Raw genomic sequence first — 57671 nt, 5'->3', positions numbered from 1 at the left:
TTCCTTACTGCAAGGTAAGGGGCGGTGTACGCCACGTCAACAGTTCAGGCCTGCGAGGCGGCGATCGGCTGGGTGTGCAGGGTCGGCAGGCCCGCGGGCGCGCCCTCGGTGAGCAGCCGTTCGATCAGGGTGGTGTCGAGGTGGTGCTCGATCAGATCGGCGAGCAGGTCGAGCTGGGCCGAGCGCACCTCGGCGACGGAAACGTCCTCGGCGACAACGAAACCCGTGCGACCCGCGGCAACGGCCACCGAACGCAGCCAGGCCCGGCGGAACTCGTCCGATTCCAGCAGCCCGTGCAGGTGGGTACCCCAGATCGCCGCGCGGACACTGCCTTCCGGTGCGCCGTCGATCGCCAACCACGCCGGATCGCCGGTGTGGACGACGCGCCCGTGGTGGATCTCGTAGCCCGCCACCGGCATTCCCGCGTCGGCGTGACCGCTGCTGCGGCGCAACACTTTAGGGTCGGCGAATTCGATGTCCAGCTCGAGCAGGCCGAGCCCGTCGACCGACCCGGCACCGGATTCCACCTGATCGACGATCCGCCTGCCCAGCATCTGATAGCCGCCGCAGATGCCGAGGATCGGCCCGCCCGCCCGGGCCCGCGCGTGCATGGCGTCGGCGATACCGCTGCGCCGCAACCACTCCAGGTCCGACACAGTCGCCTTGCTGCCGGGCAGCACCACGAGATCGGCGTCGGCCAGCCGGGACGGCTCGCTCACCCAGCGCACCGAAACCCCTGGCTCGCAGGCCAATGCCTCGACATCGGTCGAGTTGGAGATGCGGGGCAGCCGGACGGCGGCGACAGTCAACCATTCGGTGCCCACCGGCGGCCGCGGCCTGCCGACCGGCGCGTCCGAGACGGTGCCGAGGGAATCCTCGGCGTCGATCCAGAGGTCGTCGGTGTACGGGATCACGCCGAGGGTGGGGCGGCCGGTCAGCTCGGTGAGCCGGTCGAGGCCGGGCCGAAGCAGTTCGACGTCGCCGCGGAACTTGTTGATGACGAACCCGGAAATCAGTTGCTGATCCTCGGGTTCCAGGATGGCGACGGTCCCGAACAGGTGCGCGAGCACGCCGCCGCGGTCGATGTCGCCGACGAGAAGCACCGGAAGCTCCGCCTCCTGGGCCAGCCCCATATTCGCCAGATCCGTTGCCCGCAGATTGATTTCGGCGGGCGATCCGGCGCCCTCACAGATCACCACATCGAATTCGGCACGCAGCGAGGCGAGTTCGGCCGCCACCACCGCACGCAGCTCCTGCCGATGCTGAAAATAGTCCCGCGCGCCGACTGAGCCGACCGCTTTACCCCGCACCACCAACTGCGAACGCCGATCACTCCCCGGCTTCAGCAGCACCGGGTTGAATCGCACGCCCGGCTCGAGCCCACAGGCCTGCGCCTGCAGCGCCTGCGCACGCCCGATCTCCCCGCCCTCAGGCGTGACCACCGAGTTGTTGGACATGTTCTGCGCCTTGAACGGCGCCACCCGCACCCCGCGCCGCGCCAGCATCCGGCACAGCCCGGCCACCACCACGCTCTTACCCGCGTCCGAGGTGGTCCCGGCGACCAGCAGCGCGCCCTTCACGCCGCTGCCCGCACCGCGACGTCCCGTGCATCCTTGCCTGGCACAGCCGAATCCGCGCGCACGGCAGGGTCGAGAATTCCGCACTCGTCTCCGTGACAACCCAACGGTGCGCGCCTCGAACCGCGCGGCCCCGCACTCACGGGAGGGTCAGGATTTCCGCGCCCGTCTCGGTGACCACGAGCGTGTGCTCGAACTGCGCGGTCCACTTGCGATCCTTGGTGACCACGGTCCAGCCGTCGTTCCAGATCTCGTAGTCGATGCCGCCGAGGTTGATCATCGGCTCGATGGTGAAGGTCATGCCCGGCTCGATGATCGACTCGATCGCGGGCTGGTCGTAGTGCAGGATCACCAGCCCGCTGTGGAACGTCGGACCGACACCGTGCCCGGTGAAGTCGCGCACCACGCCGTAGCCGAATCGGTTGGCGTAGGACTCGATCACGCGCCCGATGACGTTCAGCGCCCGGCCGGGCCGGACTGCCTTGATCGCGCGCAGGGTGGCTTCTTCGGTCCGTTCGACGAGCAGCCGGACCTCCTCGTCCACGTCACCGGCCAGGTAGGTGCGGTTGGTGTCGCCGTGCACGCCGTGGATGTAGGCGGTGACGTCGATGTTGACGATGTCGCCGTCCTCGATCACGGTCGAGTCCGGAATCCCGTGGCAGATCACCTCGTTCAGCGAGGTGCAGCAGGACTTCGGAAAACCCTTGTAGCCCAACGTCGACGGGTAGGCGCCGTGGTCGCACATGTACTCGTGCGCGATCCGGTCCAGTTCGTCGGTGGTGACGCCGGGCGCGACCGCCTTGCCCGCCTCCGCAAGCGCCTGCGCCGCGATCTTGCTCGCGATCCGCATCTTGTCGATCGTCTCCGCGGTCTGCACCCAGGGCTCGCTGCCCTCGTTGACGGTCTTCTTCCACGCGTATTCCGGACGCTCGATGGTGCGCGGGACCTCGCGGGTGGGTGAGAGAGTGCCGGGGGTCAGCGGCTTGCGCGTGCGGACAGACATGCGAACAGGGTAATCGGATGTCGCCGAAGGCGTCGTCATCGGACACCGAAGTCGCACCCCGGGGCCAGGCGGAATACTCGTGGACCACGGTCCGTTTACGCTATTGGTTGACATCGACACTACTGGAGAGAAAGAGGCTTGACCGTGGAACTGGGACTCACGACGTTCGCCGAGCTGTACCCGGTCGGCGACCGGCCCGCACCGAGCGCGGGTGAGCGGCTACGGCAGGTAGTCGAGGAGGCCGTCGCCACCGAGCAGGCCGGACTCGACGTCTACGGCGTCGGCGAACATCACCGCAAGGACTTCGCCGCTTCGGCGCCCGCGATGGTCTTGGCCGCCATCGCCGCGCGCACCGAGCGGATTCAACTGACCAGCGCGGTCACCGTGCTGAGCTCCGACGATCCGGTACGGGTGTACCAAGATTTCGCCACGCTGGACGGACTGTCCAACGGACGCGCCGAGCTCATGGCCGGGCGTGGCAGCTTCACGGAGAGCTTCCCGCTGTTCGGGTACGACCTTTCCGACTACGACGAGCTCTTCGAGGAGAAGTTGGCGCTGCTGCTGCACGTCCGCGAGGACAAGCCGGTCACGTGGGACGGTAAGTTCCGTGCGCCGCTGCGTGACGCGATCATCTACCCGCGCACCGAGAACCGGCCGCTGCCGGTGTGGATCGCGGTGGGCGGCAGCCCCGAATCGGTGGTCCGTGCCGGACTGCTCGGCCTGCCCCTGGCCATCGCGATCATCGGCGGCCAGCCTGCCCGCTTCAAGCCGCTGGTCGATCTGTACCATCGCGCGCTCGCCGAAGGCGGCCACGAGAAGCAGCCGGTCGCGGTGCACGCGCACGGCTACATCGCCGACACGGACGAGCAGGCCGTCGCCGACTTCTACGAGCCCTACGCACTGGCCATGAGCACCATCGGCCGCGAACGCGGCTGGGGCCCGATGACCCGCGCCCAGTTCGAGGGCCTGCGCTCGAAGGAGGGCTCACTGTTCGTCGGCACCCCGGACTACGTCGCCGAAAAGGTCGCCGACATCCGCGACACCCTCGGACTCGACCGGTTCATGCTGCACACCAGCGTCGGCACGCTGCCGCACGAAAAGGTGCTGCACAACATCGAACTGCTCGGCGAGAAGGTAGCGCCGCAGGTCCGCTGAGTACCAACCGATCACCGAGCCCGAGCTGAGGGCTCGGTGAAAGCCGTCCCCGCGCAAAGAAAGTCGAGGGCGCATTCAGAAGCTCGTTGGCCTCCTTCAGATCGGACTTCGTGTTATCAATAATCAAACCACTCGGTTCGATCTAATGCCGCGTACGCGGACGCTAGACAGGGACAGTTCATCGGGGTGCAGTAGGCATGCCTGGGGTGCGTAGCGACGTCCTCCGCGGTGAACGGCGACTCGGGGGCACTGTGCCAATCAGGACGATGCGGATCAGCACCGCGCGGCGAACGCGATGCGATCGAGAACGTCACGTCGCGCGTGGCAGAACCGCACCGGCTGCCACCTCCGGTGGCGATTCACCGGGGATCCGGAGTGTCGGGAAGCACTGCCGGATCTGGCGGCAGCGCGGCGACGGTCTCTTGCTCGTCACCAGCGGCGGGTACGACTTCCACAATCCGGGCGCCTGCCTTGCTCAGGACATCGTCCAGTTCGTTGTCCAGCTCGGTGACCAACCGATCGCATTCGCCAAATTCTTTCGCGAGCTCGAAGAACTTCGGTTCTCGCAGGGCCTTGTCGGCCCGTTCGCGCACCCGCGGACCAGTGCGATCGGCGTCAGCATCGCCGACGTGGAAAACGAGCGGATCGAGGTTCTTCGCGATCACCCGACGGACCAGTACCTCCTCAGCCTCCGCCAGCCGACCCTCCAGCGTTGGCGTCACAGACCGACCCGACCTCGCAATGCCGATCAGGTCGAGGAGATCGCGAATGTAGGTGGCTTCATTGCGCGCCGGATTGGGGACCTGCTCCAGGGTCGACACCACCTGAACACGCAGCTGGTCGTACGGTGTCGATCGGAACCCGAGGAGCCGACCAGGATCGAGACCCTCCTCGTCTATCCACCGAAGCGCATCGTCGAATAGGTCATTCAGCGCCGCGAGTGGAGATTCGACCGCACGGACAGTTGCGATCAGGCCCACCAACGTGTGCACCAGCTCAGCCTGATCGCGCAGCTCATCATCGGTGAACGTGGGATCGGCCAATACTTCTTCGGCTAGTTCGTCAGGGGTTTCCCGGAACCAGGCACCGAACCGATCCGGATCGATGTCCCAATCCGCAAACCGGGTGCGGATCTTCTCCCGCTGGGTCATGGCCGCGCCCCATCTTCGGGCGAGGTCGTCCAACTCTTCCGCCCACACACGTAGTTCACTCGATGTCGATTCCTCGATCGCAGCGTCGTCCGCGGCCCGACGAAGCACCGCGTCCCACGCCCGAATAGCCCACACCCACCTGCTGTAGCGGTGAAACCGGCGGGCTTTCGATTCCGCTGAATGTAGAATCAGGTAGGCCACTCCACACATGCGGTCTATACCGCGAGAAGAGCCGGGGAGCGTGTCCAGCCTGCGCGCCCTGTCGGGTGTCACGTCGTAGGGTGACCATCCCCGCAGCTTCGCAATCTGCTTCTGGACAGCGAACCGGTAAGTGGCGAGATCGCGCTGCCCCACCGAGTTCGGCGTAACCTGCCAGATCGACACAATCCGGGTGATCTCGTCCAACGAGCCCAGTCCTGGCATGGTCAGCCCGCTTGATTTGACGCCCTGAACTCCGAACGTGTTTTCCATGTTTCGGCACTCATGCCACGCCCACTCACATACGGCCTGCATCGGTTCTCCGACACTCGCAAAACCGTCCGCAGTGAATTGAAAGCCTTGCTCGGACAGATTCAGCTCACCATAGACAGCCCGAACAGCGTTCTGCAGAATACGACGGACCGCACCGTCCAGACGATCCATCTCCTCGAGCGAAAGAAATAGAGCCTCCAATTCGCCGAGCTCGTCGAAATCGGAAATCAGCGCCTTCATCTGAGCCAGTTCTTTACCGGCCACAGTGACTTCGGTGACTTTGCCAGCTTCTCTGCGGTGCCGGATTATCGCACGGTTCGAACCGGCCAGGTTCGCTGTAACCGATTTCAGGGCAGTATCGGTGACGAGATCCGGATCGATCTGGAGATGGGAACAGATACGCAAAGATAAGATACGTCTCCGGGCTACTATTTCGCGATACTCGGCCCTGTCCAGCCGAAACAGCAGTTCGGGAAATCCGTGCTTCCGACAGAGCGAGGAAAAGCGTGCATAGCTATCTCTCTCCGGCAGCGATGGATGCAGTATTCGTAGCTGCTGGAGTCGTTCGAAAACTAGGCGGACCTTCCCTGCCAAGGTATGGGCAGAATTTGTTCGATCGCCGGTCCATTCCCTCATATCTCGAAGCGACGAAAGCAACAGGTCGACGTGCGCTGCAATCAGCTCGACCCGATCGTGAACGCGCTGGAACAGCCCCGTCTGCTGACTCACTTCCGGCGGCTCTGCGCGCGCGGCGAGCAGCGCACGAAGAGAGTGCAGACGTTCCTCCAGGAGGATTCGCAATTCATCCAACCGGTCGGAGATATTGTATTTGCCAGAAATATTTTGACTGCCGTCACGCCCGTAGGCAGCATCGATGTCAGTTCCATCGCGGAAACGATAAATAATTGAGTCGAAATTTCCAAACGATAACTCGAACACCGCTTGCGGTTCCCTTCCCCCCATTGCCATGAGGAAGGCCTCGAAACGGATGGCATTGGCTTCCAGCTCGAGTTCGTCAATGACCTTGGATATGCCGGTAACCCGACTCGTGTGATGCTCGTAGTCGATTTCCGCGGCGATTGCCATGTCAAGAGCATTCAGTTGCGATTCGATCGCAGCTTCGTCTTCGGTGAACGCGGACAGGTCGAGGCGGTGGTGCAAGTCCGCACGCAAAACGTCCGAGAACTCGGGACCTATCGGTTCTCTCCACTTGCCTCGCCCATCAAGCGCACGCAGCGGAGCCCTGAGGGCAAAGCGTACGTCATCCGCATCCTGCTGCCGCCGCCATGCATCGCTCCCAGCTTCTTTCAGGTTGTTCAGGTGCTGGAGCCGCTCACCGAACACGCTCCGTGCGCTCGCGCCAAGGGGCGCAGCGGGATCATTCAGCGCTGCCTGCATGACAGACCGGATCCACCGGATACCGGGCCCGAAGAAGCGCGACCCCGCACTGTCCGATTCTGCCGTAAAGCTCTGCTGAGTCGGGATATGCAGGACCCGGGTGACAACATCCATCTTGTCGAGAATGCCGTTCAGCTCGCCGGTCAGATCACGGAGTTCGACGTCGAGTTCGGTGAGGATCTCCGGCCTGGCGGCGGGGTACGGCACGACACTCGCTGGGCTGGCACCGGAGGACAGAGCGCGCACCTGTTCGACCAGATCCGTGGTCGCCTTCCATTGCAGCTGCTCGATCTCATCGATGCTGATACCCAGCTCATAGATTCGCTGCACCCAGCCCACGACTGTCTTCACCGCGTTCTCCGCGACCCCATGCAGCGCGCCCGGCTGTCGCCACTTGTTGAACAGCTCCGAGACCAACTCCGCCAATCGCTCTGCGTCGGCGAGGGCGCGCCGTAGCCGACGCAGGCGGCTGATCTGGTCGATGAGATCGGTCACCTGCAGTACTTCGAGGTATTCGGATGCGGCAGCGGCGAACTCGCCGGTCACCTGCCGGGAACCGGCCAGTCGGGACACCCACTCACGGATCACGTTGTCGTCGCTGGAGAGGTTGTCCGGGGTGATATTCCGCGAAACAGCAGGCAACAGCCGGATCAGCTTGGCACGCGCGCCGTCGAGGGCGTCGTGCCACAGCGCCGGGTCCTCGTCGAGCACCTGGTCCAGGCTCACCTCGTACGGCGCAACCATCCGTCGCAGATACTCCATTCGATGATCGAACGGATCCAGCCGGCGTCGCCACATCGAGTGCACGGCCAACAGACCGGCCAGCCACAATCTTCGCTGCGCCGAGTCCGTCAGACGCCGCAGGGCGAAGTGGACCAGTGCCCGCGGCATCGACACTTCCAACTGCGCAGGCATTTCGATCCCCGGCCCAGGCTCCCACAGCGACTCGGCCGCCCGCCGCAAACGCCTCGTGTCGGGTACCGGTTTCCTGAACTCACGCATGAAGTCGGACAGCAGATCGTGCCTTTCCGGAGCGATCCAACGCCGCTCGTGTATCGGGTCCTCTGCCGAGATCTTCCACTGTCCCAGCTTCGCCTCCGGAGCTGCCGAATACCATGCGAAATGCAGCGAGCCGAGACGATCCGCCAGGAATCTCACATTCCAGCTCACCAGCGATTCCACAGCGCGGTCGTCCGTTCCGGTCACCAGTTCCCGGAATGCACTCAGGCCTCCGATTTCGTCGACACTGAACCCGGTCTCATCACCGAGTTCGCTGTACCAGCGCTGCACGATGCCATCGGAAAGGTTTCGAGATCGGCAGAATTCGGTATAGATCTCGGCGTTGCCTTCCGCTTTGCGGAATTCCCAGAATATCGTGACACCGTACGCAAGCACTGCTTCCGCTACACGGATGAAATCCTCAGCGGGCGTAATCCCATCGGAAGGGATGCGCATGCGCTCGCGCAACTCGTTCCACCAGCGATCGGCGGATCCCCCCATACCAAGTCTCTCTTGGACCATCCTGGTGACCGAGTCCACGATCTTGTCCAGCACATGTTCGGATGTGATTTCCCACGTTGCCCGTGCCACCCGGTAATCGGCATCCACGTCATTCTGCTCCGGGTCGGCGGCGAGCGCCGCACGTACCGAGACCTCGACCCAGGTCAATACCATGCCGATCGAGTCGTACACATTGCCGCGAAGCTTGCCGAGTGCATAGTCGATTATTCGGCGGTTTGCTGTGGTGAAATCACTGTGCGCATCCTCTACGACGGTGCCGTCGGCGGACACACCGACTGCAGATACCGCTTCGCCGGAAAGGGATTGCCGCGTTGTTCCGTCAGCTGCGTAGGCACCCACGTCGACATAGGAATTCCCGGCACGCCCGAGCTCGGGCAAACCCGGCCCGTCGGCGTACGACCCGCTCGGCCTCGGCGCAGTCGCGCTCCATGGCACTGACGCCTTGCCTCCCCCGATGCCAAGGAAGCTGCGCACATGATCCGTCACCTCCCGGCTTTGTACCAGATCCGTCCAGCCGATCAGTGAAGAGGCATATCCCCGCAGGGCCGCCTCCGCGCTTCCGGCGATATCTTCGACTGCCAGCAACGCAGAGACGTTGTCAATGTGGATATTGCCGAATTCGTGTTCCCTGATCGCGAAGTTCTCCGCCCAGCGCTGAGCCACCTTCCACGCGTATTTGCCACAATACGACACCGCATTTTCGAGAAGCTCGAAAACATTATCCACTCCTTCCCTTCCAGCTTCCAGCACGGCAAGCACGGCCACAATTCCGTACTGTTGTCGCAATGCAACATCCAATTCCAGGTCACGGTCATCTCCGGTATGCAGTGGGCTGAAATCCGTGGTATCCAGAACGTTTCCGAGAGCCCTCCAGATCGACATGAGGAAGTTGTCTTCGCCGTACGAGTTCGGAAACGGAGCCACGGCGAGTAGCTTGATGTTGGTCAGGCAAAAAGCACTGCTGGCATCGAGGCCACTGTCGAGATAGCTCCGCCCCGCGATTCCGGCGCCGACGGTGGCAGCCGCGTCCTCCACGTGATTGACGTCCTTTTTACCCGCGTAATGACCGCTGATCCCGATGAACGTCCCGTCCGGAACAGGAGTCGACAGCAGTTCGGTCACCGCTTGCGAATCGACCGACACAAGTTCCCCTTGGAATATCCCGTCCCGAAGCCGGATATCGTCATTGAGCAGCAGCACCCGGTCCGACGGCTCCCCGCAAACCACCGCCACCTTTTGCAGGAACGTCACCACGCCCGCGAAGTCCCACTCCGGAAGTCCCAGCACCTTGAAGGCCGACGCGGCGAACCGTTCGGCGGCTTCGGAGGGCCATGGCATGCCCGCCAGCAGCGCTGCACGTCGTTCTTCATCGATGTACACCACATCGAACGGGGCCTTGTCGATGGCGTGTCTGTTCCGGGTCCGGTTCTGCGGGTCGACGGAATCGTCGTAGACGAACACCGTGAATGTCCCCGGAACCACGGCGGCGATGTCGTCCAGCAGCGCTGCCATGCGTTCCGGTCGGTCCTTGGTGCAGAAATGGATCGTCAGCGGCGGCAGATCCTCGACGAATTCACGGGTTTCCGGCGGAACCGGCTCGTCCCCATCCCGTGTTCGGCCTTCAGTGGAAACACCCGAGCGCACGGACCCATCCGGCGTGTCCGACACCCCGCCACTCGGCCGCCCCTGCGCCGGTTCGCGGGAAGGCCTGGCCGACCACGGCGTCGCACCCACCCGTCCGAGGCCGGTGTCGGCGCCGTGTATGGCAGCCAGAGGGGGCGACTCGACTTTCAGGTGTTCCCCACCGGCGGCCGCGGCAGCTTGCGTCTCGTCCGGCGGGCTCGATACTCCCGGTCGCCGCAGCGGGCGGATCGGCCGCGAATGGGCGGAATGCCATGGGCTCCGAGCGGGGCGGGGACCTATCGGGAAGTCAGGCAACGCGCGCGGGCCAGAACCCGGGACAACGTTCCCTTCGTGGTCGTAGGAGACGACGAACTTGTCCATGTTCTCGGACAATTCGAGATGCGCCTGCCTTGCACCGAGCGCGTACGTCCATTTCCGGTTGCGCACGGCGTCGAAGAACTCGACCTTGCCCGGACGCCGCCGACTGTGCGCGATCGTGGCGACCAGCGCACCGGGCATGGGAACGGACAGCGTGACGACGCGAACGACACGAGCTCTCGGCTGGTAGACCACAAGCAAGGTCGCACCGGGCGGCATCGAAAGAACCCGCCGCTCCAGTTCGTCCCAGCTCTCCTTCGCCAAGCGGAATTCGCCGCCCGCAGCGCGCTGCGCCGCCATCGGAAACTCGCCGAGTGCGCTGGCCGCCGCTCGTTTCGAACCGTTGACGAGCGTGCTACCGGTATTCGACTGCACTCGCGCAAGCGCGCGCCGGAACCCCACCGCAACTCGCGCGCGCGTGCTGAATGCAAGGACTCCCGACGCGGCCGAGGTCGCCGCGAACAGTCCACCCGCCAACCAGCCCGTCGTGACCACACCTGCGGTAGAAAGCAGGTAGCCACCCAGCACCCCGCCCACCATGCCGCCGACGGCACCCATCACGCCGCTCGCAGCCAACGCTCCGCCGATCATTTTCTGCGGAACAACGTCTTTCTGATACAGGAAGAATCGCTCGTTGCCGATCATTGCGCCGACCCCGTTGGCGATCAACAGCGGCAGAATCAGCCATGGATTCGTGGTGACCGCGTACGACGCGGCGAGGATGCCTGTCGCGGCCAAGTTGACAGGGTCCGACACTTTCAGGTTGATTCTGTTGCGAATGCGTTGGGGCACAAGAACTGCCAGCATGATTCCAGCGGCTCCCGCAGCCAAAAGCACACCTGACGTCACCGCTGAGTAGTCATACGTCGCGATGAGATTGACCAATTGCGTGTTCACGATGGCATTTCCGACGCCCCACGGAAACAGCAGAAGCACGTTTCCGCGCAGGTAGGGATCCCGCCAGGTCGCGCGCGCTCCGTCGAGCATTCGAACGTGCTCTCCCGGTGCAGGCTCGATCGACGGAAGTGTGTGTAGCATCCGCAAGTACAGCGCGTAGGACGCGGCATCAGCGAAGAACGGGGCCGCGGGCGAAACGCTGGCCATGGCGGGGATGATGAACCTACCGACCGTGCCGGAGCCCTGACGTTCGATCACCGACAGTGTCACCGCGCTGGTCTGCTGATGCTCGGCCGCCAACCGTCGGCCGTAGGTCGTCGTCGAGGCGCTGCCGATCGTGTTGGCGATGGACAATGCGACGGCCGAGCCAACGAGCACGGGCGCGCCGCCAGGGAGGCCGAGCAAGATCAGCCCCCCGGTAACACCGGACGTAGCAAGTCCAACGCTCGACGTGATCTGTATGGTGCGCCGGTTGTCGTACCGGTCCGCAATGTACCCCGCTGTCGGCCTCGTCAGTAGTCGTGCCGCCTCGACCGCCGACGTGGCGAGACCGGCCCATTGCACCGAATTACTCAACTGTTGGGCCAGGAGCGGCACGTAGGAGGACAGCCCGACAGTTGCCGCGGAGGAAATGATCGAGCCGGTGTACAGCCGCCGGAGACCGACGTCTGCGACCTTCTTCTTAGGCCGGTTGCCCCCTCGGCCCCGGATCCAATCCAAGAACCTGCGCACCGCCGGTTGAGCGACGGCAGTGCCCGCCGATGCAGTGGACTCGACGCCGGTGATTATCCCCCGCCAATGCTGTTCGAACTGAACAGCATCCATTCCCAGCACACCATCGCGCAACACCAACGCACCGAGCGATGGCGTCGAATCCGATGCGACACTGCAGATTCCGTGTTCCGGCCGGATCCGTTCGTCGCTCCGGCCGATCCGCAGACGTTTCGGTGCTGTCCCCGGGCCGCCACCAGGCAGGACCAACGGATTGCGGTGTTTGTCGTAGGCGACGGCCCACAAACCGGCCAACTCGGCCGCAGTCGTCGGATACTCGTCGGCGACTCCGTCGAGCCCTTTACTCATGTCCCGCACCAAGATACGAACGATCTCGCCGCGCTCGTCACGCTCGTATTCCAAAACTCCATCGAGCCCTTTACCCGGGTCCTGCAATAGGATACGAACGTTCTCGCCACGCTCATCACACTCGTACTCCAACCGAAGCGTGTGCGCACTCACCCCGTGTTCATCCACCTTGTGCATGCCTTCGATCGGCACCACCGAGACACCGTTACGAGCGCCAGGAGCCATACCCTCGACCAGCTTCAGCAAGTCCTCCACCACAAAACGCAACGGCGATTCCGGGTCGATCGGAAACTCTTGCGGGTCACCACCACCCAATCCGTGCACAAAATCCTCGACGAACACACCACCCAAACCACCGTCGCTGGCCGCCACACCCGGCTTGCCAGTCCGCCTCCAGTGGAGGCTCACCACCATCACCCCGCATTGATTCCGAGCGTGACCGTTCGCTGGGGGATCGACCGTGGTGGGCGTAGCCTCTTCCACCGCACCTTGTCGCAGCGCGAAGGTGACAGCGGAATGCAGGAGATTCGCGAATTCCCGGTCGAGGTCGGTGGGTTTCCCGGACACGGCGGTCTGCTCGGCGGCGGCGATCATCAGGCAGAGTCGCAGGCTTCGGTCTGCTCGTCTCTGCGCCACATCCGCGCCCGGACGCTCAGCAAATTCAAAGACCAAGTCGCTCAACAAGGACATGAGCAGGCGCACGTCCAACTCCTCTGGCGAATTTCTGGTCTGCGCACGCAGCGCCTCACCTGGGGTAACCGAGCGCGCCAAATCGCTCAAGGCGCGCTTCAGCAGTCGGCGCAATTGACGTGGCCTGTCGACGGCCCGATCGCGCTGGCCCGGCTTCGTCCCGGCAGCCGCCGCCGGGTCGCTGGACAACCGGCGCTCCATGTCGAGCCGCCGCTCCTCGAGGTGCCGATTCACGGAGTACTCGCCGAGCGAGCGCACCCGACTCTGCAGGCTGTAATACCACCTGGTGGACAGGTTTCGTTCGTCGAACGCCTCTTGCAGCTCGCACAACCCGACGTACCGTTCGGCGACACCGGCCATCCGGAACTCTGCTGCGTTGACAAACGTATTCGGTTGCGCGCGCACCAGATCTATCCGCCGCCGCAGGTCATCGAGGCTCACCGTGACGTCCCAGCCCGCAGCGACCAGCTGCGAGTCACACAGAGCGACGGCATTATCCAATGCCTCCGTGCGCTCTCCGGACGCGTCCAGAATAATCCGATGATCCAGCGGGAAGCGCCGCACATGGTTCGCCGACAGGCGCGCGAACTGCTGGACGGCTCGATCTCGCCGACGGGTCGCCTCGTCGAAAGCGGCGGCGATGAGGTCGATCGCGTCGACGAGCGCGGTCATGCGGAGCACCGTGCGGACGAGGTCGAGCGCGGTGTCGAGACGCCGGAGTCGCGCAGCATGGTCCGGCGTGGCGGCCAGCGGCCCGCGCAGGCGGAGCAAGCGGGTCAGTTCGTCGTCGCCGTCCTGACTGACATCCAGTTTCGTAGGATCAATGCCGAACTCAGCATTCGGTCCCGAGGCTAGCGTGGCGGCCGCGTGGCGGCGCCGAGTAATGAGATCGGTGCGCGCCGGTACTAAATCGTCGCGCGCCTGACCCGAACCGGGCAGGTCGTCGGCGGCCCGTGCCGGCCGCGTCGCCGAAGCAGGCACGCCGGAGAGTTCCAGACCCAAGCCTTCCAGGCATTCGTCCAAATCGACTTTCAGCCAATACAATTGGTCTTCCAGCCGCACGATCATGGTCGATTCCCTGAGCAGTTCGCTCAGGTCACGGATCGGCCGGGTGATGCCGGAGGTGGTATCGGTCGAGGTCGCGGCGGGTGCGACGATCGGCGGCACCGCTGGTGCGGGCTGCCCGATCAGGTGGACCAGTCGTCCGTTCACGAAAAGCATGTCCGGCCGCGAGCCGGGCGCTGCCAAGCCGTAGTCACGCACCGACGACACGAACCGTGCACGGGTCGGCTCGAGCGACCGCAGTTGCCGTTCGGTGTCTTCCACCGCGATTCCGATTCGGTACAGCCGGTCGACCTGCCCCTCCATGCGCTGCAGGACACCGCCCTTCCGGATCACCACGGCAAGCACGCCCTCGATCCCACCCGGCCACCCGGCCGACGAGCGGGAGCTGTCGTCGACGCGCAGCATGCCGCGCGCCTGCGCGACGAGTCCGCGAAATTCGACCGCCTGTCGCACCAGCTCCGCTTCCACCGACTCGATCATGTGCGCCCATCGCGCCAACCAGCCGATCGCGCCGAGCAGCGCGGACACCGCGTAGGACCCGGTGAATCGCTTTGTCGCCGTGGCGAGTTCGGCGCTCACATCCCCCTGCTCCTGCCGGTGGACCGCTACCTGGTGCAACCACCGGTCATCCACTCGGCCCTGCTCGATCGCCAGTAGCCGAACCAGGTCGTTGCGCGCCTGTTCGTGCTGGGTGAACCATTGCTCCCAGACCTCGGAGCCGATCTCGAGCAGCTGCCCGGGATCGATGCCGTGTGACCCGAGCTGCGCACCGAGCTCCTGGACGAGCAGAGCGCGCCGCTCGTCGACGCGGCGGGCGGCCCCGCGCCGGACATCCGGCGGAAGGTAGGCCGCGTTCCTGTCCTCGCCGAAAGTATCGCCTGCCGAATCAGACGACGCGCCGTCCAGCGCCGCGCGGATCGCGATCAGTGCCGCCACCTCACCGAACAGCCGATCGAGATCGCTCTCGCGGGTCGCGATGTCGGCTACGCGCTGCTCGGCAATCGCCGCCGCCCGCGCCGCCGCCACATCATCGAGCAGGTGCGCCCATTCGATCAGCTGACGTGCCCACGCGGCCTTCTCCGCGCGCACCGCGGCATCGGCGGCGGGATCCTGTTCGGCTTGGGCTTCGTCCCATCGTGCCGCGTTGACGGACTCGTCCAACGCATCGATGGCACGAGCCCACGCGTCATAGCGATGGAACCGGCGCGCACCGTCGACGACCGGCTCGACGGCCCGGATCTCCGCAACGACGTCCCGCTCGGCCGGGTCGTCGGACGAGCGGTCGAGTTCGGCGTAGCGCTGCTCGACTCGTGCCTCCAGATGCGCCAACGTCTCAGAGCCGGGAGTGAGGTGCCACACCGACTCGACCCTCAGTCGCCGCCCGAAAGAACCGACGACCTCGGCGGCGGCCGCACGCTGCTCGACCGCCGAATCACGTAGTCCGGCAAGGTGACTGCCCAGCGCGAAGGTGCGCTCGATCGGACGTGACCGGCCGCCGTCGGCGAACCGCACGCCGCGCAGGCCTTGGACGGCCTCGGCCAAGACGTCGTCCCATTCGGCATCCAGTCGCCGATGTTCCTCGGCCAACTCGGCAAGCTTGGCGATTCGGCGAAGCTCCAGATATCGCTGCGCCGAGAACCCCCGGAGGAAAACCAACACCGAACCTGGTATCGGGACAGTTCCGGCCCGATGCAGCTCCGCCAGCTCCGTGAGCTCGTCCTCGCCGACCGTCTCGACCGCCCGCCCGAGCAGCAGTCCCAAGTCGCGACGCACCAGGTCCGGCGCGCTGCTGGACCCAAACCACTTGTCCCGGTACTGCTTTGCGTGCCTCGCCAGTCCGTCCGCGCCCGCGTTCTCGAGTTCCTGCCCGAGAAACGACTCAGCGGCAGCACGCATGCTGACCACGGCCAGGTCGAGTCGCTGCTGCCCGCGGCGGCCCGGCCGCAATTGCCAATGCCGGAACCCGCGCATGGCGGACAGCGACGAGAATTCCAGTTCGTCCATCTCCGGCAGACGGTTCTTCGCGGCGGCCAATCGGTCGAGGTGGTTGGTCAACGTGGCGATGCGATCGAACTCCCCGGCAAGGACCTCGACGGGCCTGCCGTGGCCCCTGCTGTCGGCAAGCCACGAGCGGATATCCCGCACCAGTGCACCGAGCGCGTCGATCCGCTCGACTCGCCGCGTCCTGCGGTCGATACCGTCGAGTGTGCTCAGCACGTCGAGTCGAGCGACGAAATCCTCGAATACCTCGGAGTATTCGGTCGGTAGTTCGCCTCCCCGGATACCTTCCGCCATCGCGCGCATGCGTTCGTCCCTGGTCGCAACCGGGTCCGGTGGTCCGGGCACGAATCGCCGCAGCTGTTCGTATAGCGCGTCGAGCGCACGCGTCCATTCGGCTCGGATCGGCGAGCCCACGCGAAGCAGTTCCGCACGTTGGGTTTCCGACAGCGAGTACCGGCGAAGTGCATCGGACTGCCGTAGCCATTCGGTGAGTTCCATGGCATCGAACCGGGCCAGCTGCCGCTCGGACGTCAACAGGCTACTCAGGTCGGCGCGACCGCCGTCCACGTACTGGCGCACGGTCCGCTGTACCCGGCTGTCGAATGCTGACTGCTCGTCGCGAAGTCGTTCTGCCAGTTCCGATGTCGAGCCAAGCCGCGTTCGCTCCTCGGCCACCTCCGACCGCGTTGTCCTGACGAGTTCTGCTCGCGTATCGAGCTCGGCCAGGTCCCTCTCCAGCGCGGCGAGCAAGTCAGTGCGGTACTCGTAGTCGGCCGTCGCGCGGATGACATCGTCCAACTCCTGGAGCCACAAGGTGGCGTAAGCCAGGTCGCTGTCGGCCGCATCCGCTCGATCCAGCAAGGGCACCAAGAGATTTCGGACGGCTTCCCGCAGTCTCGGCGTTTCCCACAACTGTTCCGATCCAGGGCCGACCTCCCGCTCGTCCAGGTCCCGGCACGCGGCGATGCGCGCAGTGAGATCGGCCGTCGCTCGTCGCTGCTGCGCACGCGCCGCGGCCAACGCTGCGGTCAAGGCGTCGATGTGCTCGATCCGGTCGCGCGAACGAGCCAGCGAAACGCCGTCCACTTCGAGCGTTGGATCGATGTCGGACAGCGCATCTCGCGCGATCGCCGCCTGACGCTCGAGCTCGGCCGCCGCGTCGGTGCGCAGCCGGCGCAGGTGTTCGCCCAACTCGACGTCGGGGTCGGGGTCGGGTGGTCCGCGTTCGGGCGGGCGACCGGTCATGAGGTGAATTGGGAATTCGATGCCGGGACGTCCGGCAGGCTCGCCATCGGGGTCGAGCTGAAGTTCCGGCACACCATCGGATTTGAACGCCAATCCGTGATAAGTCGCGTTCGGACCTGCGACCTTCGCCAGGTGCGCGGCCCACAGGTCCACCGCCGCGTCCCCTCGCACCGTTCGCACCTCGACGACCGCGACCCCGTTCTCGTCGTATCGTACGGCTTGCTCGACGACCACGATCTCGTCGCGCGCCATCTTCACCGTGAACGCGTGTGCACCGTAAACCCCGAAATCCACTGCGCCAAGTATAGTTCCGCCGAGCCGCCGCACATGCTCGACCATCGCCGCCGCGTTCGGGTATCCGCCAGGGTGCCAGTTCGCACGGGCCCACCGTGCCGCGTCCCTCCCGTGCACCCCAGCCGTCACCACCCTGCCACGGCGATCCTTGGGGATGTCGATCCGGGGCTGCCCAGGGCCGGTCGCGGTAGCATCCGCAGCGACCAGGAAACAGTTCTCCGGTATCGACTGGGTGATCGAGTGCGAGTCGTACGCATCCAGGTGGCCTCGGCCGCGCAAGTACGTCTCGACGTGGTCGATGAACTCGCGCGGATCCCCGACGGCGACGTCCCCGAAAAAGTTTGTCAGCACATCGTTTATCGGTTTGCCGCTGCCCTGAACGACGTGCCACCGCGGCGGGGTGCCCGGGTGCATGTCGCGCTCGAAGTACAACGATTCGGACACGGCGTCGCCCAGATTCGTGAGGTACGGCGTGGTCATCACGGGGAGATGACCAGCCGACGTCAGCGACGGTAGCTGTCGAGTATGCAATCTGTAGAGCACGTGTGCGGGATGGGACTGCCCGATCGTGGGGTCCGCCAAAACCATGCGGTACCCCAAAGGTAGGACCTCGTAGCCGTCCTTCAGTATTCCGATCGGCTTGTCGTCCGCGCCACGCCGTCCGAACTCGTAGTCGAATGCGTTGGGGCCCAGTTGATCCAGCCATTCACGGAACCCTGCACTGATCAGGCCCGCCTGTCGATAGATCAAGTAGTGGTGCAGCAACTGTGCATTGACTTCGCGGTGATCCAGTTTGGGCCGCGTGGCTTCGGCCTCCTGGGCGGGGATCGGCCTCGCCTCGATTCGTCCATCAGGCTGTGGTGTCACCAGTAAGTAGCGCAGGACCAGCCCTTCGCGCCACAGCGCATCGGCGAAACTCGGGTGGGCGACTGCCAACCGAGTCAGACTCCTCATGTGCCCACCTTTCGGTGCGGCAACGATCAGCACACCGCCGGCCGCGTTCGGCACGTACCCCACCTGGTCGGTCAGTCGGCGCGCACCGTCAACGCCTGCCAGCTCCAGATCGACTATCCGCCCGGTCAGGAATCCGTCTCGGGCCCTTTGCGTTTCGGACACGGCGGTGGCTAGTTCGCCGTGCTGGCCCAGATGTTCGGTGAATTCCTCTATCTGCCAGAGGGTTTCGCTACGGCGCGCCTCGGGACTGTCTTCAGGCGGCTGGATCGATGCCAGCTCCGTCGGCTGAATGCCGAGCGTGTCAGCCAACACTTCCCGCTCACGTCTCAGGTACCGCTCCAGCTCTCGCGTGGACTCGGGGTCGTGGCGCGCGCGCAGCACAGCCGGGTGCTCGGCACTCAGGGCACTGACCAGCGCATCGTATTTTTGGTCCCAGGCGCGCAGACGGTCGCGAGCCGCGGCGACCTCGAGTACCAGCGCGCGGTAACTGTCGAGCGCGTCCGGCGACAGGTCAGCGCCGAATTCGCCGGGTCTCTGCAGGGATTGATCCGGGGCTGTCCTGGTGAGCTGAGCGCTGATGCCCCGAAGCAGGGGCATCAGCTCCGTATTCCAGATGTAGGTCCTGCTAACACCTTTCTTGTCGTACGTTGTGCGCACCCTGCCTTCGTGGAGCGCCCAACCGAGCCGTTTGTCGATCTCCTGCTCCGGCGACGCCCACGCTTGCCAGTCGACCTCGCCCCGCCAAATATCGATGACCACCGGACGACCGTGGAAAGACACGATCTGCTGCCAGAAGTCACGTCGTAGACCAGGGGCCCAGATGGGGCCGTCGGTGCCGGCGCCGGGGGTGGCGGCCACGAATTGTTGCGCGACCCGGTGGAGCAACAGTTCCGGATCCGGATCCGACAGCCCCTCGAACCATCGGCTCACCACGTCACTCACGGCACCGTGCCCGTTGGGTGGCGCGAGACGCCACTCGTCACCGTCGTTGCGGATCTCGACCACGGTGGACCTGCGGCCGACGTCGACCTCGGCGCGCAAGACGAGCGATCCGCTGGCCGGCCCTGGCCGTTCGGCACCAGGCTCGGCGATGTCCGGGAGCACGAACTGCCGGGTGAGGGCTCTGATCAGCACCGCAGTCGGGTGCGCCAAGTCCGCGCCCACCGCCGTCGTTGCGGACTTCGCCAGCGCGTAACCGAAGGCCTGCAGCGTGCCATCCTGCTTGAACATGCTTGCCGCCGTAGGGGTTCCGCCTGCGCCGCGTGCCTGCTTGTCCTTCCTGGCACGCTTTGTGCTCGCGAAGACGCGCTTCCCCAGTCCGCCGAGCCAGTCGCCGAACCCGACGTCGACCAACCCCAGCTGGCGAAAGCGCAGATATTCCGCCAGGAGAATGCCTTCGATCTCATCGACGGTCGGTTCCCGATACCACCGCTCTGCCTCGCTCGCGCTGCAAATCTCCGCGACCGGTGTGCCGTCCGGACTCGGTGTCACCCGCACGTATCGCTTGTCGAACTCCGGTCGCCACAGCGCTCCGGCGAACCGGGGGTCAGCCAGTGCGAGGTCGCTCAGTACCCGCATGTGCATACCAGGAGGCGCGGCGACGACCAGAATTCCGCCGCCGGTGCCGTCGGCAGAAAATGCCACGCCCTCGGCGACCCGCTCCGTGAACGGCAGCTCGCGGTCGAGCCATGTCGTGAGCTCGTCGGCGACGGCAGCGCGGAGAAGGTCCGTTGGCGGCTGCTCGATCGACCTCGGCTGATCGGGTTCGGCGGCAGCGCGGCCCGGCGGCTCGACCTCGTGAACGAAAACTCGGCCGTCCTCGTCCACGACGAACTCACGGAAATGGAAACGCGCCTGCCGACGTTCCAGGTCGGCCCGAACCGCGGGCTCGACCTCGTCCAACGCCCGATCCAGCCCGGACACCGGACCCGCGACGAACACCTGTGGCGGTTCGCCTTCGACCTCGACGACCGCAACCAGAGGCGCACGCCACTGTCCCCCTTGCCCATCAATAACCTCACGGCGCAGGGCATCCCGCGCGACAGCGGTCGCAGCCTCCGCGCGGGTCGCGCGCTCGACGGTGTGTGCGGCGAAGAGCAACGGAAAGTAGTGGTCGAGGAGAAGCTGGCTGGTTTGTTCGACGGTGAAGGCGTCGTACCCCTCGTCGGCCAGCGGATCCTCCGCGGTCGCGGTCCGATAGGCGATGCCCCAGCTGACCAGCGCGTCGATCGCATCGCGCAGCTCGTGCGGGCGCAGGTCGTGCAGTTGTGCCACCTCGAGCGGTCGTGCTCTGGTCACGAGCTCGCTGAACACACGGCGGCGGCGGTCCGCGGCCGCCGCGATCCGCTCACCCCATACGTGGTGCTCCGCATGAGCCTGTTCGGTCGGCTCGAATACGCGTGCCGCGCTGCCCGATACCCATTTCGACGGCTGCGGTGGCACCTCCGATCGATCCAGGCCCCAACGCGTCGCCAGGCGTCCCGCGGCATCGTGTATCCGCGCGAACGCGGCATCGCATTCCTTGGCAAGCCGATTGCTTTGGTCGACGTAGTGGTGCAGATGGCGCAGTCCCAGGTAGCGTGCCGCGTCGGCGCGCCGCTGATCGACTGTGGCCAGTCGCCCTTCCTCGCTTGTTCCACGCAGGTCCGACTGTCGTTGTGCCCACAGTTCGTCGGCCCGCCGCACCGCGCCCGGGGTGAGTTCGGTCCAGTGCGATATGAGGCCGGTGTTCACCAGCACATCGACCAGGTCGACTTCCAGCGCCCTGAGTTCCCCACGCAGTCGCGCGAACTCGGACTTCGCATTCGCCGGCTGCAGGCCGCACTCGGCCGCCAGTCCGTTGCGCAGACCGTGCACACGAACCAGCACGTCGAGTGCGTTCAGTTCCGCATCGATAGCCGAGGCCACATCGAAGGGCTCGGCGACATCGCGATCTCCGGGAGCGGGGTCCGACACTCGTTCCAGGCCCGAGGCAACGGTTCTCGCCAGCGCATGGACTCGAATCCGCTCGTCGACCGCCACCGCGTAATCCTCGACAGCCGAGGCCACCTCTTCGAGCAGTTCGCGCTGGCTGAAGTCGGTTCCCAGCTCTGCGATCAATTCGCGCCGACTGGAGTCGACTCCCAGCTCCTCGGCCCATTCCCGCAATTCCGCGCTCGTGTAGGACGAAACGTCCATATCGAACTTGGCGGCGACCGTTTGGAGACGGAGCTGGCAATACGCCTCCATGTTCTCGGCGCGCTTCGCTTCGACGCGAGCGATCTCGGCCGCGTCAGCCTGGCGATCTATCAGCCGCATCAGCTCGAGTCCGAACTTCTGGTCACGGAGCCGAGCGATCTCCGTCTTGACCTCGATGAGTTGGCTTGGCAGCTCGATTATTCGGCCGATTTCGAGGTAGTCCATGATCGCCGTGATCCGGTGGGCGACGTAACCATCCGGCCGCAGCTCGCGCAGCAGCCGCAACTCGCCCAAGGGATCGATCGCCAACCGGTGCTCGGCGTCGCGCCGCGGCAACTGCTCCGCCGCGGCGAGCACGTGGGCCAGCTTCGGATCGAGTGCACGAGGTGGGTGATTCGGCTCGGCGGATGCGTCCGCAGCATCGGCCTCGGCAACCAAAAGTACCTCACCCATGAGACCGATCAGGTCACGCAGACCACCGCCCGGTGCATCCGCCACGAGCTCGCGCCGCGTCCTGGCGTCCACCGATTCCAGCCCGCGCTGCAAACGTTCGATCAGCCCGAAGATCCGCTGGCGCAGTTCCGGACGTCGCAGCTGGCTCACTATCTGCTGGTGCATCGACCCCCCGGAGCGAGTCCTTCGGTAGGTCTGCTGGTAGACGTCGATCGCCTGGGCCAGCCCGTTGGCCGCCGCATCGAACTTGTATGTCCACTCCGCCATTCCGGCTGAGTCCGGCCATAGGTCCGTGGTACGGGTGCCCTGCATGGCGGCGAGGTGACTCAGCTCGAAATCCAGCTCTTTCGCACGGGTCTCGGCGATATCGAGCGACGTGGCCAGGTTTCGCAGCTGCGTGTCGATATCCCGGTCAGCGATCTCACCTCTCGGTTCTGGCAGATCCCCGACACCGGCGACAGCACGCACTGGCGACGATGCCACCGGGTCGATCCCATCCGTCGTCGAGTCACCGGACGCCGAATACAGGGTGCCGTCGGCCTTGCGGACGACGGCGTACAGGGCAAGCCCGGAAGGAAACTGGATCCCGCCTTCGAACAGTCGCTTCGCGCCGCCGTCAACCAGCGGGTCCCGCCACTTGAGCGCTCTGGGTTGTGCACGGTCGTGAAAGAACAGTCGGGCGTGATCCTTGCCTCCGACACGGCGGGCGTGCCTGCTTTCGGTCACGACGTAGGCGGCGGCGCCGGGTCCCAGATTATCGAGCAGGTCCGCGATCTCGTCCCAGGTTTCGTATACCGCCCAGCGCTTGGCACGAAGGGCGGACAGTATCCGCTTCGGGTCCGTCCCGCCTAGACCGGCGTCGGGCATCGGCGGCGCATCGGCCAGATACGCGGCGGCGTTGGGGTTTTCCTCCTTCAAATACTGGAAGACCCGTGCTGCGCAATCAATCGGTGTAGGCGCAGTCGGAACATCCGGTACTTGAAATACGCTTTCGCCGTCCGGCTTTCCGGTAAGCCCCGGACCGGCGACCGGTGCCAGCGGCTGCTGCGGCGTCGACTCGTGCGGTGTCGCCTCGGCGACCGGCCCGGACGGTCGCCTTTCCGACCGCCGCACCGGTGGCACCGACACTGTCTTCTTTGTCGGCGGCGGTTCACCCCCGGGCGACGGCCGGCGCGGCCTTGTCGGTGGTCGCACCAGGTCGCCAGAGAGGCCCAGTAGCCGCAGGCGCCTGCGCAGCTCGCCGGGACCTGTCTGTACCAACCGGCCGAGCTGACTCCGGCCGGAATCGGGTCCCGCGGTGGGGATCCGCGCCGTCAGCTGGCTGAATCGGGTCGCGGCGCCGATCACCGAGACGAGGAGCGCACGCGATTCGGCGAGCTCGATCAGGTGCTCGTCCTCCGGCGTCGCCGGATCGGACCGGTCGTCGATCGCGGCCAAGGCCGCGGCGAGTGCTTCCCCGATCCGCCGAGCGCTCACGTCTTCTGGGGTGATGCCGAGCAGCTGAGCCAATTCGGCTGTCCGCGACGCAAGTTCGGCGCGCAGTCGGGCCAGCTCCTTGGACTCGGGACCCGTCGCCCAGTGATCGATGTCGATGCCGTACTGGCGGAGTTTCTCCGCCAGCTTGCCGAGTTCGGAACCCGTCCGAATCCATTGCGGCCGCAGCGGGGAGGAAAACCACCACGACTCCCCCAGCGATTGACGCGGTGTCGAGCTCGTCGGCGACGCTGGGGCGGTCGGCGACGCAACTTCTTCTGGTTGTTCGGTCGAGTTCTGCTGCACCGGTGGCAATTTCGCAACCTCATCGCCGGTCGCCGCATAGCGATCGACGGCCTCGAGCACTTCGTTGAGCGCCGCGGAAGGACCGTCCTCGGCAAGTCGGCGCATCGCAGGCCAGCGCTCCCCCTGCGGGACGCTGGTGCCGTCCGGTGCCAACTCAGCCGCACGCAGCCGTTCCAGCCGCAGCCATTCCAGCACAGCGCTCATGTGGCGCTCGTCGGCCAGCTTGCGCGCCGTCTCGCCGAGCATCTCCGCTGGCCTATCCAGCAATCCCGCTTGCGCCTCCGGGGAGAGCCGACCATACCCGTCCGAGGCCAACCAGGCTTCGAACCGATCCATCGTGTGCTCGAGCAACGGCCTGCCCCACAGGCGCAGCTCCTGCGGTGCGGCCTGGAACAGCTCGGCGAGGCGCGCGGTCGCCGCCGCATGCGCCTCTCTCGGATCCTGCGGCGGCTCCTCCTCGGCTGCCGCGGTGGGCGGCACCGTGTCGGCCGGAGCCGCAGCCGACTCGACAGTCGGTTCCCGAACGGTCGACTGCGGATCCTGTTGTGGCACTAGCGGATCAGCTGCTTCGTCGACGTTCTCGTCCGAGGGGACAGCGCCAAGGATCGCGGCACCCGACCACCCCGCGACATCTCGAACGTCGGGCGCAGACTTGGCGGCGGCAGGCTGCTGAGACGCGGGATCGGCCGCATCCGGCGGTGTCTCCGTCGAACCAGGCGGTGTCTCCGTGTGCTCCGCACCGGCCCGCGCGGCCGTCCCTGCGTCGGAATCTCCCTGCGCGGGAACGGTTTCCGCTCTCTCGCGCTGCCAAGCCTGGCGCGCCTGCTCCAGTGCGGCCTCCGCTACGGGATCGGCCCGACCTGACAGCAAATCCGCGAGCTCACGCGACTGGACGGCAACTGCCGACGGACCGCCCTCCGACCGCCCACCGGCGAGCTCACGTGACGGCTCGGCCACCGTCGACGACCCCGGCTCCGACCGCGGACCCGACGAGAAATCCGGCGCCGAATACGGCCCTGTCCCATCACCATCGGGCCCGCCTGCCCGCGAGGCGGTGCTCGCACTGGACGACCGTGGGTCCGCCGCCGCGCCCACCGCTTCGGTGACCGGCGCCGGGCCGGTCGGAGTCCGTGGCGCCAAACCACTTTCTGCGAGCATCGCGGCAGCCTCCGCCGACAACGCGCTCGAACCCCTGCGGTTCGCCTGCCGTGTCTCGGCCGATTCCTTGTCCCGCAACTCACGCACCCGCTCCAGCCCCGGATCCGTGACCCGCTGGCGTTCGGAGGTGATCGACGGTTCCGGAACCGAATACGCACCCGTCCCATCGGCCTCGTCCCAACCCGACCGCGAGCCGACCGACTCCTCCCGACCTGCCCCGGCAAAAACCAGCTCGGGCTGCGTCTCACGCCCGCCTGACATCAGAACATGGTCCGCACCAACAGATTCGGACCGCAGCATCAGGTCAAGGTCGTCCTGCCACCGCTCGCGTGCCGCTGGCACCGGTTCTGCCACAACAGGTTCGAGCCGCAGCATCAGATTGGGAGTATCCAGCAGCCGGTCGCGCGTCGCATGCACCTCCATCCACCGCTCCACCACCTCGGCGTCGCTACCCGCATACTCCCGCAATCTGTTCTGCAGTTCCGCGGGCAACGCCTGCGCCGCATTCACCGCGTCGCCGACCGGCACTCGGCCGTTCGCCACATCGGCGACCATGTCGCGACGCACGGTGTCGCCGATCCACTTGCCCGCGTCCTCGCGTGCCTGCTTCCCCAATTCGGGCAGCCGCTCGGCCAGCTCCACATGAAACTCCACTGCGGCACGCAGCCGTGACGGCGACATCTGGTAGAACTCGGTGTCCGACAGCCCCAACCACCGCGCCAGCGCCGACCCCGCCTTGGTCGACTCCCGCTCCAACACCGCGAAGTCCGCCGCGCGCACCTTCGCCAGTGCCTCTGCCGAGGCCGCAGCGCCGAAGTCCTCGATCTCCTTCTGCACCAAGGCATCCCGATCGGCGTCGGCCATCGGCTCAGCCTCGGCCGACCGCGGTGCGGGCTCGCGGTGATCGGACGCCTCGGCGGTCCGCGCATGCCCATCCGGGCCTGCAGTCGGGTCCGCGCCATCTGCCTCGACGACCCGGGGTGCAGGCTCGCTATGACTGGGCGCGTCGACAGCCGACTGTGCACGCTCGGCCGCACCGGTCAGGTCAGCGCCAGTGGTGCCGGGTGCACCGCTCTCGGTAACCCGCACGGCGGCAACGGGATCGGGCTGTTCGTATCGGGGATGAGCGCTGTCCCACGTCCCGTCGGCCGCGCGCGGATCCAACGCCTTGACCCGAGCATCGGCCGTCCGGTATCGCTCCAGCTCGTCCAGCAGGCGACCGACCGACGGCACGCGTTCGTTCGCGGCCGCCGCACGCACCGCCTCCCAATGCTGCTCCGTCGAGGAACTCGCCGGTGGCTCCGCAGACTCCTGCTGCTGCCGCCACCACTGCCGTACCGACGCACCCCGCTCCATAACATCGGCGTACGCTTGATCGCCCACACGTTTGTGCAGATCCGACACGGCCCCTTCGCGCACTCCCGGCGGCAGCTCGGCCCAGCCGTGCTCGCCCAGCGATCCCACCCAGCGGTCAGACTGCCCGACCGCCCATTCGAACGGCTCCGGCCCCAACCAGCGCACCTCTTGCGGCGACCGCTCCAGCAACCGGGCAAACTCCGCGCGAGACTCGTCCCGCGCGGCGACGGCCTGGTCGAGTTCGGCTGTGCCGCTGTCGGTTACCGCGGATTCCGGGTCGTCTCCGTCCGCTGGCCGATCAGTACTCTCCGGCGGGTCAGCCGGTGCGGACGGCGCGATCTCACCGCCGGACGCGGTCGGCGTCTCGGCCACCACGGGCCGCTCGGATCCACTCGCGGATGCCTGGGACGCGATCTCGCCTCCGGCGGCGACCGAGTTATCAGCCGTCGCCGGAGGCACGGTGGGACTCAGCGATGCAGTCGGCTCGGGTTCGTGTGCGGGAGCCCTGGTCTCGGCTAGCTCCTGCTCCCGTAGCTGCTGGATTCGCTCATACAGCGCCGCATTCGGATCGGCGACCGGCCCTGTCGACGCCGTGGCAGCCACTCGGTCCGAGGAGCCGGGCAGGAATTCGGCGACAGCGGATTCACCGGCCGCTGTCAGTGCGCGCTCTCGAGTGCCGAGTGCATCCGGCCGCATCGTGAGATCCGTAGTGAGCCCGATCTTTTCGTGCTGGCTCAGGCCCGACGGTGCTGACGGCGCGTCGGGGTGCGCCCGCGCATGCAGGTGCGCGCCCGCCATCCCGATGGCCATACCACTCACCAACGCCGACATCGGCAACCGGAACTCGCCGGTGATTCCCGCGGTGGTCGCCGCGCCACCGATGACACCGGAGAGGCCGGACACCGCGGCAACCACCGCCCGCCCCAACAAGACCGGCGGGTCAGCGCGGGAGACAACGGCGTGCGCCGCTTGCCCGCCAAGCGCACCGCTCAGCGCGGACCCAGCACCCGCCGCAGCGGCGATGCCGACCGCGCGCCAGTCGATCGACTCACGGTGTCCGTCCAGCAGCCCCTGGATCTGCCCTAGCTGCACACCGACCTCGATGCCGCCGGCGAACACCGCGAATCCGCCAGCCTGGACGAGCAACGGCCCCGCCCACGCCGCGGCGGCGGCCGCCCCGGCACCGGCCCGTGCGGCAACGAACGCCCGGAAGGCGGCCAGGTGTCGCGCCCGCGCGCTGGTCAATATCTCGGTCGCGGCGAGCGGATGCAAACCACCGGCCACCAGTAGCTGATAGGCCGTCATCAGGCCGAAGGCGTACATCACGTACACCTCTTTGTCGCTGTCGGCCGCACTGCGATCGGTGTGGCGCGCCATGCTGTGACAGAACTTCGTCGAATCATCGGCTACCCGGCACATCGGCGCGGCGTCGGCGACGACGCGGTCGCCGAAATCACCGCGCACGGCCTCAGGCAACGCCGCAACCTCGGCCTGCAGCCGTTGCGCGAGTTCCGCCAACTCCGCGCCCGCACGCTGCCATGCCGCACTGACCCGGCGCCCGGCATCGCCGTCCATCTGGGGAACTTCGCCGCCGAGAACCAGGTCCCGCACCAGTTTCGGGAGCCCTTCCACCTGCTCCTGCGGGGTTACCGACACAATGAGCATCCCCCGGTGAGCCGCACGGATTCAGAGCCGAAGGATAGAACGCGGCGCGATCGGCACGGGCGGACCCGTCCCCACCCTTGGGAGCGCCACGCCGCCCACCGCATCCTGCTCAGTCTCGCTCCCCTTGCCGTCGCCGGTAACGCTGTTCGAATCCGGCCGCGTAGGTCACGGGCGGCGTCGATGACGACGAATGCTCTATGACACCGTCCTCGGCGATATAGAAGATCGCCCGCCCGATCGCGATCTCCCCGCGCGGCACCGGCACATAGACCATCCAACCCGCGCTGATCCGGTCGGCCCGCAACTGCGCGAGCGGATAACCCGTCACGTCCAACCGCCGCTCGGTGATGTACGCACGGACACGGGCGATGGCCTCCGGTCCCGACATCCGGCGCCGGGTCTCCGTGTCCAGCGAACCGGCAATCGAGAACTGGTACATCGCACCGTCGATATCGAAACGCTCTGGATCATCGAAGATTTCGCCAACCAGCTCCCTTGTGACCGCGCCGACCTGTGCGGCCGACTCCAGCGCAGCGGCCGCCGCGCGCACCCGGTCACTCGCCCGATCAGGCAGCACACTCGCCACGATGTCGGCCACCGTGTCGGCGGTCCACACCCCGGGGATCGCCGCACCGGAGTGCTCCGCCGATGGCGACTCGCCCCGATACCATCGCCCGGAATCCCACCAGTAGCAGAACGACAGCAACCCCGCGGCGGCGCGCGGGTTCAGCACCGGGTCGGCCACCCAATCCGGCGCCCCGGCATAGGAATTCGGCATCTCGGCACCGCCGTTGTATACCGCGTCGAGTGCGGGCGGATTCCACACACCTCCCGACAGCACGGCCCGGCCGCCAGGCAGCACGTACAGCGTGGAGCCTGCCCGCCGGGAGCTTTCGAACCAGCCGAGCGACGGCAACACGCGCGGTCCGCGCTCTGATCGGACGGCGACGAACGCCGCCGACAGCATCGCCCATCGCGCCCACATCACCGGCAGGTCCGGCAGTTCGTTCGTCATGGGTGTCGGCCGAACCCCCGCGTCCAGATCGCCGCGTACGGCGGCGGCAGCGCGCTGCGGGCTGCGGGTTTGCCGATCAGCGTGTTCGAGGTAGGCCGCCAGCCAGATAGGCAGTCGTTCCCTCGGATAGGCCGCCAGATCGTCCCGATATGCCTCGGGAGCGAACAAGTGAGCGTCCGGAAACGGCTCGTCGCCGCGGTCGTAGTCGACGTCGAGCTCACCGTCGGCGCTCGACCACAGGATCAGCCGCCACCACGGTCCGCCGGCAACCCGCGCCGAGACGGCACGGTGTTGCCGTGCCAGCACCGTCATCGCCTCCGTCGGCGGCACCGATACCGGCCGCGCGTCACCATCCAGGCAGGTGATCTCCACGATGTCCGCGCCGACGGTCAACGCGAAAGTGGCCTGCCACGAGCGGCATTCCGGTGGCACCGCCGCCGAGATCGCTGCGGCGATCTCCCGTACCAGCCGGGTCTGCTCCGCTGGATCGTCCGTCTCCGGACCCTGCACTCGGTGACCTCCTAAGCGTCTGCTCGGCGGACTCGTCGCAGTCCGTCGTCACTCGGGTTCGCCGTGCCAGCCGTCGCCGAGGGCCGCGCGGTGTCGACGAGCAGTTGGCACAACGTCTGCGCCGGTTCGGAGGCACTTTCCCCGTTGAGCATGACGTCGGTGAACGCATCTGCCAGTGCCGCAGGAGCATCGAACCTTCCTTTGTCGAAACTGCTGCCGCTCAACTGATCACGCCATCGCATGTAGCCGTGCACGACCCGCGCGAGACCGACGCGCCGGTACCCGCCGTCCCTGAGGTACTCCGCGATCAGCGCCCGTTGCGCCCGAGCGCGCGCCTGCCCCGCACCGGCGAGATCGAAGGCGCGCCCGAATTCGCGAACCGTCGCGGTGTAGACCGGGCGGGTATCCGATTGCGCAACAACCGATCCCGGCCGGTTCGCCGCGCGAATCGCCTCGGCAAGCCGAGCCACGTCCACGAGCAGAGTGGCGTTCAGGTCGGCCTGCCAGGTGCTCACGGTTTCCTCGACTCCGGTCACCCGCCGCTCGACGCGGGCGATGGCGCGCACCCCGAACGGCGTGATCCCGACGTAGCGCAGCGCGATGACCGGAAACTTCGTCAGCACGTCGTCGACGGCTGTCAGGTACTCGAGGACGTGGCCCGCATCGATCTCCGGCGTATCCAATCCAGACACCGCGATACCGTGCCGATCGGCGAGTTCTCTTGCCCGCCGCATGATTTCACGGTCTGCGGACGATGGGGGGCTGGATCGCTCTTGCCGGGTGCGGTCGGTGCCCGCCGTGACAAGACTCCGCACCGGAGCGGGGCTCTTCGCTCCGGTGGGCGCGCCGGCGGGCGGGCGGTCCGGCCTGGCCGCCGCGGGACTTCCGCCCGGCGGTCCGGCCGGGAGCCCGCCTTCGGACCATGGCGTCCCCGGCGGCCGCCGCCCGAACGGCGCACTGACAGCAGGTGGACTGGCACCGGCGCGCGGCGGTGCCACGGTGTTGGTCGGCCCGCCCGGAGCCGGGGCCGTCGCCGACTTCTTCTCGCTACCCGCAGGCCTGTCGGCTTGCCGAACACTCGGCGGCACCGCATTCGATGTCGCGCTCGGCTCGACCGGCCGGCGTAGGCCCTGGCCGACCGCGCGATCACCGGCGCCCGCACCGACTGGCGCGGCCTGCGGATCCGCTCCGCCATCGACCCCACGACTTCCCTGCCGATTCCCGCCACTCGACGCCGGATCAGGAATACCGTTGTGCGGCAACGGTATTGCCTGCAAAGGCAGCGCCTCAGCATCGACCTGACCTGGACCCGTCTGCCGCGCAACACCGGGGAGCTGCTCAGGCAAGGAAGGGTTCACTGCGACATCCGATGCGCGAACGGGTTCGGCAGGCAGATCCCCACCGAGCGGCAGTGCGGCCCCGGCATCCTGCGCGGCGGCCGACTCCATCCGCTTGCCGCCCACTTGATCCAGGATCTGAAAGCTCTCGGCGGCGATCATCACATCTCGGCCGAAGCCGTCCACCGCAGTGGAGAAGTCCTCCAATGCCGCCACGGCTTGCCGCGCGTCCGGCTCGTAGGTCTTCTCGAATGCCTTACCGGCCTCGTCGTCGCCCCACCAGCGGCCCTCCGCGTCGAGCGCGGCCCGCAACCGCGCAACGACCTGCCCGATCTCGGCGCCGATCTCCTGCATCGCCGCTCCGCGCGCGTGCAGATCTTCCGGGTCAACCCACAGCGATCGACTCACCGGCGCACTCTCCGGCTCCAGGGCGGCGGTTCGGAGCCTGCGCTGCCGCGTACCTCAACGCTGCCCCTTCCTCGCGGTGCGAAAACGTAGGGACAACTGTAGGTCCGACGCCGCCTAACCAGGCCCGACGGCGACCTCCCAGCGCTGGGAACTCAGCCGCCTGCTCCGGAGGGTTCCGCAGGCCGTAGCGTTCGACTCGGCTCGGCGCTCGAATCCGGATGCCGGGGGCCTGGACTCGACGGGGTCGACCACCGACCCGTCCGCGCCACCCACTGCAGCACACCGATCATGACGAGGCCGAGCACCGCCGTCGCGATGCCGAGCTGCCATCCCGGTGGCCGCCAGGACAAGACCAGTTCGGCGTTGTCGGTGCCCGCCGGAATGTCGACGGCGAGGAAGGTCCGCTCCACGGTGCTGAGCGGAATGTCCTTACCGTTCAACTCGATCCGATGCCCAGGCCAGTTCAGTCTGCTGAAGACGATGCGGCCACCGCTGGTCGAGCTCACCCGGCTGACGCTGGTGGCATCATCACGCGACGAAGACGAGGTAGCGGTCACGCCGACGGTGTGCGCGATCGCCCCGTTCTTCGTCGAGACGAGTCCGTTCTCGCGTTCGAGCACCCAGATGTAGCGTTCGTGGCCCGGGTAGTCGACCCACTTCCACCCCGCCGGTGCGGGGTGCTCCCCCACGTTCGGATACTGCGCACGGTGCAGCACCACCCGGTCGACCTTCATCAGATCGACGATCGTTCTGCCGGTGGATGGTTCGGCCGCGAAGGCGCGCCGGAACGCGTCGACACAGGTGCTGCCGTCCCAAGCCATGCACAGCACCCCGGCGAACGGCGCATGCCCGATCGGCGTGTACCCGTTCACGTAGTCGAGCCCGAGGTTCTTGGCGTAGTTGCCGATGGCGAGGGATCCGTAGGCGCCGGTGATGCTTCGGTCCTCCGGTCGCAAGATCGCACGATCGGCGAGTTGCAGTGTCACGCCATCGAAGTCGGGGAACGCCGCCGTCATCTCCGAGCGCCGTTCCGGGAAGTTGTACGGCAGCGCGGTCGGCGGCGCGGCCGCCACCTGGGCGTAGGCGATCGGGAACATCGCGACGATCATCAGCACACACGCCACCGCGACGCCCTTGGCCCGCGCCAGCCACACCGCCGCCGCGCCGAGCGCGCCGACCGCCAAGACCGCGAGCAGATGGCGCACCACGATTTCCGGTGCCGCAGAGAAGGATCGGATGAACAACAGCCCGATCAGCACCCCTGCGGCGATGCCGCGGCGGCGCAGCGATGCCAGGGTGCCGTGCTTGCTCAGCAGCACGCAGACCAGGACGAGCAGCCCGAGCGCGACCATCGGCAGCACGCGGGCAGGCCAGCGCAGCGGTCCGATCGCGCCGGGGCCCGCGGTCCACATCAGCACCGCGATGGCGAAAAGTATTGGCCCGCTGAGCTCCCTGACCGAATCGTAGGCCGCCCGCCAGGCGATGAACGCCAGCGCGGGAATCAGGAACCAGGCGACATAGACCATCGGCAACGGCTGCACATGCCCCCACCATGCGGTGAATGCCGGTGTCGTGCTCGGCAAGCTGGCATTCAGCGATTCCGACCACGGCACCGTCAGGAAAGGATCGTTGTGGATCTTCGCGTTCCCCCGCCAGGTCACCTGCGAGGACAGGATCCCTGGCAGGTTGGCTCCTGCCGCGACCAGCGCGGCGGCGCCGGCGGCGAGCAGCAGCCGCAGCGACGGCCCCCAGCGCCGCTGGTAGATGGCCTCGCCGACGGCAACCGCGACGATCATCAACCCGGCTTCCACTGCGGGGAAGGCATATTGGACCGTCAGCGCGAGATACAGGAACACGAAGACCGGAATGGGACCGCCGCGTCCGCGCGCGTACAGCACCGCCGATGCCCACGCGTGCACGATCCACGCGGTCGCGGTGTGCGAGGTGAACCAGCTCGCCTCGTCGAAGAACAGGAACCATCCGCTCAACGGAAACGCGATGCCCGCCACCGCCGACCACGAGGCACGCGCGCCGTAGGCCAGGCAGATCCGGAAGACGCCGAGCCCGGCGATGATCGAGAAGACGAGCTTCACCATCGTCGCGTAGACGGCGAGATTGTCCATCGAGGGGGCGAGGAGACAGAGCAGCAGCTGCGGCGGGTTGTAGATCCCGGCCTCTTCGATGGTGTAGTTGCCCGCCATCCACTCCCAGGGCACGATCCAGGGAAATCGTCCCTCGCGCAGCTGCGTACCGAGATGGACCCACATCGGCGCGTACTGCGCCTCGGTGTCGTCGGTGTAGAAGTGCCGCGCGTTCGCCAGCAGCACTGCCGCGTAGCCGACGACCACACCGATCGCGGTCACCGCCCCCCAGATTCGCGCGTCGCGCCGCGATCCCATTTCCCCGTCAAGCCTCACGAGAGCGGGAGCATAAGCGAACCGGGTAAACACGACAAAACGACCAGGACGGCGCCGGGGCGCCGACGCTATTTGGTGAGGTGCGCCTCGAACGCGATCCGATCGCCGCGATAGAGCCCGCGCACCCGTTCGATCGGCTCGCCGTCCACGTCGAGACTGCGCCGATGCAACAACAACAGTGGCAGCGCCGTAGTGCATTCGAGCAATGCGGCCTCGCGTGGGGACGCGAGGACTGTTTCGATGCGTTCGGTGGCCCTGCCGAACACCACCCCTGAGGCACGCACCGCAGCATACAACGACGTCGTCGGATCGTAAGAGGCGCGGAGGCCTGCGAACCGAGCCAGCGGCAGGTAGGTGCTCTCCAAGCCGATGCGCTCACCGTCGGCGAGCAGCACCCGCTCCAGGTGCATCACCGAAGTGCCCACCGGCACATCGAGATCGCGGGCGATGTCGGCATCGGCGGACACATCGTCCCAGCCGACGAGCAGACGGCCGGGCACGCGCCCATAGCTGATCGCGCCTTCGGTGTAGGAACGCAGCGACAGCGGCTGCACCATTTTGGGACGCGAGACGACGGTGCCCCGGCCTTGCCGCCGAATCCGCCCCTCCACCAGCAGATCTCGCAATGCCTGGCGCACGGTCTCGCGCGCCACCTCGAACCGAACGGCCAGGTCGCGTTCCGAAGGCACCGGATCGCCCTCGGCGAGATCGTCGAGGATCGTCTCGAGTTCGGTGCGCACCCGATACGACTTCGGCAACCGATCGGGCAGCGCGAATTCCGCGCGCCCACCGTGCATGTCGCTGGTTGCCGGCTCGGCACCGACCCTCGTCACCTCCGCTGCGTCCATGCCGACAGCGTACCCGTAATTGGTCTATACCAATTGTTAACCTAGCGTTCGCACGAGCAATACCCCTTGGTCTAGACCAATGTGCACGATATGTCCCATGCGATTGGTCATCATCGGAGGTGGGATCCTCGGCACCGCACACGCCCTGGCCGCTGTCCGCCGCGGTCACGAGGTCATTCAGCTGGAGCGGGAGACCGAGGCCCGCGGGGCAACGGTGCGCAACTTCGGCCTGGTGTGGGTCTCCGGACGGTCCGCCGCGGAGCTCGAGGTGACGCTGCGGTCGCGGGAACTGTGGGAAGAGATCGGGGGCAAGGTCCCCGGCGTCGGATTCCGGCCCAACGGCTCGATCACGCTGGTGCGCACCCCCGCCGAGCTCGCCGTCGCCGAGGCCGCGAGCGCGGGCCCCACGGCCGAACGGCGCGGGTTCACGCTGCTCGAGCCAGCGCAGGTCCGCGCGCTCAACCCCGCGCTGCGCGGGAAGTTCCTTGCCGGACTGCACTGTTCGACCGACGCCGCAGTGGAGTCGCGGCAGGCACTGCCCGCGCTGCGCGCCTACCTGACCGCCACCGGCCGCTACACCTTCCACGCGAGCACCGAGGCCAGGTCGGTCACCGACACCGGCTCCGGCGCAACGGTGCACGACGACCAGGGCCGCCGCTTCGACGCCGACCTGGTGCTCGCCTGCCCCGGCGCGGCACACTCCGGCCTGACCCGCGAGCTGGCGGGCGTGCTCCCGGTACGCCGGGTCCGGCTCCAGATGATGCAGACCGCGCCGCTCGACGAGCCGCTCACCACCGCCGTCGCCGACGGCGACAGCTTTCGGTACTACCCCGGCTTCGCGGGCGAGACGCTGGACACGCTGAATCGGGAACAGTCCCAAACCGCTACCGCCGCCGAGCACAAGATGCAGCTGCTGTGCGTGCAGCGCCTGCACGGCGGGCTCACCATCGGCGACACCCACGAATACGACGAGCCGTTCGCGTTCGACGTGGACGAGGCGCCCTACGAACACCTCATCGGGGTCGCCGAAGAACTACTCGGACGCAAACTGCCGCAGGTGATCCGGCGCTGGGCCGGCGTGTACAGCCAGACCGTCGACCCGAACATGATCGTCACCCGCGCCGAGGCGAGCAAGCACATCTGGGTGATCACCGGCCCGGGCGGCCGCGGCATGACCCTCGGCCCCGTCATCGGCGAAGACACCGCCGAACTGCTGAATCTGTGAGGAAGAACGTGCCAGACAACACCATTCAACTCGCGGTCCTCGACATGGCGGGCACCACCGTCGCCGACGGCGGGCTCGTCCTGCGCGCCTTCGACGCTGCCGCCACCGCGGCGGGCATCGAGTCCGAAGGGCCGGAACGCGATTCGGCCCGCCAGTATGTCCTCGACACGATGGGTCAGTCGAAGATCGCCGTCTTCCGCGCGCTGCTCGGCGACGAAGACCGCGCCCAAGAAGCCAACCGCGCGTTCGAGAGCGCCTACGAGGCGCTGATCGACGAGGTCGAGATCACCCCGATTCCCGGTGCGGCCGAGGCGATCACCGCTTTGCGCGCCGCGGGCGTCCGGGTGGCCCTCACCACCGGGTTCAGCCGCAGCACCCAGGACCGGCTGCTGAAAGCGCTCGGCTGGCAGGACATCGCCGACCTGACCCTCGCGCCCTCGGACGCAGGACGCGGCCGCCCGTACCCCGACATGGTGCTCACCGCGGTGCTGCGGCTGCAGGCCGACGCGGTCGATCGCGTCGCGGTGCTCGGCGACACCACCAGTGACATCGCCACCGGTCTTGCCGCGGGCGCCCGGATCGTCGCAGGCACGCTCACCGGCGCGCACGACGAAGCCCAGCTGAGGGCCGCCGGCGCCACCCATGTCGTGCCCTCGGTCACCGAGTTCGCCGCACTCCTGCTCGCCGAGCACCCATGACCCCGTCGCACCAGCGACGGTCAACCGCCCCTTCGACTCCGACACTCCTCACGAACCGAAAGTTGTAGTCATCGTGCGTACTTCGACCACGCGAGCGCGTCTCGCACGCACCCTCTCCCGGACCGCGCTGCTCCTGGCCACCGCCACCGCCCTCGCGGCGACGGCGGCCTGCGGCGGCACCGGCGCCGACAGCGCGGGCGGCAAGACCGTCACCGTCTACTCCGCGGACGGCGTCGGCAGCTGGTACAAGGCCCGCTTCGCCGACTTCCAGCAGCAGACCGGCATCGCGGTCAACCTGGTCGAATCCGGCTCTGGCGAGGTCGTCAACCGAGTCAACAAGGAGCAGGGCAACCCGCAGGCCGACGTGATGGTCACCCTGCCGCCCTTCATTCAGAAGGCGAAAAGCGCAGGGCTGCTCCAGAACAGCGGCATCGACACCAGCGCAGTGCCCGCGGCCGACAAGGACGCCGACGGCAAGTACGTCACCCTGGCCAACAACTACCTGTGCTTCATCGCCAACACCTCGGTCGACGCCAGCGCACTCACCTGGGACGACCTGCTGAAGCCGGAATACAAAGGCAAGCTGCAGTATTCGACGCCAGGCCAGGCCGGTGACGGCACCGCCGTCCTCGTCCTGCTGCAGAAGCTGCTCGGCAAGCAGGGCGCACTCGATTACCTGACCAAGTTGCAGGCCAACAACGTCGGGCCGTCCCCGTCCACCGGCAAGCTGCAGGCGAAGGTCGACAAGGGCGAACTGAGCGTCGCCAACGGCGACGTGCAGATGAACCTGACCACCATCAAGGAGAAGGGCTCGAAGTTCAGCGTCTTCTTCCCCGCGACCGCCGACGGCAAGAAGTCGACCGTCGCCGTCCCCTACGTGATGGGCCTGGCCAAGGGCGCACCGCATCAGGCCGAGGCGAAGAAGCTGATGGAGTTCCTGCTGTCGGCCGAGGCCCAGAAGACCCTCGGCCCTGACGCTTTCGCGGTGTCGGCCCGCGCCGAGCTGCGCGACACACCCGCCACCGGCTCGGCGCCGTCGCCGAGCTCGGTGCTCAAAGGCGTCGACCTGCTTCCGGTCGATTGGAACACCGTGCTCACCGATCTGGATGGCGACCTTGCCGCCTACCAGAAGGCCACCGGTAGCTGAAACCCCGTAGCGGACAAGGGAGTCGACAATGCCCACTGGTGACGCGCTGGCGAGGTCAGCCGCCAAGACACCGATGCGATCCGCCATCGTCGAACCGGCGATCGTGTTCGATCGCGTCGGCGTCAGCTACCGCAGTGGTCGCAAAACCACTGTCGCGCTGACCGATTTCACGCTGCGCGTCGCCGAGGGCGAGACCGTCGCGCTCCTCGGCCCGTCCGGGTCCGGCAAGTCGACCGCGCTCAAGGCACTGGCCGGATTCGTCCGGCCGACCTCGGGCGCGGTCCGGCTGGCCGGGCGCGACGTGACCGATCTGTCGCCCGCCAAGCGCGGCATCGGCGTCGTCGTGCAGTCCTATGCGCTGTTCCCGCACATGTCGGTGCACAGCAACGTCGCCTTCGGGCTGAAATCACACCGGGTGCCGCGCAGCGAGATCGGTGCTCGGGTCACCGAGGCGCTGGACATGGTCGGCATGGGCGCCTACGCGCAGCGGCTACCGAGGGAGCTGTCCGGCGGACAGCAGCAGCGGGTCGCGATCGCCAGGGCGTTGGCCATCCGGCCCAAGGTGCTGCTGCTGGACGAGCCGCTCGCGGCGCTCGACGCACAGCTGCGCCAGTCCATGCTCGGCGAGCTGCAACAGCTGCGAAAAGCGTTGCCGGACACCGCGATGCTGTACGTCACCCACGACCAGTCCGAGGCGCTGGCACTGGCCGACCGCATCGCGGTGATGCGCGACGCGCGGCTGCTCGACATCGACACCGCCGAGAACCTGTGGCGGCGACCGCCGTCGGACTTCACCGCCGCGTTCCTCGGCGGCGCGAACCTGCTGCCCTGCACGGTGAATCGGGTGTCCGGCGGATCGGCACTGGTCAGCGTCGGCAGCCGAACGCTCCGTGCGCAGGCGCCGACCCCCGGCGTCGGCCAGGAGAACTGGGAGATCGACTCCCCTGCCCTGCTGTGCGTGCGGCCGCACACGGTCCGCCTCGGCAGCGTCGGCGACCGTGATGCGTTGCGCGGCACCGTGACCGCCGCGGTGTGGCGCGGCGCGACCACCCGGGTGCACCTGGCCGTCGACGGGCTCGCCGACGAAGTCACCGCAGACCTGGCAGGCCACGTCGACACCGCCGTCGGCACCGCCGTCGGTGTCCTGTTCCCCGATCCGGCCGGGGTGCTCATCCCGCGCGCGGTAGGTGCGCGGCTGCCATGAGTGTTCTGGAGCTGGTCCCCGACCTCGAGCCCGCCGATCGGCCTGCGCCGCAGCGCAACTGGAAGCCGGTGCTGTGGAGCCTGCCGCCGCTGCTTGTCGTCGTGTTCATCGCGGTGTACCCGATCGTCCGGGTCATCGCCGAATCCACCGTCACCCCGACCGGCCGCGGCATGTCGGTGTGGACCGACGTGCTCGGTTCCGAGCTGTTCCGGAACGCATTGTGGCGCACCGTGTCCATCGCGGTGACCTCGACACTCGGCTGCCTCGTGCTCGGCACTTTCCTCGCGATCGTGCTGGCCTTCGTGCCGTTTCCCGGCGCACAGGTGGTCGGCAGGCTCATCGATACCGTGCTGACGCTGCCGTCGTTCCTGATCACCCTCGCCTTCACGTTCCTCTACGGCACCGCGGGCGCGGTGAACGTGCTGATCGGGCGGATCACCGGGAACGACGAGCCCGCTTTGAACTTCCTCTATACCCCGCTCGGAATCGTCCTCGCCGAGATCACCTTCTTCACCCCGTTCGTCGTGCGCCCGCTGCTCGCCGCGTTCGCTCAGCTGCCGAGGGAACAACTCGACGTGGCCGCGAGCCTCGGCGCCTCCCCGTGGCGGGTGCTGCGGCAGGTAGTGCTGCCTGAGGCGTGGCCTGCCCTGGCCGCGGGCGGCAGCCTGACATTGCTGTTGACCCTCAACGAGTTCGGCATCGTCCTGTTCACCGGGGCCAAGGGCGTGCTCACGCTGCCCGCGCTGATCTATACCCGCGGCATCGTGACCTTCGACCTGCCCGGCGCCGCGGTGCTCGCCACGGTGCAGGTGGTGCTGTCGCTGACGCTGTACATCGGATATCGGCTGGTGTTCGCCCGGTTCACCGGTGCGTCCCGTAAGGAGAGCTGACCCATGCTGGTGTGGACCAGGCGCGGCAAGGCGGTCGTGCTCGCCGTCTTCGCGCTCGTCGTGCTCGTGGTGTTCGTCGCGCCGTTCGCGACCGTCGGCGCGGCCGCCTTCGCCGGGCACTGGACCGGTGCGCTGCCGTCGGACCTCGGCTTCGCCAACCTCGGCCGCGCGCTGTCGGGTGAGCAGGCGGCCAGCCTGTCGGTGAGCCTGCAGACCGCGCTACTGGCCGGTGCCATTTCCCTGGTGCTCGGCACCTGGGCGGCGCTGGCCGCGCAGGAGGCGCCGAGCTGGTGGCGGCGCTGCACCGACGCGGTGTTCCATCTGCCGGTCGCGGTGCCGTCGGTCGCTGTCGGCCTCGGTGTGCTGATCGCGTTCAACGGACAACCGCTGCTGCTCGGCGGCACCAAATGGATTGTCATCCTTGCGCATTCGGTGCTCGTGCTGGCCTACGCGTTCAGCGCGGTTGCCGCCGCGCTCGACCGCATCGATCCCGCGTACCGCCAGGCCGCCGAGTCACTCGGCGCCGGCCCGGTCCGGGTGCTCTGCCAGGTCACCCTGCCGCTGCTGCTTCCTGCGCTCGGCGCGGCCGCCGGGCTCGCGGTCGCGCTGTCCATGGGCGAGCTCGGCGCCACCATCATGGTGTACCCGGCCACCTGGAAGACGCTGCCGGTGAGCATTTTCACGCAGACCGACCGCGGCGAGGTCTTCGACGCCGCCGCGACCACCACCGTGCTCGTCCTGGTCACGCTGACGGCGTTGATCCTGCTCGGGCGCCTGCGCGGCCGCGCTGCCCTGCGCTGATACCGGCGCGCCCTAGTATGGCGTCGTGTCAGCACTTCCCCTGATTTTCACCGCGGGCTGGGCGAGCGGGGTCAACGCCTACGCCGTCGTGCTGCTGCTCGGGCTCCTCGGCCGGTTCGGCTTCGCCGACTCGGTGCCGGACGCGCTGCAGCGCACCGACGTGCTGATCGCCGCCGCTGTCCTGTTCGCGATCGAGGCGGTGGCCGACAAGATCCCCTACCTCGACTCATTCTGGGATGTGCTGCACACGGTGGTTCGCCCCGCCTCGGGCGCGGTCGTCGCGGCACTGATTGCGGGACAGGACGGTTCGCTATCGGAGCTGGCGGCAGGCGCACTCGGCGGGACAACCGCACTGGTGAGTCACCTGGTCAAGGCAGGGACGCGGATGGCGATCAACACCTCGCCGGAGCCTGCCAGCAACGTCGTGATGAGCGTCGCCGAAGACAGCGCCGTCGCCGGGATCGTGACGCTCGCCGTCTTCCACCCGCTGCCCGCGGCGCTCGTCGCGGGCACACTGCTGGTGCTCGGGGTGGTGCTCGTGCTGTTCCTCGCCACCCGGATCCGCCGCTACCTTCGTCGCCGACGAGAACGCAGAGCACAGCGCGCGGTCGCGACCTGACCGCCCCCGCTCCATTCTTCGATTCCGCGAAACCCGGTGTACCCGAACTATCCTCACACCAGCACGCGGATCCGTGCGAGATCGACGAAAGGCTGGCCGTCGAACCATGGCATCACCGGCGACGAAGCTCCTCAAGGACATCGAGCCGCTGTCCGCGCCACAGCGCCGACGCGCGATCGCGGCGGCCGCCTTGCAGTTGGCAGGCACGGCCGAGCTCCGACCACTGCTGACCGAGCTGGCGGCGCGTGGCCGGTACGAGCGAATCATCTCGATCCACCTCGCCGCGATCGCCAGCGACCGCGATCATCTACTGGCACAGCTGGATTCGGTGGGACAGGAGTTCGTGTCCCGCGCCGCAGTCGCGCTGATCCGGGTCGGCGCCGAACCGCACGTGCTGGTCGAGCGAGTGCCGCGGCTGGCGCAGCGGACGCGAAAGACGCTGTACCGCGCTATCGGTCGCCGCTCGTGCGGCACCGAGTTGGCCGACGCGCTGCTGCCGGAGGTGCGGCGACACTTCGGCGACGCGGAGGCGGCACGGGTGCTGCCGCACTGCTCCACACCGATCGTCGCCGAGTCTCTCCCCGACCTCGCCTACGCGGTGCCGAGCTGGCAGGCGTTGGGCCGCAAGCACATCGACGTGGTACTCGACTACCTCGAGGGCAGCGCTACGCAGGCGGGCGAGTCGCAATGGCGCGAGTTGTGGCCGCGCATCGCCGCGACCGCAACGACATCCGCACTGCGCCACCCGGATCGGCTGCTCGCGCTCGCCGCACACGCGGTCCGGCACGTACCGCTCTCCGGCCTCGACCCGGTCCTCGGCGCATTGGCTCGCCACGATGCGAATGCGGTGGTCGCGCTGATCCTGCATCCGAGCGGGCGTGGCACCGGGTTGGCCGGTCGTGCCCTCTTCACCGCGCTGCGCGAGCTCCCGGACGAGCGGCTGTTGCCGGTGTTCGCCGCCTACGGCGCGCATCAGCGGCAGCGATTCCTGCACCTGCTGCCGCCGCATCGGCGCACCGACGTGGTGCGGCAAGTATTCATCCAGCCCGGGGTCGACCCAGCACGACTCGACCTCGGTGCGCTCGACAGCCTGCCGAAGGACGCACGGGCGACCCTGGCCCGCGAACTCCTTGCCGCGCATGGTGGCTCCGACGACCGCTCGGTGCGCGAGCGCCTGATCGCCCGGCTCACCTGGGAGCAGGCCGAACCCGTACTGCGCGAGAGCATTCGGCGGCCGACCGCCGACGAGCGCGCGGAGGCTTATCCGCTGCTGGTGGTCGCGGCGATCGGCAGTCGCGATCCCGCCGTGGTCGCCACCCTGCTCGAGTCGCTGCGGCGGCTGCGCAACGAGCAGGACCCGGTGCGGCGCAATGCCTTGCAGGCAGTCGACACCATCCCGCCGACGCTGTTGCGCGCCGACCACCTGCCGGCACTGGAGATCCTGGCCACCGACGCGCTGCAAGCCCGCGATTGCTCGCAGGCCACCACCGACGCGGTCGGGGTGCTCGCGCGCGGATTGCTGGTGCACGGCGCCCGCGCCGATGACCCCGCGTTCACCGACGTCGCACTCCGGCTGATCGAAAGCCTTGGGGCACACAGCAGCACGGTGCCGCTGCGGCACCTGGATCGAAATCTGCCGCGCGGCGTCGAGCACCGGCTGTTCGCTGCGCTGCGGCCGCAACTGGACAGCGACGCCGTGCGGGACAAGTGGAACCTCACGCTGAGCCTCGGCGACGGATTGGCCCGGCGTGCCTGGAATGTGGCAGCCCTCCAGCAACTGATCGTGCGGGCCTGCGGCGCCAGGAACGATCACATCGTCCGGGAAGCGGTCGACCTGGCCTTGGCCAATCCGGCCACCCGCGACGAGCATCTGGCCACGTTACTGAACCGAGACCGATCGCTGATCTCGCTACACCGGGTGCAGCAGCTGATCGGCACGCGCCGAACGGATCTGCTCGACCTGGTGCTCGCCGGAGCCACGCCAGGACGCTTCCTCGCACCCAAAGTGCGTCTGGTGCTCTCCTTTTCGGGTGGCTTCCACGGCTGGACGCCCTGGCAGCTCGACCTGTACGCCCGATCGCTCGCCGGCCTGGTGCGGGCCAAGGAACCGTCGGCGTGGGAGAAGGCATGGGCGGTACGACAACTGGGCTACCTGCCGGGTAGCTTCGAGCGCCTCGTCGGGTACCTCGACCATGCCGAGCTCACGGTGGCCGAGGCCGCGCTCACCGCGCTCGGCCGCAGCGAGGAGGCCGAGGCAGCGGTCCGCGTGCTGAGCCGGTACGTGGATTCCGATCGGGCACGAGTCGCGGTGAGCGGCATCGCTTCTCGGGCCAGGAGCATCGGCCCCGATCGGCTCGCCGGCGTGCTCACGCCGCTGGTCGACTCCCCGAAGATCACCTCGCTCAAGGAGGGCGTGCGGCTGCTCGCATCGTTGCACGCGCCGGAGGCGATGGCGTCGGTGCTGGCGATCTGGGAGCGCCCCAACCAGCATCGCGACGTCAAACGGGCGGTGGTCTTCGCCTGTCGCTGGCTGCTGGATCATCCGGAGGCCTGGCGGATCCTGGCCGAGGCCGCCACGGATGCCGCGGTCGCGAGCGAGGCGCTGAATCTCGCGCCCGCACTGCTGCCGATTCCGCAGCGGGACCGGTTGGCAGCGCTGGTGCGCGAGCTGGCAGGCAACGCCGATGTGCACCTTGCCGCCCAGGCCATGGGGGTGTTGGGCGCGTGGTTTCCGTGGGCGCCGGAGGACACCGGCGACCTATTGGTGCGCAGGCTGGCCGATCTCGGCGAGGTCGGCCTGTGGCAGCAGGCGGCGCGGGTGCTCGTGGCCAGCGGTTATCGAGAGCATGTCCCCGCAGCCGTGGATCGACTACTCGCCGCCGAGGGGGTCGACCTCCCCGGGCGTGATCTGCCTGCCCGGCAACGGCTTTCCGCGCTGCTCACCGGTGTCGGCGGGCTCGGTGTCGCGGCAAGGCTTTCCGAAGAGGCGCGCACTATCGCGGTGGCGGTCGCCGAACGGCTCGGCACCGACCCCGCCTGGCGGCGGCCCGCGATCGAGCTGTTCCTCGCGCAGATCCGCTGGGCGGACGGCGCATCGAGCGTGCGGTCCATCCAGCAGGCCTGCGAGCTCGGCCGAGGAGCGCTGGTGAACTACCCGGCCGAGCAGCTGCGGACGCAGTTGACCCGCACCCTGCGGATGGTCGAATCGGACACGATGGCGGCGGTGGCGCGCGAACTGTCCGTCAGTGTGGATGTGGCGACCGGCCTGGCGACCGTGGCGTTGATTGCCCAGTGCGGCAGCCATTTCGGCTGGACGCCTACCTGGGTGGACCTGCTCGCCCGCATGCGGACGCATGGGCGCAGTGATGTCCGGATTGCGGCACACGAGGTTTTCACCGTTGCCGAATGATTGCGAAGAAGCTGAAACCCCTGCGGGCGTGCCGCGCCAGTCGACCACGCGGCACGCCGGGCGGGGCGCCCCGTTGCGCCCGCCGTCACTGTGCAGGCGACGTGATCGTCCGAGTGCAGCCACTGGTCGGATGACTACGCTCGGGACGTCGCCTTTCGGGCAGCGACGCTGTCGGGCAGTGTCACTATTGCTCGGGCAATCGGCGGCGGCCCCCGGCCACGTCGGTTACCAGATCAGTGTACCCGTCAACTAGTTCGGCCAGGTGGTACCAGTGTTTATGGGTGTTGTCACTGCGCGCGCCCTCGGCATCGATGGCTTGATTCGCGTCCACCCAGCTGCGTGCCATCCGGTCGACGACCGCGCCGAGGCTCTCGGTGTGCAAGGAAGCCCCGTTGCGATGCTGTGGAATCTCCTTACCGATCCAATCATTGATGTCGTCGACGAGCTCGCTTCGGCGACAATCTATTTCGATAATCAGGGCGGTGTCCCGCACCTGCTGACGGCGTGCGTGTAGCTCAGCGAGCGCATGCGCGGACCTGAGCATTTCTCGGTCCTGGAAACGCCGCCCCTGAAAGGCACACAGTAATTGCGGAGCTGTCGGCAGTACCCCCACCGTTGGAGCACTCATCGCCACACCCCAGGCTCACCCGACACCAACACGCTTTGTACCAACATAATTGGCTCTCGATTCGGTTATCCCGGTCATCGGATCGGTTGTTCACAACTAGGCTAGCTGGATCATGCTCTTACATTTGCAAGAACGCAAGAGTGCGTCCGCACTGCTGCACCCGCCCATTCACCGGCGTGTCGCCTGCCCCAGAGTGGGCTAGCCGCAACGGAGTCGGCGCCGACACATCCACGAACCACCCATCACATCCGTGCACGAATGAAAGCCATCGTGCCTGTCGAGCATCCCTCGAGCAACCCGCCATGCCGTGCGCAGACAAACCGTTCCCAGTTCGATATTCACACTCGATTCTCACGACATACTCAGCGCGGTAAAACAATTCCTACCGGTCCGTCAATCCGGGACTGCTGGTGTCTGATAATCGACTGAGAAAACCGACAAAGGGGACACCATGCGTAGGCTGGCAGCGTTGATGCGGGTAGGACGGCCACACGGCCACTAACGAGGAGGTCGGGATGGGTTTGATCGGAGCTCTGCTCGGGTTCGTACTGACGCTGTTCATCCTGGTGATGCTCGCCAGGCTGATCTTCGACTGGATCGACGCCCTGTCCACCGGACCGAGGCAGCCGTGGGTGAGCCGGGCGCGCGACCTGACCCATGCGGGCACCGAGCCGGTCATCGCACCGGTGCGGCGGGTGCTCAAGCCGGTGCGGACCGGAGGCTTCTCCCTCGACCTGGCGTTCACGGCGGTCTTCATCGTCGCGCTCATCCTGCGCGCGGTCGCCTACAGCCTGTAGTCGCACGAGTGGCACATGACCGCGGCGTTTGTCGAGTAAGCCGCGCCACCATGTGCCACTCGTCGCGCTGAGCAGGATTGGCCCGCAAGGTATTCCATCGAAATCGGCGCCGGTCTGGCACAGTGGGCGGATGGGCCGATCCTTGGTCGTGGCGCTCCTCTCGGTGTTCGCCCTGCTGACCTCATGCGCCGCCGACGTGCCCACCTCGGAGTGGCGCGAGCTCTCCCTCCCCGCCGCCGGTGCACGCATTCTCGCGCTGACACCGGTCGACGGCGGGCTGCTCGCCATCGGCTCGGTGCCGGGCCCCGAGGGCCGCGCACCCGCGGCGTGGACCACCGCCGACGGAAGTGATTGGCGCACAGTCGCTGTCGAACCGCACAGTCCCTATGCCTTTCAGACGGAACTGATCTCGGTCGGCATCGGGGATCGGATCGTCGTCCTCGGCCAGGCCTTCGGTGGCGCACACAGCAATCCACGCATGACGAGCTGGAGCGGAACCCCCACCGCGCTCGTCGAACACCCGCAGGCGATGGAGCTCTTCGGCGGCCCGCATGCGATCGCGGTCAACGCCGCCGCCACGCTCGGTGCCACCGATCTGCTGGTCGGCCAATGGGACGGCGCCAGTGGACGATACGGCGCGGCGGTGTGGACCTCGACCGACGGCGTGCACTGGGATCGGCAGGCCGACGACCCGGCATTGGCCGCACCGCCGGGCGAGCTGACCGGCGCATCGGGCGTCGCCACCGGGCCCGCCGGTTTCGTCGTCGCGGGCAATACCTTGCGCGGCAGCGCATTGTTCCCGCTGACATGGACGTCACCCGACGGCCGAACCTGGCAGCGCATCGACCTACCCGGCCAGGATTCGGTGGCCACCCGCGTCGGCTGCGACGGCACCGGCTGTGTCCTGTTCGGCCAAACCATCACCGCCCCTCCGCAGCTGCTCTGCTGGCCTACCACCACCAGCTCCCCCACCACGGGCCCGTCGGGCGCCACCGTCGAGGTTTCCCAGGTGCTCCTGCGAGATCCGCAGGTATTCACCACCGTTCGCATCGACGGCACCGCGCACCTGATGACGACAAACCGCGACTGCACCGCCTGGCACGACCTCGCACTACCGGTCGCCGCAGCCCAGGCGCGGCTCGGCATCCTCGCAGGCGCCCTGCTCGTGGCCACCAGCGACGACGCGACCGCGAGCAGACTCTGGCTGCGCCGCACCGACGCTCCCGCGTAACACCGCCGGCGAATCCATCCCGAACGCCGCAGATCTGGAACGTCAACTTTGGACCGGACCATTCTGGAAGGTTGTAGTCTCTAAGGCTACGACCACCCTCCCACTGCACTATTGCGGCAGGTTGCGGGCTCTTGGCGAACCGAAAGGGATGTTGCCATGGCAGGCAAGCGCACCGTCCTTACCGTGCGACTGCGCAGGCTGGCGGCCATGCTGCACGAGATGCGCGAACACGCCGAGCTCAGTAAAGAAGACGTGAGTTCGAAGACCGGCATCAACGTCACCACGCTGTATCGGATCGAGACCGCGCAGGCCCGCCCGCAGCGGCGCACGCTGCAAGCCATGCTCGATCTCTACGGCGTCACCGACGATCAGCGCGACGACGCCATCGAGCTGCTGTCGGATGCGCTCAAGCCAGGCATGTCCCGTGCGTACGAGGGCAGCGTGTCGGAAGTGTACGCGGCCTACATCAACTTCGAGGCCGAGGCGTTGTCCGCCCGGCACTACCAGACCTCCATCATCCCAGGGCTTTTACAGACGATGGAGTACGCGACGGCGGTGATCGACACCGGGATGCCGAAGGTCGAGGCGTCGGTGATGGAGGATCGTGCGCGCGCCAGGATGGATCGCGCCGCCAACCTCACCAAGGAGGACCCGCTCGAACTCTGGGTGGTGATGGACGAGGCGGCGATTCGGCGCCACGTCGGCGGCGCCGCCGTCATGCGCGGCCAGTTGGATCGCCTGCTCCAGGAAACCAAGCGCAAGAACGTGATCCTGCAGATCCTCCCGTTCGAGGCGGGCGCGCATCCCGGCATGGCAGGCCCCTTTACGCTGCTCGACTTCCACGATCCCGCCGATCCGGAGCTGGTGTACGTGGAGGGCATCGCCGGCGACGAACTGATCGAGGGCCATCCCGAAATCCGGCGCTTCGGCGTCATTTTCGACCAGCTGCGCGCGATGGCGCTGAGCCCGCGCGACTCTGCCGAGTTGATCACCGAGGCCGCCGCGCGATTGGGCTGATCAGGCCCGGCTGGCCCGCCGGTAGCCAACGGCGGCGGGCACCGCGAACACCACGATCGCCCCGACCGACCACGCCACCGTCGCCAACAGCGGACCGCGGACCGGACCGCCGAGCGACAGCCCGCGCATCGCGTCGATCGCCTGGGTCATGGGCTGATGCGCGACGATCGGCTGCGCCCAGCGCGGATACGCGGCCAGCGGAACGAACCCGGTGCTGAAGAACATCATGATCGCCGAGCCGAGCGAAACCGCCTCAACCAGAGCCGATTTCGCGGCAAACACGGCGACGGCGGTGACCAGCGTGGCAAAGCCGAGCCCGTAGAGCAACGGCACCCCGAACAGCGCGATCGCGGCAGGCACGCCCTGTTCGAAGCGAAACCCGAGTATCCCGCCCACCGCGAACAACACCATGGTGCACAACAGAATTCGCACGCCCTCGGCGAGAATGCGGGACGCGAGCCCGGATGCGCGATGCACCGGAAGCACCCAGAGCCGGGCGAGCAAGCCTTCATCACGCTCCCGCCCGAGCGTGATCGCACCGGCCAGCGATCCCGACATCACCCCGACCAGCGCGACCATCGGCACCGAGCCGTACAGCGCACTGGCCCCGGCGAACGCCGAGATCTGTTTGCCGAGCACGGTGTTCAACACGATCAGCAGCACCGCAGGAAACAGCAGCGACTGCACCATCGTCAACGGGTCACGCCACCACCGCAACAACAGTCGCCTGGTCTGAATGACGGTCTGCGGCACCAGCAGCCGCCATGTCTCGGTCCGACCGGGCGCCATCGGCAGCGCCTCGGCGGTCATCCCGACCTCCGCATGGCGACCACCGCGCCGAGCGCACCGAACACCAGCACCATCCCCACGGCCCAGGCCAGCCCGGGCCCGAGCACCGCCCACCCGACCACGCCCGCGTTGCCGCTCGAATCACCGGCCAGCGCACGCAACCCGTAGACGAACTGCGACACCGGCTGATTGCGCGCGAAACCTTGTAACCACGAAGGGAATTGGCTCGCGGGCGCGAGCCCGGTGGAGACCAGGCCGAGAATCACCTGCGGGAACACCAGCACCTGCGTGATCGCCTCCGGGTTCCCGGTCACGCTGCCGATCAGGTCGGCGCCGAGACACAGCGCCACCGTCACCAGCACCGAGAACGCCACAAAACCGACTGTGTCCCAAGCACTTCCATAGAACTCGGCGCCGATCAGCCGACCGCACACCAGCGCCATCGCCAGCGAAACGACGGCGCGATACAGCGCGGCCGTGATCCGCGCCGCCAGCGGCACCGCGGCGGGCATCGGCAGCGCACCGAACCGCACCGTGAGCCCGTCCCTGGCATCGGTGGCCGCCCGAAACGCCGCCGAGGTCGCACAGAACGCCACCGCCTGCATCACGATCATCGGCAGCAGGAACTGCGCATAGCTGCTGAGCCCGTGCCCGTACCCGCTCATCACCAGGTTCAACGGCACATAGAAGCCCAGGGTGAACACCACCGGCGCCAGGACGGCGGTCACCAGTTCCCCGTTGCGCCACGACGGCCGGATCAGGCGGACCGTCAGCACCCACCACTGGGCGATCGTCCCGGTCCAGCCCGGGCCGATCGTCCCGATCCGTGGCCGCGACGCGACCGTCAGCAGGCTCATCTGCACGCTCTCATCCTGCGGAAACCCGCGCCGAATTGCCGGGAACCCGGCACCTGCCCGCATGTCGTCGGCGGCTGTCCTAGGAGATACCGAGACAGCGGGCCTTTCGGTTCACCACATCGGCGTTTTCCCAGCGGAGGTAAAAGGCGGACGGTTAGTTTCGGGTCAGTTCGGGTACTTTCATCCATCTGTTGACTTAGATGGCAGGGGACGCCCAGATGGCCGACATCACCGCGGAACGGACGAAAGAACCGGAGCTGAAGCGGGTGATGGGCCCGTGGCTGCTGCTGCTTTTCGTGGTCGGCGACATCCTCGGCTCATCGATCTACGCGCTCACCGGCAAGGTGGCCAACGAGGTCGGCGGCGCGGTGTGGGTGCCGTTCGTCGTCTCGTTCCTCGTCGCGCTGGTCACCGCGATGAGCTATCTGGAGCTGGTCACCAAATATCCGCACGCCGCGGGCGCCGCCCTGTACACGCACAAAGCGTTCGGCATTCAGTTCTTCACGTTCATGGTGGCGTTCGCGGTCATGTGTTCCGGAATCACCTCCGCGTCGACCGCGTCGCGCGCGTTCGGGGCGAACTTCTCCGCGGCCTTCGATCTGGACCTGAGTCCGGGAACGGCCATCACCCTCATCGCCTTGGCGTTCATGGTGGTCGTCGCGCTGGTGAACCTGCGCGGCATCAGCGAGGGCGTGAAGTTGAATGTGCTGCTCACCTGCATCGAACTGACCGGCCTGCTGATCGTCATCGGGATCGGCTGCTGGGCACTCGGTGCAGGCACCGGCGACTTCAGCAGGATCACCGAATTCGAGACGGGTGATCGCACCGCGATCGGCGGCGTCATCGCGGCGACCACACTGGCCTTCTACGCGATGGTCGGCTTCGAAGACTCGGTGAACATGGCCGAGGAGTGCAAGCAACCGAGCCGGATCTTCCCGAAGGTGCTGCTCGCGGGGCTCGGCATCACCGCATTCATCTATGTCCTCGTGTCGATCAGCGCGGTCGCCCTCGTCCCGATCGCCCAACTCGGCCAGGGCGATACGCCCTTGCTGCAAGTAGTAAAGGCAGGCGCGCCCGCGTTCCCCACGCACGTCTTCGCTTACATCAGCATGATCGCGGTCGCCAATACCGCGCTCATCAACATGCTGATGGCCAGCCGCCTGCTCTACGGCATGGCCAAGCAGCGGGTGCTGCCGCCGCAGCTCGCGCGGGTCCATGCCCGACGGCGCACGCCGTATATCGCGGTGCTGTTCACCACCTTGCTCGCGCTCGGCCTGATCGCGTTCGTCGCCGAGGTGCCCGAACTCGGCGGCACCACCGCGCTGCTGCTGCTCGCCGTGTTCACCGTCGTCAACGTCGCCGTTCTGGTGCTGCGTCGAGATCCAGTGGCGCACGACCATTTCCGCACGCCCACCGCACTGCCGGTGATCGGGGCGTTGACGTGTGGATTCCTGGTGACACCGTGGACCGACCGCAATCCGCAGCAGTATGTGATCGCGGGGGTGCTGCTCGCGATCGGCGTGCTGCTGTGGGGCGTGAACTACCTCGTCATCCGGTTCACGCACGCCGAACCGGCCGCCGCGACACCACCGGCCGAGTAGACCGAACTACCGGCGCCGGAGCGGCGACATGATCATTCTCATGTCCGATCGGCCCGAATCAGGCCGTGACTCGGACCGGCACGGTGGGTAAGGTGTGCCTCGATGACCAGCATGGAAGCTCGTTTCGGTGATGCGACCCGGACCGTGCCCCTCCCCAACCCGTGGAACCTGACCACCTACCTGGCGGCGGTTGCCGCACATCGTGGCCGGTCCATCAGCCTGCACACCGCACCCAAGGCCCAGCTGAACGAGATCGGTTGCGGCGGAGGCGGTCTGTGGGTCGCGCGCAACCACGACGACATCATCATCTACGACGCCGACGCGACCGGCCGCAACGCCGACCACATCATCCTGCACGAAGTGGGACACATGCTGCTCGGCCACGGCACCGCCGAGGCCGAGCGCACCGAACCGCTGCCGCCTGCCCTGACCGTCCTGCTACCATCGCTCTCGCCGCAATCGATCAGACATGTGTTGGGGCGCAGCGAATTCGGGGTCGATCGGGAACGCGAGGCGGAGGTGTTCGCCGATATGACGATGGTCTACGCGACGCTGCCGCAACGCAAGAGCCGATCGTTCCGGCTGTTCGGACGCGGCAAGTAGATCAGCAGTCCTGATATGGATCGTCGGGTAATCGGCGGAGACCGGCACGCAGATCGTCGATGAGGTCCTGGTAGACGTCGGCCAGTTCATCGATCTGTACCCACGCGTCGTAGAAGACCGCCTCCGGAGCGTGCGCCAACGCGGCGAACGCCTGCGCGGTCATGCCCGCGAGCCGATCCACCAGTCTGCCGACGGTTTCGGTGTGTTCGGGTGCGGCGAGCTCCGGGACCGGGGTGGCCAGGGTGACCCATCGATCGATCGTGCGGACCAGCTGGATGCGCTGCCGGTCCAGCTTGATCGCCTCCGTTGCCGGGACGCGGTCGCGGGCAAGGTGCAGCTGGGCCAGCTCGCCCGCCGCCTCCAGCATCGGATGATCGTCGTGCGGGAAGCCGCGGAAGGCGGCAAGTAGCAGATCCCGGCCGGGGATCGTCCGGTCGTTGGGCACCTCAGCGCCCCCGCCCGGTCCGGCAGCACGCCCCGGCCTGCGGGCGGTGCCGTCGCCGGCCCCGCCACCACGCATCGCGCACCCGGCACACATCGATAGCGTGAACGAGACTTCCCCCCTCCACGTCGATTTCACCCACTTCCGCTCGTCCGACACGCTCGTCTCGACTACCTCCATACCTGCCCGTCCGCGAAACCCTGTGACCACGGCAAACGCGGAGTGACCACACCTTAATCTGCCACTCGGAACTAATATCCTGCGGCTATGCCCAACCCGCCCGCGCATTAATTCGGCGGGCCGGAGATCAGACCCGGCGACCAGGCTGATCTGCGATACTCGCTGAGTGGTTGGTGACGGCTCCCGCGGCGGACCTGGCCAGCGCGCCCCATCGAGTCCGCCGAGCATTCTGGACCGTCGGCATCCTGCTCTCGCTGGCGCTCGCCGTCGTCCCGCCGCTGGTCGACAAATCGAAAACGTTGCAGGGTGCGATCATTGTCGGCCTGCTCGGTGTCTGCATCGGATTGTTGATCGAACAGGTGCTGCGGCTGGAACAAACCGCGGGCGATGTCCGCACCGAACTCCACAATCAAGCCGACCAGGTTTCTGTTGCGGTGCGCGAGATTTCGCCTGTCGTTTCGGCGCCGCCGCCGTGCAAGCAATTCGTTCTCGACTATGTCTCGGCCTACCAGGCCATCGATCAGCACGGCGCGGTTCAGGTCTTCGAGGACATGCGGCGAAGCAAAGCCGAAGAGTTGCTGGCCAGCCTGCGCGAGCTGGCGAACGGCGCGATCACCGTGAGCGTCGACGGACCGTACAGCGTGCGCGCACGGTCGCTCGACGACGTGCAGGCCTATCGCGCGATGAGCATGGGGCCCTTCGGATTCTGGAAGGCCGCGTTCGGCCAGCGGTTCCTGGAGATACAGCGATCGGCGATCGCGCGGCTCGGCCTTGCGGTCGAGCGGATCTTCGTTTTCGACAGTTCCGACGACCTCGCCATCCTCGAGGACATCGTGCGCACGCATGTCGCGGCGGGTGTCGAGGTGTGGGTGGTGTCCAGGGCATGGGTGCCGCAACATCATCGGGTACACGTGATCGACCTCGGCATGCTGAGCTTCCGCAACGGCACGAAACTGCTGTTCGAACCGCGTGGTTCGCAGTATCGGCAGAGCGCAACCACCGAGCGGCTTTCGGTGGTACCCAGTGAGATTCGCGCGGCGGAGTTCAGCTTGGAGCTCATTCGGTCCGATGCCGTTCGCATTCTTGCCGATACGCCGTGGCCGCCGGTTGGGCCTGATCATCCGCACTGATCCGCCGCGTCGTGTGCAATCGTGGGGCTATCGCGAAACCCGGTGTGGCTGTATCGGTTCGAACCCAGGTGTGCGCCCGGTAGCGGTAGAATTACGGTGGCCCCGTCTCCGCGTCGCGTGCGGCACGGGAGCGCACATCATTCGGAGGCTGTGATACTCAGGGGTATCCAACTGGCCGAGGGGATACGCATATGGCCGGCAGCGTTGGCCGCCCCGTGGTAACGGGACATCGCCACTGGCCTGCGGTGGAGCAGGAATCGCTGACCTCGGCCGCCTTGAATTTGTTGCTGGCCAACGAGATATCCGCCATTCGGGTGCCGAATATGATCTCGGTGGAATCGTGTATCCGCTCGGTGGAGTCGATGCTCGGCCACGGATTCGGCTCGTACGAAAGGGTGGATTCGTCGGTCGGCCGGATCGGGGTCAGCCAGATCGAGCGCAGCGACGCACCGGAGGAGTACTTCGCGGAAGTACCGGCGGAGGAGAAGATTCGCGACGCGATATTTCGCGGCAGACCGCATCCGGTCGAGGTCGTGCTTGCCGCTCTACGCGCGGTGTGGCCGGGTCGCGTCGACGTCGCCCGCTCGGGACGTCGACGCTATTACGCGGGCGTCATCCGGGACTTCTCCGGAGGCTCCCGATTACATTCGGACTGGGCGCCGCGGGACGCACCGCGCTGGACCATCGGCGCGATCGAGAATCAGCTGGCCTGGAACATCTACTACCGTGCGCCCCGCCGCGGCGGGGAAACGCAGATCTGGGATCGGCTGTGGACGAACGACATCGAGGTGTTCAAGAACCCGATGCGCTGCGGCTATTCGGCCCGCGCGGTCGACGGTGTCGCCGCGCACGCCGTCGCGCCACGGGTCGGTGAGCTGATCCTGTTCTGCCCGAGGAACTTGCACCAGGTGCTGCCCGCCACCGGTGGCGGGAAACGGATCTCGGTCGGTGCGTTCCTCGGCGTGACCAGACGCGGTGACCTCACCATGTGGTCCTAGGCCGGGACGTCCGCGAGATAGTCGGGTCCGCCGATGTAGGTGGTGTGCCCGGATTCGGCGGTGCTGACGGTGGCTTCGGCTACGGCGGTGGCGAATTCGGCGACGGTGGGCAGCGCGGCCTGGGTGCGACGCGCGGCGACGGCATCGGGATTTCGGCGCTCGAGCAACTGGACGATGATGGTGCCGTCGATCATGTCGCCGGAGACGGTGTGCAGGGTGATACCGCGGGTCGTCAGTTCGGGAATCATCGCGCGCAGCGCATCTTCGCCCGCACGTTTGCTCGCGGCGATGGGCTCGTATTCGGCGGGCACCGGCTTGCGGCCGTGAAAGTGCGCCTGATGGCTGGTGACGAAGACGATGCGCGCACCGGTTGGCATGTGCGGCAAGGCAAGTCGAACCAGGCGGGTCTGCGCGTCCCGGTTGATCGCCATCGCGTAGTCCGGGGCGGCGTTGCGTTCGAGCCCACCGGAGGCGTTGAGCACGAGGACATCGAGGCGGCCGAATTGTTCGGCGATGCCGTCGATGAGGGCACGAGCGGAGTTCTCGTCGGCAATGTCGGCACCCGCCGGGGCGGCGCTACCGCCCGCGGCGGCGATCTCCTCGGCAAGCACCGTGGCGCGCTTGAGTTTTTCGCGGTAGTTGATGAGCACGTGGTCGCCGCGGGCGGCAAGGGTGCGTGCGGTTTCCGCGCCGATGCCACGGGAGGCCCCGGTGATCAGAACGATGCGTTGTCCGGCTGCTGTGCTCACGGTCTCCCTCTCGATCGCGGGCGGACCGCCCGGCGAATTGCTTCTAATTCAGAATCACTATGGTAGTTCTGAATGAGAAGTGCAAACGGCGCGAAGCCGCCGCGAGGCCGGGTCGACCCGGCACACGCACCACCGCTGGCCGCGATGGAACTGCTGGGTCAGCGGTGGATTCTGCGCGTGCTGTGGGAGCTCGAACCCGGCAGGCTCGGGTTCCTGGAACTGCGGCGCCGGATGGACAACTGCTCATCCAGCATGCTCTCGGTGCGGTTGCAGCACCTGCAGAGCGCGGGGCTGATCGTGAAGAACACGGACAAGTCCTACGAGCTCACCACCGCGGGAACAGAACTCGCCGCCGCGCTGGCGCCGGTATGGGCCTGGTCGCAGCGCTGGGAATCGGCGCTCACCCAGCAGGACGACTCGACGAGCTGACCTTCGGCCTACCTGAGACTTCAAGATGGCTGGGTGGCAGACGAGTTGATCACCATCGGCGCCAACCGGACGCTGAAATCGCCTGCCTGCGGGTGACGTAAACCTTAACCTGGTCAAAAATTCGGCGGTATGGGAACATCGCGCGAACCAACAGGTTTAGGCTGTGCGCCGTGGTCGAACCCCAACCGTCAATCGCACCCCATCCCGGTATCGCACCCCTGGCTCCGCTGCTCGGCACCTGGCGCGGCAACGGTCACGGCGAATACCCGACCATCCAGTCGTTCGACTACCTGGAGGAAGTCCGGTTCGGCCACCTCGGCCGCCCCTTCCTCACCTACCGGCAGCGCACCCGCGCCGCCGACGACGGCAGGCCGCTGCACGCCGAAACCGGCTACCTACGCTGCCCGAGCCCCGATCGCGTCGAATTGATCTTGGCCCACCCGACCGGCATCACCGAAATATGCGAGGGCGCACTGAATGTCGCCGACGGCGCACTGCATTTGGAATTCGACTCCACCAGTATCGCCCGCACCAGCACCGCGAAAATGGTCACCGCCCTCGGTCGCACCTTTCAATTGAAGGGCGACACCATCGACTACACCTTGCGCATGGCCGCGGTCGGCGAGCCACTACAACACCATCTCGCCGCCACCTTGCGCAAAGCCGATTAGGGCACCGCGGCAAGAGCGGGCGACAGCCTAGGCGACCGGGGTCATCCGCGAGACTCGTTCGCCACGAAATCCGGACACCCTCCGTCGCGTAGCGCCGGATTCGCAATTTTATCTGGCCGAATCACCGGTCTCCTGTAGTTGTTTCGCCATCGCCGCATTCCGCGAAAAATACGTCGCACCCGGCGGTAGTCTCACCGGGATTCATCCGGAATGTGAGCTGCAACACTTTCTACTGGGCGCGGCTATCAATGGCCATTATCGTGCGGTCCGCCACATGCCCTTGTTCAACGAATCGATCCCTGCCTACGGTTCCGATGTCAGCAAACTTCCAGACAACTTCGTGAAGTGAATTCTTCGCGGAGCAGCCACGACCTTCCCCCCGTCGATACCCCTGACCCGAGGGAGCCGAACAATGAAGCGTTCCACCACCATTCTGGCCAGCGTCGCGATCATCCTCAGCGGGGCAGCCGCCGTGCAGATCCTCGACGGCGGTGACGCCGGAGCCGCAGTCTTGGACAACGCAGCCACCAGCTCGGCGTTCAGCAACCAGGCGCCGGACTGCGCGGATCAGTAACCGGGCGGCAGCGCGGCGATCATGTCGCGGCTGACCGCGACCGCATTGTCGGAGCTGCCTGCCCGCACCAGCAACGTCGCGAACGCGATGTCGCCGCGATAGCCGACGAACCACGAGTGCGAGCCGCCGTCCACCTCGGCCTCCCCGGTCTTGCCGTACACCTCCCCCTGATCGGCGATCCGTTCGGCGGTGCCGCCGGTGACCACCCGGCGCATCATCGCCCGCAGCCCGGCAGTCACCTGCGGCGTCAGGGTCGGCGCCGCGTGCTCGACCGTCGTCGTTCGCCCGGCGATCAGATAGGGCACGGGCATCGAGCCGCGCGCGACAGTGGCCGCCATCAGCGCCATGCCGAATGG

Annotated in this window: 32 protein-coding genes (1 of these 32 cut by a window edge); 19 read left to right on the top strand and 13 right to left on the bottom strand. The window is 67.0% G+C overall.

The window, feature by feature from the left end; all coding sequences use genetic code 11:
• Positions 1-44 precede the first annotated feature (44 nt).
• Together NA11_RS11620 and map are read right to left on the bottom strand one after the other, a co-directional pair.
• Positions 45-1580, bottom strand: a complete 1536-nt coding sequence (locus NA11_RS11620; protein ID WP_069161839.1) for a cobyric acid synthase — start codon at positions 1578-1580, stop codon at positions 45-47.
• Between the two features lie 136 nt (positions 1581-1716).
• On the bottom strand, positions 1717-2580 hold the full coding sequence (gene map / locus NA11_RS11615) for a type I methionyl aminopeptidase (protein WP_069161838.1): 864 nt from the start codon (positions 2578-2580) through the stop codon (positions 1717-1719).
• 144 nt (positions 2581-2724) lie between these two features.
• Here map and NA11_RS11610 point away from each other — a divergent pair, with 144 nt between their 5' ends.
• Positions 2725-3735, top strand: coding sequence for an LLM class flavin-dependent oxidoreductase (locus NA11_RS11610; RefSeq protein ID WP_069161837.1), 1011 nt, complete (start codon positions 2725-2727; stop codon positions 3733-3735).
• A 359-nt stretch (positions 3736-4094) separates the two neighbouring features.
• Here NA11_RS11610 and NA11_RS11605 read toward each other — a convergent pair whose 3' ends face one another.
• The 5 genes from NA11_RS11605 to NA11_RS11585 all read right to left on the bottom strand — a co-directional run bounded on the left by NA11_RS11605 (position 4095) and on the right by NA11_RS11585 (position 34575).
• The gene (locus NA11_RS11605; protein ID WP_141717531.1) at positions 4095-28082 is read right to left on the bottom strand and encodes an MFS transporter; all 23988 of its coding nucleotides are present in this window, start codon (positions 28080-28082) and stop codon (positions 4095-4097) included.
• Positions 28083-28200: 118 nt separating this feature from the next.
• On the bottom strand, positions 28201-29616 hold the full coding sequence (locus tag NA11_RS44710) for a hypothetical protein (RefSeq protein WP_069161835.1): 1416 nt from the start codon (positions 29614-29616) through the stop codon (positions 28201-28203).
• A gap of 11 nt (positions 29617-29627) precedes the next feature.
• Positions 29628-31361 (bottom strand): hypothetical protein, encoded by a 1734-nt coding sequence (locus NA11_RS11595; protein WP_069161834.1) that lies wholly within the window; start codon positions 31359-31361, stop codon positions 29628-29630.
• A gap of 152 nt (positions 31362-31513) precedes the next feature.
• A complete protein-coding gene (locus tag NA11_RS11590; protein WP_069161833.1) occupies positions 31514-33760 on the bottom strand; it encodes a hypothetical protein in 2247 nt (748 codons plus the stop codon).
• Between the two features lie 86 nt (positions 33761-33846).
• A complete protein-coding gene (locus NA11_RS11585; protein ID WP_069161873.1) occupies positions 33847-34575 on the bottom strand; it encodes a GntR family transcriptional regulator in 729 nt (242 codons plus the stop codon).
• A 148-nt stretch (positions 34576-34723) separates the two neighbouring features.
• Between NA11_RS11585 and NA11_RS11580 the strand changes: the two genes are divergently transcribed.
• The 8 genes from NA11_RS11580 to NA11_RS11545 all read left to right on the top strand — a co-directional run bounded on the left by NA11_RS11580 (position 34724) and on the right by NA11_RS11545 (position 44619).
• The gene (locus tag NA11_RS11580; protein ID WP_069161832.1) at positions 34724-35851 is read left to right on the top strand and encodes a TIGR03364 family FAD-dependent oxidoreductase; all 1128 of its coding nucleotides are present in this window, start codon (positions 34724-34726) and stop codon (positions 35849-35851) included.
• 8 nt (positions 35852-35859) lie between these two features.
• Positions 35860-36549 carry a phosphonatase-like hydrolase gene (locus NA11_RS11575; protein ID WP_084654534.1) on the top strand — a complete coding sequence of 230 codons (690 nt, stop codon included), beginning with the start codon at positions 35860-35862 and terminating at the stop codon, positions 36547-36549.
• 73 nt (positions 36550-36622) lie between these two features.
• Positions 36623-37696 (top strand): 2-aminoethylphosphonate ABC transporter substrate-binding protein, encoded by a 1074-nt coding sequence (locus NA11_RS11570; protein WP_069161831.1) that lies wholly within the window; start codon positions 36623-36625, stop codon positions 37694-37696.
• Positions 37697-37769: 73 nt separating this feature from the next.
• Positions 37770-38900, top strand: a complete 1131-nt coding sequence (locus tag NA11_RS11565; protein WP_069161871.1) for an ABC transporter ATP-binding protein — start codon at positions 37770-37772, stop codon at positions 38898-38900.
• Entirely contained in the window at positions 38897-39790 is an 894-nt protein-coding gene (locus tag NA11_RS11560) for a 2-aminoethylphosphonate ABC transporter permease subunit (protein ID WP_084654522.1), read from the top strand. Before NA11_RS11565 ends, NA11_RS11560 begins: the two co-directional genes overlap by 4 nt.
• Positions 39791-39793: 3 nt before the next feature.
• The gene (locus tag NA11_RS11555; protein WP_069161830.1) at positions 39794-40591 is read left to right on the top strand and encodes an ABC transporter permease; all 798 of its coding nucleotides are present in this window, start codon (positions 39794-39796) and stop codon (positions 40589-40591) included.
• A gap of 25 nt (positions 40592-40616) precedes the next feature.
• Entirely contained in the window at positions 40617-41210 is a 594-nt protein-coding gene (locus NA11_RS11550) for a DUF4126 domain-containing protein (RefSeq protein WP_069161829.1), read from the top strand.
• A 106-nt stretch (positions 41211-41316) separates the two neighbouring features.
• Entirely contained in the window at positions 41317-44619 is a 3303-nt protein-coding gene (locus NA11_RS11545; RefSeq protein WP_069161828.1) for a hypothetical protein, read from the top strand.
• A 184-nt stretch (positions 44620-44803) separates the two neighbouring features.
• On the opposite strand, the gene NA11_RS11540 is transcribed toward NA11_RS11545, so the two are convergent.
• Positions 44804-45163 carry a DUF4254 domain-containing protein gene (locus NA11_RS11540; protein WP_069161827.1) on the bottom strand — a complete coding sequence of 120 codons (360 nt, stop codon included), beginning with the start codon at positions 45161-45163 and terminating at the stop codon, positions 44804-44806.
• Between the two features lie 599 nt (positions 45164-45762).
• On the opposite strand from NA11_RS11540, the gene NA11_RS11535 reads away from it, so the two are divergent.
• The 3 genes from NA11_RS11535 (at position 45763) to NA11_RS11525 (ending at position 48292) form a co-directional block, all read left to right on the top strand.
• Positions 45763-46044: a YggT family protein gene (locus tag NA11_RS11535; protein WP_069161826.1), complete on the top strand. Its 282-nt coding sequence runs from the start codon at positions 45763-45765 to the stop codon at positions 46042-46044.
• Between the two features lie 130 nt (positions 46045-46174).
• The gene (locus NA11_RS11530) at positions 46175-47275 is read left to right on the top strand and encodes a hypothetical protein (RefSeq protein WP_069161825.1); all 1101 of its coding nucleotides are present in this window, start codon (positions 46175-46177) and stop codon (positions 47273-47275) included.
• A gap of 156 nt (positions 47276-47431) precedes the next feature.
• Positions 47432-48292, top strand: a complete 861-nt coding sequence (locus tag NA11_RS11525) for a helix-turn-helix domain-containing protein (RefSeq protein WP_069161824.1) — start codon at positions 47432-47434, stop codon at positions 48290-48292.
• On the opposite strand, the gene NA11_RS11520 is transcribed toward NA11_RS11525, so the two are convergent.
• Together NA11_RS11520 and NA11_RS11515 are read right to left on the bottom strand one after the other, a co-directional pair.
• Positions 48293-49102, bottom strand: coding sequence for an ABC transporter permease (locus NA11_RS11520; protein WP_069161823.1), 810 nt, complete (start codon positions 49100-49102; stop codon positions 48293-48295).
• Complete coding sequence (locus NA11_RS11515) at positions 49099-49938, bottom strand: ABC transporter permease (RefSeq protein ID WP_069161822.1); 840 nt, start codon at positions 49936-49938, stop codon at positions 49099-49101. The genes NA11_RS11520 and NA11_RS11515 overlap by 4 nt, the downstream gene beginning before the upstream one ends.
• A 200-nt stretch (positions 49939-50138) precedes the next feature.
• Here NA11_RS11515 and NA11_RS11510 point away from each other — a divergent pair, with 200 nt between their 5' ends.
• Positions 50139-51539, top strand: coding sequence for an APC family permease (locus tag NA11_RS11510; RefSeq protein WP_245745831.1), 1401 nt, complete (start codon positions 50139-50141; stop codon positions 51537-51539).
• 102 nt (positions 51540-51641) lie between these two features.
• On the top strand, positions 51642-52142 hold the full coding sequence (locus tag NA11_RS11505; RefSeq protein WP_069161820.1) for a hypothetical protein: 501 nt from the start codon (positions 51642-51644) through the stop codon (positions 52140-52142).
• Between the two features lies 1 nt (position 52143).
• Here the strand turns inward: NA11_RS11505 and NA11_RS11500 are convergent, their stop codons facing one another.
• Complete coding sequence (locus NA11_RS11500; RefSeq protein ID WP_141717530.1) at positions 52144-52662, bottom strand: DUF4254 domain-containing protein; 519 nt, start codon at positions 52660-52662, stop codon at positions 52144-52146.
• A 275-nt stretch (positions 52663-52937) separates the two neighbouring features.
• Here NA11_RS11500 and NA11_RS11495 point away from each other — a divergent pair, with 275 nt between their 5' ends.
• Both NA11_RS11495 and NA11_RS11490 read left to right on the top strand, forming a co-directional pair.
• The gene (locus NA11_RS11495) at positions 52938-53894 is read left to right on the top strand and encodes a hypothetical protein (RefSeq protein WP_069161819.1); all 957 of its coding nucleotides are present in this window, start codon (positions 52938-52940) and stop codon (positions 53892-53894) included.
• Positions 53895-54085: 191 nt separating this feature from the next.
• Positions 54086-54892: a 2OG-Fe(II)-dependent halogenase WelO5 family protein gene (locus NA11_RS11490; RefSeq protein WP_141717529.1), complete on the top strand. Its 807-nt coding sequence runs from the start codon at positions 54086-54088 to the stop codon at positions 54890-54892.
• Here the strand turns inward: NA11_RS11490 and NA11_RS11485 are convergent.
• Entirely contained in the window at positions 54889-55641 is a 753-nt protein-coding gene (locus tag NA11_RS11485; RefSeq protein WP_245745830.1) for an SDR family oxidoreductase, read from the bottom strand. The two genes, NA11_RS11490 and NA11_RS11485, sit on opposite strands and share 4 nt — an antisense overlap.
• 72 nt (positions 55642-55713) lie before the next feature.
• Here NA11_RS11485 and NA11_RS11480 point away from each other — a divergent pair, with 72 nt between their 5' ends.
• The 3 genes from NA11_RS11480 (at position 55714) to NA11_RS45575 (ending at position 57315) form a co-directional block, all read left to right on the top strand.
• Positions 55714-56070, top strand: a complete 357-nt coding sequence (locus NA11_RS11480) for a winged helix-turn-helix transcriptional regulator (RefSeq protein WP_439957061.1) — start codon at positions 55714-55716, stop codon at positions 56068-56070.
• Positions 56071-56240: 170 nt separating this feature from the next.
• Positions 56241-56741, top strand: a complete 501-nt coding sequence (locus tag NA11_RS11475; RefSeq protein ID WP_069161817.1) for a peroxynitrite isomerase — start codon at positions 56241-56243, stop codon at positions 56739-56741.
• A 412-nt stretch (positions 56742-57153) separates the two neighbouring features.
• Positions 57154-57315 (top strand): hypothetical protein, encoded by a 162-nt coding sequence (locus tag NA11_RS45575; protein ID WP_167837621.1) that lies wholly within the window; start codon positions 57154-57156, stop codon positions 57313-57315.
• Here NA11_RS45575 and NA11_RS11470 read toward each other — a convergent pair.
• Positions 57309-57671, bottom strand: partial view of a penicillin-binding transpeptidase domain-containing protein gene (locus tag NA11_RS11470; RefSeq protein WP_069161816.1) — the 3' portion only. The gene runs 1479 nt beyond the window's last position; 363 of the gene's 1842 nt are visible here — the last part of the coding sequence; its start codon lies beyond the right edge, outside the window; its stop codon occupies positions 57309-57311. The genes NA11_RS45575 and NA11_RS11470 overlap by 7 nt on opposite strands.

Source organism: Nocardia altamirensis NBRC 108246 (assembly GCF_001612685.1).
Taxonomy (GTDB): Bacteria; Actinomycetota; Actinomycetes; order Mycobacteriales; family Mycobacteriaceae; genus Nocardia; species Nocardia altamirensis.
This window is presented reverse-complemented; position numbering and strand designations above follow the sequence as displayed.

What these genes read in the sequence shown, in the direction of transcription:
- NA11_RS11505 (WP_069161820.1), top strand. Translation starts at nt 51,642, where the DNA reads ATGACCAGCATGGAAGCTCGTTTCGGTGATGCGACCCGGACCGTGCCC.
- NA11_RS11590 (WP_069161833.1), bottom strand. Translation starts at nt 33,760, where the DNA reads ATGGGATCGCGGCGCGACGCGCGAATCTGGGGGGCGGTGACCGCGATC.
- NA11_RS11515 (WP_069161822.1), bottom strand. Translation starts at nt 49,938, where the DNA reads ATGAGCCTGCTGACGGTCGCGTCGCGGCCACGGATCGGGACGATCGGC.
- NA11_RS11500 (WP_141717530.1), bottom strand. Translation starts at nt 52,662, where the DNA reads ATGCGTGGTGGCGGGGCCGGCGACGGCACCGCCCGCAGGCCGGGGCGT.
- NA11_RS11480 (WP_439957061.1), top strand. Translation starts at nt 55,714, where the DNA reads ATGAGAAGTGCAAACGGCGCGAAGCCGCCGCGAGGCCGGGTCGACCCG.
- NA11_RS11585 (WP_069161873.1), bottom strand. Translation starts at nt 34,575, where the DNA reads ATGCACGGTGGGCGCGCGGAATTCGCGCTGCCCGATCGGTTGCCGAAG.
- NA11_RS11520 (WP_069161823.1), bottom strand. Translation starts at nt 49,102, where the DNA reads ATGACCGCCGAGGCGCTGCCGATGGCGCCCGGTCGGACCGAGACATGG.
- NA11_RS11530 (WP_069161825.1), top strand. Translation starts at nt 46,175, where the DNA reads ATGGGCCGATCCTTGGTCGTGGCGCTCCTCTCGGTGTTCGCCCTGCTG.
- NA11_RS11540 (WP_069161827.1), bottom strand. Translation starts at nt 45,163, where the DNA reads ATGCTCAGGTCCGCGCATGCGCTCGCTGAGCTACACGCACGCCGTCAG.
- NA11_RS11560 (WP_084654522.1), top strand. Translation starts at nt 38,897, where the DNA reads ATGAGTGTTCTGGAGCTGGTCCCCGACCTCGAGCCCGCCGATCGGCCT.
- NA11_RS11535 (WP_069161826.1), top strand. Translation starts at nt 45,763, where the DNA reads ATGGGTTTGATCGGAGCTCTGCTCGGGTTCGTACTGACGCTGTTCATC.
- NA11_RS11545 (WP_069161828.1), top strand. Translation starts at nt 41,317, where the DNA reads ATGGCATCACCGGCGACGAAGCTCCTCAAGGACATCGAGCCGCTGTCC.
- NA11_RS11555 (WP_069161830.1), top strand. Translation starts at nt 39,794, where the DNA reads ATGCTGGTGTGGACCAGGCGCGGCAAGGCGGTCGTGCTCGCCGTCTTC.
- NA11_RS45575 (WP_167837621.1), top strand. Translation starts at nt 57,154, where the DNA reads ATGAAGCGTTCCACCACCATTCTGGCCAGCGTCGCGATCATCCTCAGC.
- NA11_RS11525 (WP_069161824.1), top strand. Translation starts at nt 47,432, where the DNA reads ATGGCAGGCAAGCGCACCGTCCTTACCGTGCGACTGCGCAGGCTGGCG.
- NA11_RS11490 (WP_141717529.1), top strand. Translation starts at nt 54,086, where the DNA reads ATGGCCGGCAGCGTTGGCCGCCCCGTGGTAACGGGACATCGCCACTGG.
- NA11_RS11510 (WP_245745831.1), top strand. Translation starts at nt 50,139, where the DNA reads ATGGCAGGGGACGCCCAGATGGCCGACATCACCGCGGAACGGACGAAA.
- map (WP_069161838.1), bottom strand. Translation starts at nt 2,580, where the DNA reads ATGTCTGTCCGCACGCGCAAGCCGCTGACCCCCGGCACTCTCTCACCC.
- NA11_RS11580 (WP_069161832.1), top strand. Translation starts at nt 34,724, where the DNA reads ATGCGATTGGTCATCATCGGAGGTGGGATCCTCGGCACCGCACACGCC.
- NA11_RS11565 (WP_069161871.1), top strand. Translation starts at nt 37,770, where the DNA reads ATGCGATCCGCCATCGTCGAACCGGCGATCGTGTTCGATCGCGTCGGC.